Origin of the sequence: Streptomyces sp. BV286 (assembly GCF_019090165.1) — a bacterium.
GTDB lineage: Bacteria > Actinomycetota > Actinomycetes > Streptomycetales > Streptomycetaceae > Streptomyces.
The window spans coordinates 1-57,671 of record NZ_JAHRIB010000056.1 but is presented as its reverse complement, the minus strand read 5'-3'; the positions used below and the strand labels follow the sequence as shown (position 1 = coordinate 57,671).

45 protein-coding genes and 2 pseudogenes (1 of these 47 running past the window's edge) are annotated in these 57,671 nt (G+C 71.7%); 26 read left to right on the top strand and 21 right to left on the bottom strand.

Annotation, left to right across the window (positions count from 1 at the left end; all coding sequences use genetic code 11):
• Together KUF83_RS07870 and KUF83_RS07865 are read left to right on the top strand one after the other, a co-directional pair.
• Nucleotides 1-854, top strand: the end of a protein-coding gene (locus KUF83_RS07870; protein ID WP_217453852.1) for a sialidase family protein. 1,108 nt of this gene lie to the left of the window's left edge; the window shows 854 of its 1,962 coding nt (coding positions 1,109-1,962); the start codon falls outside the window, past its left edge; its stop codon occupies nucleotides 852-854.
• Between the two features lie 10 nt (nucleotides 855-864).
• Entirely contained in the window at nucleotides 865-2,100 is a 1,236-nt protein-coding gene (locus KUF83_RS07865; RefSeq protein ID WP_217453851.1) for a DUF4185 domain-containing protein, read from the top strand.
• On the opposite strand, the gene KUF83_RS07860 is transcribed toward KUF83_RS07865, so the two are convergent.
• The gene (locus KUF83_RS07860) at nucleotides 2,039-3,082 is read right to left on the bottom strand and encodes a bile acid:sodium symporter family protein (protein WP_217453850.1); all 1,044 of its coding nucleotides are present in this window, start codon (nucleotides 3,080-3,082) and stop codon (nucleotides 2,039-2,041) included. The two genes, KUF83_RS07865 and KUF83_RS07860, sit on opposite strands and share 62 nt — an antisense overlap.
• A 138-nt stretch (nucleotides 3,083-3,220) precedes the next feature.
• Here KUF83_RS07860 and KUF83_RS07855 point away from each other — a divergent pair, with 138 nt between their 5' ends.
• The 5 genes from KUF83_RS07855 to KUF83_RS07830 all read left to right on the top strand — a co-directional run bounded on the left by KUF83_RS07855 (nucleotide 3,221) and on the right by KUF83_RS07830 (nucleotide 11,603).
• Entirely contained in the window at nucleotides 3,221-4,087 is an 867-nt protein-coding gene (locus KUF83_RS07855; RefSeq protein ID WP_217453849.1) for a LysR substrate-binding domain-containing protein, read from the top strand.
• A 287-nt stretch (nucleotides 4,088-4,374) separates the two neighbouring features.
• A complete protein-coding gene (locus KUF83_RS07850) occupies nucleotides 4,375-6,201 on the top strand; it encodes a long-chain fatty acid--CoA ligase (RefSeq protein ID WP_217453848.1) in 1,827 nt (608 codons plus the stop codon).
• Nucleotides 6,202-6,377: 176 nt separating this feature from the next.
• Nucleotides 6,378-7,634, top strand: a complete 1,257-nt coding sequence (locus tag KUF83_RS07845; protein ID WP_217453847.1) for an ABC transporter substrate-binding protein — start codon at nucleotides 6,378-6,380, stop codon at nucleotides 7,632-7,634.
• Between the two features lie 76 nt (nucleotides 7,635-7,710).
• Nucleotides 7,711-10,821 carry an ATP-binding cassette domain-containing protein gene (locus KUF83_RS41825; RefSeq protein ID WP_254643517.1) on the top strand — a complete coding sequence of 1,037 codons (3,111 nt, stop codon included), beginning with the start codon at nucleotides 7,711-7,713 and terminating at the stop codon, nucleotides 10,819-10,821.
• The gene (locus tag KUF83_RS07830; RefSeq protein ID WP_217453846.1) at nucleotides 10,818-11,603 is read left to right on the top strand and encodes an ABC transporter ATP-binding protein; all 786 of its coding nucleotides are present in this window, start codon (nucleotides 10,818-10,820) and stop codon (nucleotides 11,601-11,603) included. The genes KUF83_RS41825 and KUF83_RS07830 overlap by 4 nt, the downstream gene beginning before the upstream one ends.
• A gap of 37 nt (nucleotides 11,604-11,640) precedes the next feature.
• Here the strand turns inward: KUF83_RS07830 and KUF83_RS07825 are convergent, their stop codons facing one another.
• Entirely contained in the window at nucleotides 11,641-12,429 is a 789-nt protein-coding gene (locus tag KUF83_RS07825) for a polysaccharide lyase (RefSeq protein WP_217453845.1), read from the bottom strand.
• Nucleotides 12,430-12,688: 259 nt separating this feature from the next.
• Between KUF83_RS07825 and KUF83_RS07820 the strand changes: the two genes are divergently transcribed.
• The 4 genes from KUF83_RS07820 to KUF83_RS07805 all read left to right on the top strand — a co-directional run bounded on the left by KUF83_RS07820 (nucleotide 12,689) and on the right by KUF83_RS07805 (nucleotide 15,717).
• On the top strand, nucleotides 12,689-13,480 hold the full coding sequence (locus tag KUF83_RS07820) for an aldo/keto reductase (protein ID WP_217453879.1): 792 nt from the start codon (nucleotides 12,689-12,691) through the stop codon (nucleotides 13,478-13,480).
• Nucleotides 13,481-13,732: 252 nt separating this feature from the next.
• The gene (locus KUF83_RS07815) at nucleotides 13,733-14,416 is read left to right on the top strand and encodes a glycoside hydrolase family 75 protein (protein WP_217453844.1); all 684 of its coding nucleotides are present in this window, start codon (nucleotides 13,733-13,735) and stop codon (nucleotides 14,414-14,416) included.
• 52 nt (nucleotides 14,417-14,468) lie between these two features.
• Nucleotides 14,469-15,140, top strand: a complete 672-nt coding sequence (locus tag KUF83_RS07810; protein ID WP_254643516.1) for a hypothetical protein — start codon at nucleotides 14,469-14,471, stop codon at nucleotides 15,138-15,140.
• Between the two features lie 226 nt (nucleotides 15,141-15,366).
• Nucleotides 15,367-15,717 carry a hypothetical protein gene (locus KUF83_RS07805; protein WP_217453843.1) on the top strand — a complete coding sequence of 117 codons (351 nt, stop codon included), beginning with the start codon at nucleotides 15,367-15,369 and terminating at the stop codon, nucleotides 15,715-15,717.
• 128 nt (nucleotides 15,718-15,845) lie between these two features.
• Here the strand turns inward: KUF83_RS07805 and KUF83_RS07800 are convergent, their stop codons facing one another.
• A complete protein-coding gene (locus tag KUF83_RS07800; RefSeq protein ID WP_217453842.1) occupies nucleotides 15,846-16,202 on the bottom strand; it encodes a hypothetical protein in 357 nt (118 codons plus the stop codon).
• A 177-nt stretch (nucleotides 16,203-16,379) separates the two neighbouring features.
• On the opposite strand from KUF83_RS07800, the gene KUF83_RS07795 reads away from it, so the two are divergent.
• The 5 genes and pseudogenes from KUF83_RS07795 to KUF83_RS41820 form a co-directional block, all read left to right on the top strand.
• Nucleotides 16,380-17,387, top strand: coding sequence for a helix-turn-helix transcriptional regulator (locus KUF83_RS07795; RefSeq protein WP_217453841.1), 1,008 nt, complete (start codon nucleotides 16,380-16,382; stop codon nucleotides 17,385-17,387).
• A 343-nt stretch (nucleotides 17,388-17,730) separates the two neighbouring features.
• Complete coding sequence (locus tag KUF83_RS42945) at nucleotides 17,731-17,970, top strand: hypothetical protein (protein WP_374106015.1); 240 nt, start codon at nucleotides 17,731-17,733, stop codon at nucleotides 17,968-17,970.
• A gap of 66 nt (nucleotides 17,971-18,036) precedes the next feature.
• Nucleotides 18,037-19,536, top strand: a complete 1,500-nt coding sequence (locus tag KUF83_RS07790; RefSeq protein WP_374106013.1) for a DUF6531 domain-containing protein — start codon at nucleotides 18,037-18,039, stop codon at nucleotides 19,534-19,536.
• A 240-nt stretch (nucleotides 19,537-19,776) separates the two neighbouring features.
• Complete coding sequence (locus KUF83_RS07785) at nucleotides 19,777-19,926, top strand: hypothetical protein (RefSeq protein WP_217453840.1); 150 nt, start codon at nucleotides 19,777-19,779, stop codon at nucleotides 19,924-19,926.
• A 91-nt stretch (nucleotides 19,927-20,017) separates the two neighbouring features.
• Nucleotides 20,018-20,191: pseudogene (locus KUF83_RS41820) on the top strand (IS5/IS1182 family transposase); the annotation flags it as partial.
• A 167-nt stretch (nucleotides 20,192-20,358) separates the two neighbouring features.
• Here the strand turns inward: KUF83_RS41820 and KUF83_RS07780 are convergent.
• Together KUF83_RS07780 and KUF83_RS07775 are read right to left on the bottom strand one after the other, a co-directional pair.
• Nucleotides 20,359-21,060 (bottom strand): SDR family oxidoreductase, encoded by a 702-nt coding sequence (locus KUF83_RS07780; protein ID WP_217453839.1) that lies wholly within the window; start codon nucleotides 21,058-21,060, stop codon nucleotides 20,359-20,361.
• A 115-nt stretch (nucleotides 21,061-21,175) separates the two neighbouring features.
• Complete coding sequence (locus tag KUF83_RS07775) at nucleotides 21,176-24,640, bottom strand: hypothetical protein (RefSeq protein WP_308402942.1); 3,465 nt, start codon at nucleotides 24,638-24,640, stop codon at nucleotides 21,176-21,178.
• A gap of 104 nt (nucleotides 24,641-24,744) precedes the next feature.
• Here KUF83_RS07775 and KUF83_RS07770 point away from each other — a divergent pair, with 104 nt between their 5' ends.
• Nucleotides 24,745-26,301 carry a glycosyltransferase family 39 protein gene (locus KUF83_RS07770; RefSeq protein WP_308402941.1) on the top strand — a complete coding sequence of 519 codons (1,557 nt, stop codon included), beginning with the start codon at nucleotides 24,745-24,747 and terminating at the stop codon, nucleotides 26,299-26,301.
• Between the two features lie 77 nt (nucleotides 26,302-26,378).
• On the opposite strand, the gene KUF83_RS07765 is transcribed toward KUF83_RS07770, so the two are convergent.
• Complete coding sequence (locus KUF83_RS07765; protein ID WP_217453838.1) at nucleotides 26,379-27,290, bottom strand: trans-aconitate 2-methyltransferase; 912 nt, start codon at nucleotides 27,288-27,290, stop codon at nucleotides 26,379-26,381.
• Nucleotides 27,291-27,500: 210 nt separating this feature from the next.
• Nucleotides 27,501-29,216: a glycoside hydrolase family 6 protein gene (locus tag KUF83_RS07760; protein WP_217453837.1), complete on the bottom strand. Its 1,716-nt coding sequence runs from the start codon at nucleotides 29,214-29,216 to the stop codon at nucleotides 27,501-27,503.
• 329 nt (nucleotides 29,217-29,545) lie between these two features.
• On the opposite strand from KUF83_RS07760, the gene KUF83_RS07755 reads away from it, so the two are divergent.
• The 3 genes from KUF83_RS07755 to KUF83_RS07745 all read left to right on the top strand — a co-directional run bounded on the left by KUF83_RS07755 (nucleotide 29,546) and on the right by KUF83_RS07745 (nucleotide 35,909).
• Nucleotides 29,546-29,839, top strand: coding sequence for a hypothetical protein (locus KUF83_RS07755; RefSeq protein ID WP_217453836.1), 294 nt, complete (start codon nucleotides 29,546-29,548; stop codon nucleotides 29,837-29,839).
• Between the two features lie 281 nt (nucleotides 29,840-30,120).
• Nucleotides 30,121-33,033: a glycoside hydrolase family 48 protein gene (locus KUF83_RS07750; RefSeq protein ID WP_217453835.1), complete on the top strand. Its 2,913-nt coding sequence runs from the start codon at nucleotides 30,121-30,123 to the stop codon at nucleotides 33,031-33,033.
• Nucleotides 33,034-33,242: 209 nt separating this feature from the next.
• Nucleotides 33,243-35,909: a cellulose binding domain-containing protein gene (locus KUF83_RS07745; RefSeq protein ID WP_217453834.1), complete on the top strand. Its 2,667-nt coding sequence runs from the start codon at nucleotides 33,243-33,245 to the stop codon at nucleotides 35,907-35,909.
• 390 nt (nucleotides 35,910-36,299) lie between these two features.
• Here the strand turns inward: KUF83_RS07745 and KUF83_RS07740 are convergent, their stop codons facing one another.
• Both KUF83_RS07740 and KUF83_RS07735 read right to left on the bottom strand, forming a co-directional pair.
• A complete protein-coding gene (locus tag KUF83_RS07740) occupies nucleotides 36,300-38,171 on the bottom strand; it encodes a rhamnogalacturonan lyase (RefSeq protein ID WP_217453833.1) in 1,872 nt (623 codons plus the stop codon).
• An 88-nt stretch (nucleotides 38,172-38,259) separates the two neighbouring features.
• The gene (locus tag KUF83_RS07735) at nucleotides 38,260-39,240 is read right to left on the bottom strand and encodes a YafY family protein (protein ID WP_217453832.1); all 981 of its coding nucleotides are present in this window, start codon (nucleotides 39,238-39,240) and stop codon (nucleotides 38,260-38,262) included.
• 62 nt (nucleotides 39,241-39,302) lie between these two features.
• Here KUF83_RS07735 and KUF83_RS07730 point away from each other — a divergent pair, with 62 nt between their 5' ends.
• Together KUF83_RS07730 and KUF83_RS07725 are read left to right on the top strand one after the other, a co-directional pair.
• Nucleotides 39,303-39,782 carry a hypothetical protein gene (locus KUF83_RS07730; RefSeq protein ID WP_217453831.1) on the top strand — a complete coding sequence of 160 codons (480 nt, stop codon included), beginning with the start codon at nucleotides 39,303-39,305 and terminating at the stop codon, nucleotides 39,780-39,782.
• Nucleotides 39,779-40,291, top strand: a complete 513-nt coding sequence (locus tag KUF83_RS07725; RefSeq protein ID WP_217453830.1) for a hypothetical protein — start codon at nucleotides 39,779-39,781, stop codon at nucleotides 40,289-40,291. The genes KUF83_RS07730 and KUF83_RS07725 overlap by 4 nt, the downstream gene beginning before the upstream one ends.
• On the opposite strand, the gene KUF83_RS07720 is transcribed toward KUF83_RS07725, so the two are convergent.
• Both KUF83_RS07720 and KUF83_RS07715 read right to left on the bottom strand, forming a co-directional pair.
• Entirely contained in the window at nucleotides 40,248-40,988 is a 741-nt protein-coding gene (locus KUF83_RS07720) for a class I SAM-dependent methyltransferase (protein ID WP_217453876.1), read from the bottom strand. The two genes, KUF83_RS07725 and KUF83_RS07720, sit on opposite strands and share 44 nt — an antisense overlap.
• Nucleotides 40,989-40,996: 8 nt before the next feature.
• A complete protein-coding gene (locus KUF83_RS07715) occupies nucleotides 40,997-41,302 on the bottom strand; it encodes a 4a-hydroxytetrahydrobiopterin dehydratase (RefSeq protein ID WP_217453829.1) in 306 nt (101 codons plus the stop codon).
• A gap of 227 nt (nucleotides 41,303-41,529) precedes the next feature.
• On the opposite strand from KUF83_RS07715, the gene KUF83_RS07710 reads away from it, so the two are divergent.
• Complete coding sequence (locus KUF83_RS07710; protein ID WP_217453828.1) at nucleotides 41,530-42,399, top strand: helix-turn-helix domain-containing protein; 870 nt, start codon at nucleotides 41,530-41,532, stop codon at nucleotides 42,397-42,399.
• A gap of 33 nt (nucleotides 42,400-42,432) precedes the next feature.
• On the opposite strand, the gene KUF83_RS07705 is transcribed toward KUF83_RS07710, so the two are convergent.
• On the bottom strand, nucleotides 42,433-42,852 hold the full coding sequence (locus tag KUF83_RS07705) for a hypothetical protein (protein WP_217453827.1): 420 nt from the start codon (nucleotides 42,850-42,852) through the stop codon (nucleotides 42,433-42,435).
• 213 nt (nucleotides 42,853-43,065) lie between these two features.
• Here KUF83_RS07705 and KUF83_RS07700 point away from each other — a divergent pair, with 213 nt between their 5' ends.
• Nucleotides 43,066-43,929 carry a helix-turn-helix transcriptional regulator gene (locus tag KUF83_RS07700; RefSeq protein ID WP_217453826.1) on the top strand — a complete coding sequence of 288 codons (864 nt, stop codon included), beginning with the start codon at nucleotides 43,066-43,068 and terminating at the stop codon, nucleotides 43,927-43,929.
• A 157-nt stretch (nucleotides 43,930-44,086) separates the two neighbouring features.
• On the opposite strand, the gene dnaK is transcribed toward KUF83_RS07700, so the two are convergent.
• The 6 genes from dnaK to KUF83_RS07670 form a co-directional block, all read right to left on the bottom strand.
• Nucleotides 44,087-45,973 carry a molecular chaperone DnaK gene (gene dnaK, locus KUF83_RS07695; protein WP_217453825.1) on the bottom strand — a complete coding sequence of 629 codons (1,887 nt, stop codon included), beginning with the start codon at nucleotides 45,971-45,973 and terminating at the stop codon, nucleotides 44,087-44,089.
• A 145-nt stretch (nucleotides 45,974-46,118) separates the two neighbouring features.
• A complete protein-coding gene (locus tag KUF83_RS07690; protein WP_217453824.1) occupies nucleotides 46,119-46,547 on the bottom strand; it encodes an OsmC family protein in 429 nt (142 codons plus the stop codon).
• Nucleotides 46,548-46,612: 65 nt separating this feature from the next.
• Complete coding sequence (locus KUF83_RS07685; RefSeq protein WP_217453823.1) at nucleotides 46,613-48,421, bottom strand: hypothetical protein; 1,809 nt, start codon at nucleotides 48,419-48,421, stop codon at nucleotides 46,613-46,615.
• A 181-nt stretch (nucleotides 48,422-48,602) separates the two neighbouring features.
• Entirely contained in the window at nucleotides 48,603-49,664 is a 1,062-nt protein-coding gene (locus KUF83_RS07680) for an ATP-binding protein (protein ID WP_217453822.1), read from the bottom strand.
• A 170-nt stretch (nucleotides 49,665-49,834) separates the two neighbouring features.
• Complete coding sequence (locus KUF83_RS07675; protein ID WP_217453821.1) at nucleotides 49,835-51,865, bottom strand: alkaline phosphatase family protein; 2,031 nt, start codon at nucleotides 51,863-51,865, stop codon at nucleotides 49,835-49,837.
• A gap of 190 nt (nucleotides 51,866-52,055) precedes the next feature.
• Nucleotides 52,056-52,481 (bottom strand): hypothetical protein, encoded by a 426-nt coding sequence (locus tag KUF83_RS07670; protein ID WP_217453820.1) that lies wholly within the window; start codon nucleotides 52,479-52,481, stop codon nucleotides 52,056-52,058.
• An 84-nt stretch (nucleotides 52,482-52,565) separates the two neighbouring features.
• On the opposite strand from KUF83_RS07670, the pseudogene KUF83_RS07665 reads away from it, so the two are divergent.
• Nucleotides 52,566-53,333: pseudogene (locus KUF83_RS07665) on the top strand (MBL fold metallo-hydrolase); the annotation flags it as partial.
• A gap of 68 nt (nucleotides 53,334-53,401) precedes the next feature.
• On the top strand, nucleotides 53,402-54,028 hold the full coding sequence (locus tag KUF83_RS07660; RefSeq protein WP_217453818.1) for a DedA family protein: 627 nt from the start codon (nucleotides 53,402-53,404) through the stop codon (nucleotides 54,026-54,028).
• A 199-nt stretch (nucleotides 54,029-54,227) separates the two neighbouring features.
• Here the strand turns inward: KUF83_RS07660 and KUF83_RS07655 are convergent, their stop codons facing one another.
• From KUF83_RS07655 to KUF83_RS07645, 3 genes are all read right to left on the bottom strand, one after another.
• Nucleotides 54,228-55,301, bottom strand: a complete 1,074-nt coding sequence (locus KUF83_RS07655) for an MBL fold metallo-hydrolase (RefSeq protein ID WP_217453817.1) — start codon at nucleotides 55,299-55,301, stop codon at nucleotides 54,228-54,230.
• Nucleotides 55,298-56,539, bottom strand: coding sequence for an aminotransferase class I/II-fold pyridoxal phosphate-dependent enzyme (locus tag KUF83_RS07650; protein ID WP_217453816.1), 1,242 nt, complete (start codon nucleotides 56,537-56,539; stop codon nucleotides 55,298-55,300). The genes KUF83_RS07655 and KUF83_RS07650 overlap by 4 nt, the downstream gene beginning before the upstream one ends.
• A gap of 159 nt (nucleotides 56,540-56,698) precedes the next feature.
• A complete protein-coding gene (locus KUF83_RS07645) occupies nucleotides 56,699-57,310 on the bottom strand; it encodes a hypothetical protein (RefSeq protein WP_217453875.1) in 612 nt (203 codons plus the stop codon).
• Between the last annotated feature and the right edge of the window lie 361 nt (nucleotides 57,311-57,671).

Here is a 57,671-nt window from a genome sequence, read left to right as displayed (position 1 = left end):
GCGGACGCACCTGGGACAGCGTCGACCGGGGCACGGTGGTCACGACGGACTGGGCCGGCTACTCCGACCTGGTGGGCATCGGCCGGAACACGGCGGGCCTGCTGTACGAGGGCGGCGCCGTGGACGCCCGCGACGAGATCCGCTTCGCGCGGTTCACCGGGGACTGGCTGCGCCCGCGCCGCGGCCCGGACCCGACCACCGCCGACCTCGCGCCCGGCGCACCGCGCGCCGCGGTCCTCGGCGGCGCGAAGAGAACGGACGGCGTGTCCGGCGGCGCCCTCTCCTTCGACGGCGCGGACGACGCCGTACGCCTGCCCTTCCGTACCGGACTGCCGCTCGGGGCAAAGGACTTCACGGCGTCGCTGTGGTTCCGCTACACGGCCACGACGGGCGAACAGCCGCTGCTGTGGATGGGCGGGATCGGCACCAACCAGCCGCAGGTGTGGCTGCGCGGAGAACCCGCGAGCGACCGGATCCAGGGCCTGATCACCGTCCGCGACGGCGGGAACGCCCCGCGGTCGGTGTCCGTACGCACGACCGGCGCGTACAACGACGGACAGTGGCACCGGCTGGTCCTGCGCCGCGGCGGCGGGCGGCTCACGCTGTCCGTCGACGGGACGGCGACCGGTACGGCGGACGTACCGGGATCGGTGAGCCGCAACGGGCCGTTCGGGGTGCACGTCGGTCAACGGCTTGACAGCCGGGCCCACTTCACGGGCGCCGTCGACGACGTCCGGGTCCACGACCGGGCGCTGAGCGACGCCGAACTGACCGGTCCGCCCGGCACCGACGGGGCTGTGAACCGGGACACCGTCCTGTGGCTCCCCATGGACCGGGTGAGCAAGAGCCACTAACGTCCCGGGCGTGCCCGACGACACACGAGCACGACAGCGCACGGGGACCGGTCTGGGTCTGCTCCTGGCCCTGGTCCTCGGCGCCGTGCTGCTCACCGCCCTCCCGGGGGACGAGAACCGGGAGGGCGACTGCCGGGCCCGTACGGTCACCTCGTGGGCCGCGGACCGGGGCGTCACGGACGAGTTCGCGCGGTACGGGGACGACGCGTCGCGGGCCGACGACTGGACCGGCGGAGACGGTACGCACTCGGTGCGGCTGCCGGACGGACGGGTGCTCTGGCTGTTCTCCGACACCTTCCTAGGCCAGGTGCACCGGCCGCCCAACCCGGTGGGCGAGTCCTACGCCTGGCGGGACACGACCGCGCCGATGGTGCGCAACTCGGCCGTGGTCATGGACGACGGCCGGCTCAAGCGCACGCTCCCGGCGCCGATGTTCGCGGACCCGGCGCCGGGTCAGTGGCGCTGGCCGGTGGCGGCCCGGGTCGAGCCCCGCTCCCCCGGCTCGTCCGAGCAGGTCGTCCGGGTCGTGCTGTGGACCCGTACGACCGGCGCGCACCCCTGGATCTACGGGGTCCCCACCGCCACCGAGGTCGCCACGCTGTCACTGCCCGGCCTGCGCCTCGAGGGCATCACGCGGATCCTCGACCAGCGGCGGGTGAAGGATCCGGCGCGGCGGGTGCTGTTCGGGACGACCGCCCTGACCCACGACGACGACTGGACGTACGTCTTCGGCGGCAACGACGCGCGGGCCGCCGCCCGGCCGGCGTCGGACGCGTACGTCGCGCGCGTGCCCCGGGGGCGGCTCGCGGACCCGGCGGCGTGGCGGTACTGGGACGGCGAGCGGTGGAGCATCCCCTCGCATATGAAGCCCGTGCTGGGGGACGGCGAACGCAAGGGGGTCGGCAGCGCGTTCGCGGTCGCCCGCGACGGGGGGACGTACGTCCTGTTCACGATGGCGGCGGGCACCGAAGGGCTGACGACGATCGCCTCGTACTGGGCGTGCTCCCCCACCGGGCCCTGGCACGGGCCCGGCAAGGGGTTCAGCCCGCCGCTGCCGGAGCAGCGGGCGGGAGTGGCGGCGTACAACCCGCAGGTCCATCCGGCGATCAGCCGGGGCAGGCTCGTGCTGAGCTACGACGTCAACTGGCTGGACGCGAGCGGCGGGGCGGCGGCCCAGGCGAACCTCAGCCGGAACGTGTCCCTGTACCGACCGCGATTCGTGACGCTGCGGCTGGGGCCCGGGTGACGGGCCGCCGTGCCTCGGGGTCCCGGGAACGGCGTTTGGCGATGACCGCGCAGACCATGAGCTGCATCTGGTGGAAGAGCATCAGCGGCAGCACGGCCAGCGAGGCGTGCGCGCCGAACAGCACGCTCGCCATGGGCAGTCCGGACGCCAGGGACTTCTTCGACCCGGCGAACTGGATCGCGACACGGTCCTCGCGGGTGAAGCCCAGAGCCTTCGAGCCGTACCAGGTGAGCGCCAGCATGACCGCGAGCAGCACCGCCTCGACGGCGAGCAGGCTGCCCAGGCGCAGCGGGCTGACCTGGTGCCAGATGCCCTGCACCATGCCCTCGCTGAACGCGGTGTAGACGACGAGCAGGATCGAGCCGCGGTCGACGAGTCCGAGGACCTTCTTGTGGCGGGTGACGAAGCCTCCGATCCAGCGGCGCAGCAGCTGCCCGGCCAGGAACGGCACGAGCAGCTGGAGCACGATCTTGAGGAGGGAGTCCGCGGAGAAGCCGCCACCGGTGCTGCCGAGGAGCGCCGCGGCGAGCAGCGGGGTGAGCACGATGCCCACCAGGGAGGAGAAGGAACCCGCGCAGATCGCGGCGGGCACGTTGCCGCGCGCCATCGAGGTGAAGGCGATCGAGGACTGGACGGTCGAGGGGACGAGGGTGAGGAAGAGCAGTCCGGTGTAGAGCGAGTGGTCCAGGAACACCGGTTCGAGCCCGCGGGCGGCCAGGCCGAGCAGCGGGAACACCAGGAACGTGCAGGCCAGGACGGTGACGTGCAGGCGCCAGTGCCGCACCCCGTCCATCGCCTCACGCGTGGACAGCCGGGCCCCGTAGAGGAAGAAGAGGAAGGCGATCGCGGCGGTGGAGGCTCCGGAGGCTACATCGGCGCCGGTGCCCCGGGCGGGCAGCAGGGCGGCGAGCCCCACCGTCCCGAGCAGCAGCAGGATGTACGGGTCTATCGGCAGCCAGGACGGCCACTTCAGGCGTTTCACGGTGCTCCGTTGCTCAGTCGGTTCAGTGCGGCGGTTCAGTGCCGGCTCGTGCCCTCTCCATCGTCCTCCTCGACACCGTGATCGGGAATCCGTCATACCGCTCTGACTGTCATCACGTACCGCGATAGCCTGGAGGGCGTGTACGAGCCCTCGCAGCTGCGCACCTTCCTGGCCGTGGCCCAGACGCTGAGCTTCACCCAGGCGGCCCGGCGGCTCGGGCTGCGGCAGTCCACGGTCAGCCAGCACGTGCGACGCCTGGAGGGCGCCACCGGCCGGCAGCTGTTCACCCGGGACACCCACTCGGTGGAACTGACGGAGGACGGCGAGGCGATGCTCGGGTTCGCGCGCCGGATCCTGGAGGCGCACGAGCAGGCGGCGGCGTTCTTCACGGGGACGCGGCTGCGCGGCCGGCTGCGGTTCGGCGCCTCGGAGGACTTCGTACTCACCCGGCTGACCGAGATCCTGGAGGGCTTCCGTCACGACCATCCGGAGGTCGATCTGGAGCTGACGGTCGAGCTCTCGGGCACCCTGCACGAGCGGCTCGCCGACGGGAAGCTCGACCTGGTGCTGGCCAAGCGCCGCCCCGGGGACCCGCGCGGCGAACTGGTCTGGCACGACCGGCTGGTCTGGATCGGCGCGGAACGCCTGCGGCTGGATCCCGACCGCCCCGTCCCGCTGATCGTCTACCCGCCGCCGGGCATCACCCGGGCCCTGGCCCTGGAGGCCCTGGAGCGCCAGGACCGGTCCTGGCGCATCGCGTGCACGAGCGGCAGCCTCAACGGCCTCGTCGCGGCGGCCCGCGCCGGGCTCGGAGTGATGGCCCACTCACGGGGCCTGATCCCGCCGGGCCTCTTCCGCGTTCCCGACCGCGCGGGCCTGCCGGAGCTCGGCGAGGTGGAGTTCGTCCTGGTCCACGGCAGACGCCACACGGCGGCCAAGGGTGCGGCGGACGCGCTGGCGGCCTCGATCCTGTCGGCCGGCGACAGACTGCACCGCGCTCGCTGAGCACGGGGTGCGTCACCTCGGCCGGGCCCGCCGCACCGGTTCCCGAGCACCTCCCCGGGCCTCGGCCACGCACCCGACGGCGCGTAAACGGGTCGTACAGATTCCGTGGAGATTACGGAACCGAAACTTACGTAAGAGTAAGGATTCCGTCCCGGCCTTCCCCCTTGTGGCCGGATTTGAAGGGTTGACCAGGGCGAACGTCCGGCCCCGGGTAATTCGTCACCCCTCCCGCCGCGGCTCCCGTTGGGGTAGCTTTCACGGCGCTGCGAAGCACCGAAGGAGCGGGATTGCGCGAGTTCACCAACCCTCCCCTGGCGTCGGCACCGCCAGTGGGCGGCCTGGCCGATGCCGTCTTCGATTATGCCCAGGAGGATCCGCTCTACATCGCACTGGGCCGCAAGGACGAACACGGCCAGTGGCGCGACGTGACGTCCGCCGAGTTCCGTGACGAGGTCCTCGCGCTCGCGAAGGGCCTGCTGGCGCAGGGCGTCCGGTTCGGCGACCGGGTCGCGATCATGTCCCGTACGCGCTACGAGTGGACCCTCTTCGACTACGCGCTGTGGTCGATCGGCGCGCAGGTCGTGCCGATCTACTCCACCTCGTCGGCCGAGCAGGTCTTCTGGATGCTGCACGACGCCCAGGTGTCGGCCGCGATGGTCGAGCACGAGGACCACGCGATGACCATCGCCACGGTCATCGACCGGCTGCCGACGCTGCACAAGCTGTGGCAGCTCGACGCGGGCGCCGTGCAGGAGCTGTACGAGGCGGGCGGGCACATCGACGACGAAGTGGTGCACCGGCACCGGCGCGCGGTCACCCCGGAGTCGACGGCGACGATCATCTACACGTCCGGCACCACGGGCCGCCCCAAGGGCTGCGTCCTGACGCACGCCAACTTCATGTTCGAGACGGACACGGCGATCGAGCGCTGGGAGCCGCTCTTCCGCTCCAAGCGCGGCGACGAGGCGGCCACCCTGCTGTTCCTGCCGCTCGCGCACGTCTTCGGGCGGATGGTGCAGGTCGCCGCGATCCGGGGGAGGGTGAAGTTCGGCCACCAGCCGCAGCTCAACGCGGCGGCCCTGCTGCCCGACCTGGCCGCGTTCCGGCCGACGTTCTTCCTGGCCGTGCCGTACATCTTCGAGAAGGTGTTCAACGCGGCCCGGCGGAAGGCCGAGCGGGAGGGCAAGGGGGGCCCGTTCGAGAAGGCCGTCGAGGTCGCGGTGCGTTACGCGGACGCGGTGGAGGCGAAGGCGTGGGGCATCGGTCCCGGGCCCTCCGCGGCACTGCGGATGCAGCACCAGCTCTTCGACAAACTCGTCTACGCCAAGATCCGTACCGCGATGGGCGGGCGCGTGAAGCACGCGATGTCCGGCGGTTCGGCGATGGACCGGCGGCTCGGGCTGTTCTTCGCGGGCGCCGGCGTGCAGATCTACGAGGGGTACGGCCTCACCGAGTCGACGGCCGCCGCGACCGCCAACCCGCCCGAGCGCACCCGGTACGGGACCGTCGGCCAGCCCCTCCCGGGCACGACCGTGCACATCGCGGACGACGGCGAGATCTGGTTGCGCGGCGACAACGTCTTCCAGGGCTACCTGGGCGACCCGAAGGCCACCGACGCGGCCCTGCACGACGGCTGGCTCGCCACCGGTGACATCGGCGCGCTCGACGAGGACGGCTATCTCACCATCACCGGGCGCAAGAAGGAGATCCTGGTGACCTCCGGCGGCAAGAGCGTCTCGCCGGGAGTCCTGGAGGAGCGGGTGCGCGACCACCCGCTGGTCGCGCAGTGCATCGTCGTCGGCAACGACCGGCCGTACATCGCGGCGCTCGTCACCCTCGACGGGGAGGCGGTCGAGCACTGGCTGCAGATGCGGGGCAAGTCCCGGCTCACCCCGTCGGAGCTGGTGCGGGACTCCGACCTGGAGACCGAGGTGCGACGGGCCGTGGTCGCCGCGAACACGCTCGTCTCCCAGGCCGAGTCGATCCGCACCTTCCGCATACTGGCCCATCAGTTCACCGAGGAACACGGCCTGCTGACCCCGTCCCTGAAGCTGAAGCGGAAGGCGATCGAGAACGCGTACGCGTCGGAGGTCGAGGCCCTGTACCGGGCGTAGCCGCGGTACAGGGGCGCCCCCGAGGGGGCGTGGGGAACTGAGCGACCAGCCCCCACCGGCCGGCACCCGACCTTCGATCTGACGCTTCGTCACATACTGCCGCGCCACATATTGACGGCCCGTCAGATTCGCCGGATCATTTCGGTCACCCGAGTCACCCGACGGAGGGGCCGACCGTGTCGCGACCGACCCGCACATTCGCCGCAGCGGTGGCCGCCACCGCCCTGCTGCTGGCAGCCGCCTGCAACTCGGCCTCCACCGGCGGCACTCCGAAGTCCGAGGACTCCGTACGCGGAGTCACCGACACCTCCGTCAAGGTCGGCGGCATCGTGTCGATGACGACCGCCAGCGGCTACTCGAAGAAGGACACCGACCTCGGCGCCAAGGCCCGCTTCGACCGCGCCAACGCCGAAGGCGGGGTGAACGGACGGGACATCGAGTACCTGGGCGCGGAGGACGACGGCCAGGATCCGGCCAGGAACCTGGCGGCGGCACGCAAACTCGTCCAGCAGGACAAGGTGTTCGCGATCGCACCGATGAGTTCGACGACGTTCTCCGGCGCCGACTTCCTGCAGAAGCAGCGGGTCCCCACCTTCGGCTGGGGCACACTGCCGTCCTTCTGCGGACCGTCGTACATCTACGGATTCGGCGGCTGCATGGTGCCGATGCCCGGCGGCACCATCTCGCAGACGTGGCCCGAGGGCCTCGAACAGGTGCTGGGCGGCGCCAGGGGCCGCAGCGTGGCGATCCTCGCCAACGACAGCGACGCGGGGAAGTTCGCCATCCGCACCTATCGTCAGAGCTTCGCGTCGGCCGGGTTCAAGGTGACGTTCGCCAAGCCGTCGGTGCCCGCGACCTCCGTTCCGAGCGACTGGTCTGCGTACACGAAGGAGATCCTGCGCAGCGACGGCGGCAAGGCTCCGGACGCGATCGTCTCCGTGATGCAGACCCCGTACAACATCGGTCTGTTCACGGCGGTCAAGCGGACGGGATACGCCGGTGTGCTCACCGATCCGACCGACTACGACCCGGGGCTGCTGTCCAAGAGCGCGACCCGCAAGGCGCTCGACGGGGTGCACGTCCTGCTGTCGTTCCAGCCGTTCGAGCAGGAGAGCGCGGCCATGACGCGGTTCAGGAAGGACATCAGGAAGGCCGCGGGCGAGGACGTGCCCCTGAACATGCACATGATGACCGGATACATGTCGGCCGACCTCTTCCTCGCCATCGCCGAGAAGGCCGGCAGGAAGCTGACCGTGGCGTCCTTCCAGAAGGCGGCGGACGGGTTCACGGACACCGGCACGCTGGTCGGCGACCGGGCCGAACCGAAGGGCCAGAAGGAGTCGTTCGGCTGCGGGGCGCTCGTCCAGCTCAAGGACGGCGAGTACACCGTGTCGGCGCCCTTCAGGTGCTATCCGCCGATCCCCTTCAAGTAGCCGCGGCACAAGGCGACTTCCCGAGCCCGGGGTCCGGGGCCGGGGACCTCCGGACTCGGGGATGTGGTGACACGGCATGGCCGACCTTCTCGGATTCGTCCTGAGCGGACTGGTGTCGGGCGCGCTGTACGCGCTCCTCGCCACCGGCCTCGTGCTCTCGTACTCGGCGTCGGGCCTGTTCAACTTCGCGCACGGCGCCACCGCCTATCTGTGCGCCCTCGCCTTCTACGAGCTGCACTCGGGCTTCGGCTGGCCGGCCGTCCCCACGGCGCTGCTGCTGGTGTGCGTGCTGGCACCGGCACTCGGCTGGGGCCTCGACCGGCTGATGTTCCGCAAGCTGGCACGGGTCGGTGAGACGGCCCAGATCGTCGCCACCATCGGCCTGCTGGTGGCACTGCCCGCGCTGGGGCTGTGGGTCGTCGAACTGCTGGAGGACGCGGGCACGTCGGTGAAGCCCGCCGAGAACCAGTTCGGGCTGCCGGGTGTCGGGCCCAGCCCCGCGAGATCCTGGCAGCTCACCGACGGTGTCGGCGTCGACTCCGACCAGCTGATCATCTGGGTCGTGACGGCCGTGGTGGCCGCCGGCCTGTGGGTCCTGATGCGGCACACCCCGCTCGGGCTGCAGCTCAGGGCGGCCGTCGACAACCGCTCGCTCGTGGAGCTGCGGGGGTTGAGCGCGGACCGGTTGTCGTCCATCGCGTGGATGCTGTCGTCGGGGCTCGCGGGCCTGGCGGGCGTGCTGGCCACACCTCTTCTCGGGCTGTCCGCCCACGACTTCACGCTGTTCCTCTTCGTCTCGGCGACGGCCGCGGTGCTCGGCCGCTTCGTCTCCGTACCGCTGGCGTTCGTGGGCGGGCTCGGACTCGGGGTGCTGCAGAACCTGGTGGCCGGGTACGCGGACTTCGCCGAGCGGATCACCGGGTTCCGTACCGCCGTGCCGTTCCTGATCCTCTTCGCCGGGCTGCTGCTCATGACGCGGCGCAGCCGGACGGCGGGCACCGCGGCGGTGGACGTGCCGCCGGTCGACTACCTGGCGGGGCGGTCCCGGCTGCGGCGCTGGGGCCCCTGGGCGGCGGCCGGCGTCCTGCTCGCGGCGTCCTTCTACACGGTCACCACCCCCTTCTGGAGCGGCATCCTCGCCCAGGGACTCGCCCTGTCCCTGGTGTTCGTCTCCTTCACCGTGGTGACAGGACTCGGCGCGATGGTGTCGCTGGCGCAGGCGACCTTCGTGACGGGGGCGGCGCTGGTGGCGGGGCTGCTGATGAGCCACGGCTGGCCGTTCGTCGCGGCGGCCGCGGCGGGTACCTGCGCGGCGGCCGTGCTGGGCGCGCTGGTGGCCCTGCCCGCGCTGCGGCTCGGCGGCCGCTCGCTCGCCCTCGCCACCCTCGCGCTCGCCTTCCTCGCCGACCAGGTCCTGTTCCAGATCGGCGGGCTGAGGAACGGCGACACGGGGTGGGCGATCCCCCGCCCGGTCTTCGGACCGGTGGATCTCAACGACGACCGGGCGCTCGGGGTCGCGCTGACCGTGCTGGTCGCCGCCGCCGTCGCCGCGCTCAGCGCGCTGCGCAACTCGCCGTCCGGCCGGGCGATGCTCGCGGTGCGCTCGGCGCCCGCGGCGGCGATGGCCTCCGGGGTGTCGGTCGTACGCACCAAGCTGGTGCTGTTCACGCTGTCCGCCGGCCTCGCGGGCTTCGGCGGCGTGATGTACGCCTCCTACAACACCCGTGTCACCGCCACCGACTTCACCGCCATGACCGGGCTGATCTGGCTCGCGGTGGTCGTCGCGGCGGGTCTGCGGCGTCCGCAGTTCGCGGTCGTCGCCGGGCTGGTCTACGCCCTCGTACCGCATCTCGTCTCGGACTACGTCACCGAGTCCGTGCACCTTCCGGTGATCCTCTTCGGTCTCGCGGGCCTGGCCCTGGCGAACGACCCGGACGGCTACTGCGCGGCGGTGCCGGTGCGGCTGCACCGGCGCCGGACGGCCGCCGACGGGTCGGCCGCAGCGGCCGGGTCGCCGTCGCGACCGGCCGGAACTCCCGCAGCGGCCGACGGGATGCCCACGGGACCGGCACCCGCGCCGGCCGCGAGCGGAGCGGCGCCGGTGGCCGGACCCCGGGCGACGACCGACGCCGAACAGAAGGGGACGGCAACCGCCGCGGCGCCCACCGCGGGCCCGGGTCCGTCCGCCGCCCCGGCGAGCACGGGCACGGGCATGAGCGCCGGCACTGACACGGACACCAGCACCGGCACCGGCACCGGCCAGTCTCCGGACCGGGTGTCGAGGAGGACGCGGGGCCGGGTGCCGGGGCAAGCGGGAGGCGCTGCTTCCGGCGAGGCCGAGACCGCAGCCGGGACCGCAGCCGGGACCACGCCCGGGACCGCGGAGGTCGGTCTCCCTACGGCGCCGGGCCCCGCCGGCCCGGCGCCCGCCCTGCGGCTGTGCGGCATACGTGCCGGATACGACGGCGCACCCGTCCTGCACGGCGTGGACCTCGCCGTGCACCCCGGCGAGATCCTCGCGCTCCTCGGCCCGAACGGGGCCGGGAAGTCCACGACCTGCCGCGTCGCCGCGGGTCTCATGGCGCCGCTCGGCGGCCGGGTGCACGTGGCAGGACGCGACGCCACGAAGGACGGAGCCGTACGCCGGTCACGGGCCGGGGTGGTCCTGGCGCCGGAGGGGCGGGGCATCTTCCCGGCCCTCACCATCGAGGAGAACCTCGCCCTCTGTCTGCGCGGGCGAGACCTGCGTGAGGCCGTGTACGAACGCTTCCCCGGTCTCGCCGGACGCCGTGGGGTCCTCGCCGGCGCCCTGTCCGGCGGGGAACAGCAGATGCTGGCCCTCGCCCCGCTCCTCCAACGCCCGCCGGCCGTGCTGATCGCCGACGAACCGTCGCTCGGCCTCGCGCCCCGCGTGGTCGAGGAGGTGTTCCGCCTCCTCACCGAACTCCGCGACGACGGAACGGCCCTGCTCCTCGTGGAGGAGAAGGCGACCGAGGTGCTGGGGGTCGCCGACACGGTCGCGTACCTGACCCGGGGACGGGTGACGTGGTGCGGCCCGCGGGCGGCGGTGGAGGCGGACCGGCTGACGGAGGCATACCTGGGACTGGCAGCCACCGCCGGGACGGGCCCCGGATCGCCGGTACGGCAGCCGGACCCGTCCACCACCGAGGGAGTGGTCCGGCCATGACGAACACGAGCGCCCCCGTCCTGCGCGCCGACCGCGTCGGCGTCCGCTTCGGCGGCGTCCGGGCTCTCGACGGTGTGAGCCTCTCCCTGCGTCCCGGCGAGATCTGCGGACTCATCGGCCCCAACGGCGCCGGGAAGACCACCCTCTTCGACGTCCTCTCCGGCATCCGCCGCCCCGACGAGGGCCGCGTCCACCTCGGCGGATCGGACGTCACCCGCCGCTCCCCCGTCTGGCGCGCCCGCCACGGGATGCGCCGCACGTTCCAGCGCCGGCAGCTCTTCGGCCAGCTCACGGTGGCCGACAACCTGGTGGTGGCCCAGGAGTGGCGCGGTGGCGGAGGCGGCCTCCCCGCTGATCTGCTGGCGGCGCCGACGCGGCGTACGTACGAGAAGGAGCGGCGCGCCAGGGCCGACGAGGTCCTGCGTGCCTGCGGGCTCGACGCCTTCGGTGACACCTACGCCGGTGCCCTCCCGGTGGGCCTGGCCCGCATGGCCGAGCTGGCCAGGGCCCTGGCGGATCCGCCGCGGGTGCTGCTGCTGGACGAGCCCGCCTCCGGGATGACCGCCGAGGAGAGCGGCCGTCTGTCGGCCGTCGTGCGCCGGCTTGCCACCCAGGAGGGCTGTGCCGTCCTCCTGGTCGAGCACAACGTCGCCTTCGTCATGGAGCTGTCGACCCGGGTCGTCGTACTCGACCTGGGGCGGGTGCTCGCCGAGGGCACCGCGGCCGAGGTCCACGCCGACCGCCGGGTGAGGGACGCCTACCTGGGCACGTCCACGGCGTAGAGCGGGCCGGACGCACCCCCGGCACCGGCCGCCGTGCTCACACGAGCTGATACCCCCGCATCCTCGTGAGCAGGAGATGACAGTCCCGCAGGGACCCGGACGTGTCGCCGAGGGAGCGGTAGATGCCCCACTTGGGGCGTACCCGGTCGGCGAGGAACGTGTCGACGCCCGTTCTCGACTTGTCGATGACCGTGGTGGAGCCGTTCTTGAGGATCCAGCGGACCGAGCCCGCCGTGCCGTTGCCCACCTTGATCTGGAAGTCGACGTCGATCCATTTCTCGTGCAGGGGTTCCAGGTCGGTGCGGCCGACGAGGATGTCGTCGTCGAAGAGCTTGAGTTCGATGGTCTGCACGCCGTTCACCCGACGGAGCGACTGCACGACGATGGGCGAGGTCCCGCTGCCGGGCTGCTTCATCTGCATGATGTGCGTGAAGCTGGTGGTGGCCCGCAGGGAGCTGGGGATGTACATCGCGTACGTGACGCGCCAGGTCTGGCCCGCGTTCCACTTGAGGAAGTCGCCGCCAGGGCCGTTGCGCAGCCCGGTCACCTCGTGGCGCTGACGGTCCGTCGAGGTGTCGCGGTCGACGGTGTGCATGTCGAAGCGCCAGTTGTCGCCCATGGTGCGGATGTGCGGGGAGGCCGCGGGGTGCGAGCCGGCCCGGTCGTCCTCCAGGGTCTCGAAGGCGCCCAGTCCGTCGTCGCGCGCCGACGGGGACCACTTCAACTGCCAGGAGGCGGCGTGCGCGCCGGAGGCGGGCAGGCCCACGGTGGCCGTGGCCGCGCCGCCGAGCGCGGCTCCGAGCAGGTTCCTTCTGGTGGGGGGCATGTCTCTCACTCCGTCACATTCACATACCTGCACCGAGTTCACCGACGTGCAACAGCGTCGCGGCATGACAGTGCACGGTCAATGGTTCGGACCTGCGAGAGCGGGTACTTTCCGGCCAATCTCCCGTTCGACCGACGAACGCACGGGGCAGGAATGCACAGCGGCCCGTGATCGTTGACGATGGAGTACCACCCGACGACTTAAGGATCGAGAGCTCGTGAGCAAGGTCCCCCCGATCATCCTGAACAACGGCGTCGAGATGCCCCAGCTGGGCTTCGGTGTCTGGCAGGTGCCGGACGACGACGCTGAGCGAGCCGTCGCCACCGCACTGGAGGCCGGGTACCGCAGCATCGACACCGCGGCGATCTACGGCAACGAAGCAGGCACCGGAAAGGGCCTCGCCTCCTCCGGCATCGCCCGCGAGGACCTCTTCGTCACCACCAAGCTGTGGAACTCCGAACAGGGATACGACTCGACGCTGCGCGCCTTCGACGAGTCCCTGGACAAGCTCGGTCTCGACTACGTGGACCTGTACCTCATCCACTGGCCGACACCGGCCAGGGACAAGTACGTCGACACGTACAAGGCCTTCGAGAAGCTCCACGCGGACGGCCGCGCCAAGTCCATCGGCGTCTCCAACTTCCTTCCGGAGCACCTGGAGAAGCTGATCGACGCGACGTCCGTCGTTCCAGCCGTCAACCAGATCGAGCTGCACCCGCACCTCCAGCAGCAGGCGGCCCGCGACTACCACGCGGAGCACGGCATCGCCACCGAGGCCTGGTCCCCGCTCGGCCAGGGCCGGGGCCTCCTCGAGGTTCCGGCGGTCGTGGCCATCGCCCAGAAGCACGGCCGTACGCCCGCCCAGGTCGTCCTGCGCTGGCACCTCCAGCTGGGGAACGTGGTCATTCCCAAGTCCGTGACCCCGTCCCGGATCAAGGAGAACATCGACGTGTTCGGCTTCACCCTCGACGCCGAGGACATCGCCGCGATCAGCGCTCTCGACGAGGGCCGCCGCCTGGGCCCCGACCCGGCGACGCTCAACGACGCCTGACCGTACGGTCCCCGCACACCCGGTCCTCCACAGGACCGCACGGCGCGAACGACCTGATGGAGCCGCCGCCCGACCCGTTCGGGCGGCGGCTTCGTCATGTCCGGCCGGCCGGGTCCGGGCCGCCCGCCTGCCCGGGTCCGCGGGCGGCCCGGACGGCGCCGCGCGGATCGGCGCACCTCGGCGCGGCCATGCGGACGGACACGCACTGTGGGTGAATTCGGTAGGAAACCGACCCGCAGAAGGGGCCCCATCATGCGTACTCGAACCCTGACCCTCGCCGCGGCCGGCGGCGCCGCGCTTCTCGCAGCCGCGACCCTCCCCGCGGACGCCGCCTCGGTGCGCTCGCAGGACGGCACGGTCACCGCCGCGGCGCTGCTCGCCGAGCTGACGTCCTGCGCGCAGATCTCGAAGGGCAGATACCGCACCGACGCGGGAGCGCCGGCCACCGTCCCCGTCTGCGGAAAGAACGGCGCGGTCTTCTGGAAGGCCGACATGGACATCGACTGCGACGGCCAGGCCACCGCCCGGTGCAACCGCCGCACGGATCCGTGGTTCCAGGACCAGACCGCCTTCCACCAGTCCGACGGCAGGCCGCTGAACTCCGAGAAGCTCCCCTATGTGGTGGTGCCCGGCCCCAGCCCCGTCTGGAACTACGCGAGCTCCGGAATCAGGGGCGGCAGCGTGGCGGCGGTGATCTACGGCGACAGGATCCAGTACGCGGTCGTCGGCGACACCGGCCCCTCGAAGATCATCGGGGAGGCCTCGTACGCCACCGCCCAGGGCCTCGGGATCGACCCAGACCCCGCGACCGGCGGCGCCGCCTCGGGGGTGACGTACCTCGTCTTCACCGGCTCCCGGGTCACCCCTCTCGAAAGCCGTACCGCGACGGCCTCCCTGGGCGAGGAGCTGGCGGAGCGGTTCATCCGGAGCAACTGAGCACGGATGCCGGACCGGCGCAGCGGGATCCGCCCGCTTCACGTTGCCCACCTTGCCGATCGAGGAATACCCGCAGCTTCCCGAGCCCGGACCTGCTTCCGGCACCCTGTCCGGCGGGACGCTCACCGAAGCCGTCAGCCAGGTTGCCTGCGCGGTCAGCAACGACAGCGCAGTTCCGTCCCTCGCCGGTATCTCCCTTCGCCACGACCAGGACGCCGACACCCTCACGCTCACCGCCACCGACCGCTACCGGTTCGCCGTACGCACCATCGCCTGGAAGCACTGCAACCTGGACGCTGACCACACCGCCCTCGCCTTCGGCAAAGGCCTCCTGGACACCGTCAAAGCCGCCGCCGACGCCGCCACCCTGAATCTGACACTGGCCGGCACACCCGGCGCCAGCGGCCTGTTCAGCCTGCGCGACGCCCACCACACCACCACCCTGCGCGCACTCGAAGGCGCACTGCCCGCCTACAACTCGCTGTTTCCCGACGAGTTCGCCCACACTGCCACCGTGGACATCGCCCCACTCAAGGAAGCCGTCCAGCCCGTCGCCGTGGTCGCCACCAGGAACACCCCGGTCCGGCTGACCTTCACCACCGACGGCACCCTCGTGCTGGAGGCCGGGACCAGCGACGAAGCCCAAGCCATCGACAACGTCACCACGGCTCTTGAGGGCGGCGACCTGAACATCGCCTTCAACCCCGGCTTCCTCATCGACTGACTCAATGCCCTCACCACCCAGTCCGCTGAAGCCGTCGACTTCCATTTCACCTCCCCCACCAAGCCGGCCATCCTGCGCGGCCACGACAGCGACGACCAGGGCCTGCGCTACGCGCTCATGCCTGTCCGGCTCACCGACTGACCGCCTCCACTACCTGCGGGGTGGCCGTCGACAACGGCTCCGGCCGCCCCGCAGCACCACCCCGCCCGCTCCCGAAAGGACCCTCGTGCCTCACCAGAGCGCCCACACCACCGTCTCCCGCCCGCCGATCGTCGTCCTGTGCGGATCGACCCGGTACTGGGAGCAGCTCAACGAAGCCAATGCATACGAGACAGCGGCCGGCCGCATCGTCCTCGCACCCGGCTGCAACCTCAAGCAGGACCACCCGCTGTGGGCGGACCCGGCCCGGGCCGACCGGCTCAAGCAAGTGCTGGACGACCTGCACCTACGGAAGATCGACCTCGCTGACGAAGTGCTTGTGGTCAACCCGGACGGGTATATCGGCGACAGCACCCGCCGCGAGATCGACTACGCCCACAGCGTCGGCAAGCCCATCCGCTATACCCATCCCGCCTGACACGAACACAGCGCCCCTCTCTCGCGGCCAGTCGCGGGAGGGGGCGCTTTTTGCGTTCAGGGCAGTTCACATCTTCAGGACCAGCATCAGCGCCGTGAACGCCGCCAGCCTGAAGCTCAGCCACACGTCTACGGGTACAGGGTGTGGAGGTTGCGCGTGCTGCAGTCGCAGTCCTTGTGCTGAGACGCCTCGATCACGTACACGGGGCTTCGCTTGGTCGCCGTCCCACTACTGCCATCGGACCAGGCAAGCCATTCCCCGCCCACCTTGATCCGCACATAGGCAAGACCCTGGCAATCGCCGTCGTTCTTCTTCTTGGTTGTGGCCTTGTGATCGTCGACGTCGGCCTCGTAGGTGGTGTCGTCAGAACAGTTCCGCTTCCAATCGTGACTGTCGGCTGCGGATGCGGGTGCGGCAACGAACACCGTCGCGCCCAAGGCGGCGGCAGCCAGGGTGACTGCGTACTTTGCCCGGGTAAGTGTCATGGATTCTCCCCGTTTCTTATAGCTACTGGGTCACGCACTGGCTCCTGCCAGCTCGACGGTGGTGCGGTAGGCGCGCGGCCCTCGCGCCGCGTTGAACCTGAGCATCGCTGACGCGAGCATGGTCATCCCAGGGCTTTTGGCCGTGCCTGAAAAGCCCAGGCAGCAAGGGGGAAGCGCATGCTCCGGATCCATTTCACCGACGCCGACCTGGCCCGCACGCGTGTTGCGGCCGCTCCCAACGCGCTGTGGGAGATTTGCATGAGCCTGCACCGCTTCCAGACCCGCCACGGTCGCTGGGCCTACGCGGACTGGTATTACGAGGCCCGTGCCCAGCTGCACGCCACACACCTCGCCCACACTGTGAGAAAGCTGTTGCTGCCGCTGGTCCCGCGTGCCGCCTACTTCCCTGACTTCCTCACCCCATCCGAGGCTGCCGAAGGGCTCGACACCGGCTTGGAGGCCATCCTGGCCACCCCGCGGCGCCGTGTGCTCGAGGAGGTCGGCTTCCTCGCCCACGGCAACAGGGCACCCGCCTGGGCACCTCGTCTGGCCGAGCCCGGCTTACGCGAAGAACTGGTACAGGCGATGCGCGCCTACCACGCCACGGTCATCGCCCCGCACTACGAGCGCGTTCTGGCCCGCATCGAAGCCGAACGGTCCGCCCGTGCCCGCGCCGTGCTCGACAAGGGCATCGAGGGGCTCCTCAGGAACCTGGGCCCCGGACTGCGGTGGCAGCCCCCCGTCCTGCACACCGTCTATCCCAAGGACCGCGACCTGTACTTGAACGGCCGCGGACTCCTCCTGATCCCGTCCTACTTCTGTTGGGGCACCCCGGTGACCTTCGGCGACACCACGCTGGATCCCGTCCTGACCTACCCCCTCAGCCACGAGCCCCACCACTCGTCCCTTCCCGGGGACCTCGGCTCCGGCGTCCCTCTGGCCACCCTGCTCGGCCGCACCCGCGCCGCCGTCCTGCGCGCAGTCGCCACCGGCGCCACCACTGGGGAAGTCGCCCAAGCAACCGGGGTCTCGGCGTCATCCGCCAGCCAACATGCCACCGCTTTGCGGGACGCCGCCTTGATCGTCAGCCACCGGCACGCCACGTCCGTGCTGCACACCCTCACCCCGTTGGGAGCCGCGCTCCTGCGCGCCAACGGGTCTGGTGCGCGGTCGGGTGGCATCTGAGCCGGCTTGCCCTCCAGACTGCGTGACCGAAACTGTCACGCAAACCTGTGCCGGACCCAACCCCGCTGAATAGCTCGTGGCTGGCTGGATATCGCGGTCGTTCCGCAGCTCCGACGGCTCTCTGCGGTCCGTCCGGTTCCCGCTTCGATTCATCCAGATGTTCGGCTGTTCTGCAGCGGCTGTGCCCAGCGGGTCGGTTGCGGTATTCCGGATGACCCACGACCGCCCACAGGCCGGTCGTTTTGTGCGGTTGAGCAAGGGCTGGTACTGGTTGTCACTTCCTCAACATGGGAACAAATTTTCGGGGTGCAGCCCAGCACTCGGTCGCTGTGTGGTGGATGCTGTGCGCGGCCAGTTACGCGGGCTGGTGGCCGCGCTGGCCGTGTTGTCGCTGGCCGCGACCGCGGTCCCGGCCTTCGCCGAGCCGATGGCCGACCCCGCCGATCCACAGCCGGTCTCCGCGTGGGGCCGCGGCGGTCCGGCGGAGAAGGTGCCGGAGGTGAAGGTCGGCGAGACGAAGCCGGCCGCTCCGGTCGCCGAGGCCGAGCTCTCCCCGGAGCGCTCCGAGTGGCGCGAGGCGTAGGAGGAGCGCGCCACCACCCCGCCCGGTGCCCGGCGTTCGGGTGGCGCTGCTGTCCGGGCGGATGAGGTGGCGCTGGCCGCGTACGTCCCCGAGGGTCAGGGCAAGGTGCCCTGGCATCAGAGCTCCGACTTCCGGATCACCGACTCCCTGGTCGCGAGCGTCAACTACTCCACCGGCAACCTCCTGCTGGCCGGTACCGACTTCGACGTCGCCGGCGTGGGCCAGAGCATCACCCTGGCGCGCACGTACAACTCGCTCGACGCCCCGTGGGGCAAGGTTTCCCAGCGCTGGTGGCAGACCTACGAGCGCTACGCGCAGATCAGCGCAGCCGATTTCGTGCTCTACGACTCGACCGGCGCCTCCTGGATGTTCACGAAGAACGCCGACGGCACCTACAAGACACCGGCCGGGTACCGCAAGGACCTGAAGGCGAACGCGGACGGCACGTTCACCCTCGCCGACCGCAAGTCCGGCTCGAAGGACACCTACAACGCCTCCGGCACCCTGACGAAGATCACGGACAAGAACAAGGGCGTCATCACCGTCGACCAGCACGACGAGGGCGCCGAGCACAAGGGTTTCAAGGTCACCGAGACCCGCTCCGGCCGCTGGGTCGACCTGCTGAAGACGAACGCCTCGCAGTGGCAGGCCAAGGACCACACCGGCCGTACCGCCGTCTTCGACCTCAACCCCGCCGGCGACCTGGCCAAAACCACCGACACCGAGGGCAAGCCGACCTCCCTCGACTACGACTCCTCCCGCCGCCTGACGAAGATCACCACCCCTGAGGGCCGCGTCACCGTCTTCACCTACGACGGAGCCAACCGCGTCACCAGCATGCTCCGCGCCACCGAGTTCAACGGCACGGGCCACACCGGTCCCACCTACCGCTACGCCTACACCGCCGACGAGCCGCTTGCGGCGGGCACCACCACTGTCACCGATCCCGAATCCCACGCCACCAAGTACGTGCACGACGCCAAGGGCAAGGTCTCCAAGGTCACCGACCCCCTCAACCACTCCCGCTCGCGCACCTACGACGCGAACAACAACGTTGCCACCGCCACCGACGCCGCAGGCGTGGGCGGACCCGGCGGCGTCGGCGAAGTCACCGAGTACGGATGGGACGCCAAGAGCAACCCCACCTCCGCCACACTGCCCACCGGGGCGCAGTCGACGGCCGGCTACCAGAGCATCGCGGGCATCGAACTGCCCAACACGGCGACGGACGCCAACGACCAGAAGACCACCATGAAGTACGACACCGCCGGCAACACCACCTCGGTGGCCACCGAGGGCACCGGGGGCGGCAACCAGACCTTCGAGTACAACAAGAGCGCCCCGACCTGCGGCGGCTTCGAGGGCCAGCGCTGCAAGGCCACCACGAAGATGACGGCGACGAAGTCGGTGAGCACCGCCTTCGAGTACCACACACAGGGCAACCTGAAGAAGGCCACCCCGCCCGCCCCGCTCGCCGCCACCACCTACACCTACGACGCACTGGGCCGGACCGAGACCACCACCGACGGCCGCGGCATCAAGAGCGTGTCGGTGCAGCCGCCTTAAGTACCGGCCTTGGCGTCGCAGGAGGCACTCTGGAGGGCGATTCGGCCGGTCAGATTGCCGCCACGGGAATTCTCAGCGCAGCCGGCGGCGGGGTAGGCGTAGCAATGAAGGCCGTAGGAGCCGTCGGCAAGACAGCTACAGCCGTCGACTTGGGCTACGCGGCAGGAGGCTACGCCGGAGGCGCCGCGATCGGCGGATGGGACTGGAGCTGATCATCTGCGAACAAGAAGGGGCGCAACCGTGGAGAACCTCACTCTAGCCGCCGGAGGCGGCAGCAGCTTCTGGCCCACCGGCGTCGTGATGATCGTCGTCATCACCGTCATTGTGGTGCTGATCGGTATCTGGCGAAGCCACAACGCAAAAAGGGGAACCGGAGGCCCGGGGAAGTAGGAAGAGCGAAGGTTTCGAGCCGCAACAGGGTTCTGCCGAACAGGTAACGACAGTGGTACTCGTACGGCGGCAACGGGTACGAGGACCACTTCGTGGCATCCACCATCGCATTGCCCGCAGGGGCGTCTGGACCGTGGAGCGAGCGGTGGCCTGGCTTGCAGGATGCTGCCGTCTGCCCCAGCGCTACGAGCGCAAGGCCGAACACTTCCTCGCCTTCGCAGGCGTCGCCTCCACCCTCATCTGCTACCGGCGGATTGTCAGATGAGGGACCTCACTGAGCGTCAGGCTGGCGGCACGCGAGGAGGATTCCCCCAAGGGTGCTCTCGGCCGAGGTGAGCGTCCTGCGTTCTTCGACGGTGAAGCCAGCCTCGTTGAGCCGGCCAACGAGCAGCTCGTTCAGTTCCCCCTTGGCCTCTCCCAGCACGGTTCGACTCAGACGGGCTGTCCGATCGGCCGTACGACCACCGTGTTCACATCCACCCCGCTCGGCTGCCGGATCGCCCAGACGACCGACTCCGCGAGCTGGTCCGAGGTGAGGAGGTGGCCGGGCGGCAGGCTGCCGTAGTTGTCCCAGAACGGTGTCTCCACCCGGCCGGGCGAGATCAGGGTCACGCCCACTCCGTACTCGGTGACCTGCCGCCGGGTGTTCTCGGCGAGGCCGGTCACGGCCCACTTCGTCGCCCCGTAGATGTTGCCGGGCGTGTGGATGTGCCCGGCGACGCTGCCGACGAGCACGATCCTCCCCCGCGTCTCCTTCAGGCGGTCGATCGACGCCCGGATGAGCAGCGCCGGCCCGAGCACGTTGGTGAGCACCATGTCCCGCCAGCCGGCCGGGTCACCCTCGGCGACGGTGTCGTGCGTGGCGTACCCGGCGTTGGCGACGACGGTGTCGAGCCGTCCGAACTCCTTCACCGTCGCCTCGACGGCCGCCTGGACGTGGTCGTAGTCGGCCGCGTCCCCGGGGATGGTCAACAGCCCCGCGGGCTCCCCGAGTTGTTCCGCGAACGCGCGCAGCCGCGGTTCCCCGCGCCCCGTCACCGTCACCCGGTGCCCGGCGTCGAGCAGTTGCCGGGCGACCGCCGCGCCGATACCGCTGCCGCCGCCGGTGATCAGTGCCACTGGTGAGTCGGTCATGTCTTCCCCCATGTCGTGTTCCGCCAAGGGCCCGGAGTCCATCACTTGGAGTGCGCTCGATGTCAACACCCCCTGGCGGACGTCGACTTCGGCGCGCGGGGCGGCCGGGGCACGGTCAGCACGTCCGCCGGTACGACACGGTCGGCAGGTACGTGCGCCACTGTTCCGCGGTCGCGCCGCCGTCCGCCCGGGCGCACACGGCCTCGGCGGCGCTCGCGGGGGCCAGCGCGTACCCCCGCTGGGGCAGATGCCGTGTGGCCACCCTCAACTCCCGGTTCCCGGGGGTGAATCCGACCGCGAGCACCCGTCCGTCGCCCACGCGCACCGACGCGGGCGGCAGGCGGGGTGACGCGGTCTCCCAGACGCGCACGGAGCCGTCCTCGTCGCCGGCCGCGAGCAGTGAGCCGTCGGCGGAGAAGGCGAACACCGGCGGCGCCATCGCGTCGTCGGTGTCGACGAGGACGGCGATCCGGCGTTGCCCACGGACGTCCCACAGGGAGGTCCGCCCGTTGGTGGTGGCGACGGCCAGGTACCGTCCGTCGGGGCTGAAGGCCGCCCCTTCCACCGAGTCCTCGCCCCGGACCGCCCTGGTTCTGCGGCCCGTCGGCACGTCGATCAGTTCGCCGTCCGCGTCGAGGACGAAGCGTCCGGTGGGAGCGACGGCCACCGCGTCCGTCTGCGGCGTCCCCACCGTCCAGGTTCCGGGCCGGTCGCCCCTGCGCCGGACCTCGAGGCCGCCGGCGGTGTTGACGGCGGTGAAGAGCGTGCCGTCACGGTCCACGGCCCGGGCCATGTACGGCGGCCCGGGGGACGGGATCGCCCGTCCGCCCTGGTCGAACACCGCGTGGGTGAGCGGCTTCCGCCGCCATGTCACCTCGCCGACGAGGCCTGTGAGCGAGAACGTACGGATGCTGTTCGTCTGCCCGCCTTCGCGGTACCGCAGCACCGCGTCCTGGGTGTCGAGCCGGTATTCACTGACGGTGCGGTTGGGGACGGGGAAGGTGATGATCGGCTGGTCGGGGCTGTCCGTGCGCCAGACCGCGAAGCGGCCGCCGGACCAGGTCAGGGCGTGGTCCCCCGCGGTGTCGAAGCGCACGGCCGTCTGCCCGAGGCCGTTCAGCGGCAGGGGAGCGCGCTCACGTCCCGCGCGGAAGTCCCAGGTGTGGACACCGTCCGTGTTCACGACGGCCACGGCCCTGCCGTCGGGCGTGAACCCGAACTCGTCCCCTGCGGGTCCGCAGAGACGCCGCTCCGTGCCGCGCGGCCAGTTGGGCGTCACACGGCGGCCGTCGGCGATGTCGTACATCTCCAGTCTCGCCCTGGGCCGGATGCACCAGGCGACCAGCCGGTCGTCCGGGCTCACCACCGGCATGTGGCCGCCGTCCTCCGCACGCCCGTACGTGAGGAGGCGCTTGCTGCTCCGCACGTCCCACACCTGGATGCGGGCGCGGTCCCGGCCCATGTGCCGCTTGTCGACGAGGAGGCGGCCGCTCGGTGAGAACGCCGCGTCGTCGTCACGCCGGTCGCCGGTCGGCAGGTGCCGCACCGTCCGGCCCGCCAAGTCCCGCACGGAGATGCCTTTTCCGGTGTGGTAGGCGATCCACCGTCCGTCCCCGGACACGTCGGTGACACCCTCGGAGATGCCGGGGACCCGCACCGACCGGGCCTCGCGCTCCGCGCGCACGTCCCACTGCCTCACCCGGTCGTGCGACACCGTGGTCAGCAGGCGGCCGTCCCCGCTAAGCCACGAGGGCGCGTTCCGGGCCAGGTCGTCGGGTGGGGTGTACGTCGTCTCCTCACGCTGACCGGCGGCCGCCCGCACGGCCGCCCGGGTCTCCGGCACATCGGCGATCCGCCAGGCCACGACGGACAGCCGCATCGCGGTACGCGGATCGGACGTGCGCAACTCCCCCGCCACGGCGGCGATCCGGCGGGCCTCGGCCTCGTCGCGCTGCCGGGCGTTCGTGTCGCTCTGCCGCCAGGCGGCCACCCCGGCGACGAGGGCGGCACACAGCAGCGCCGCCAGCGCGGCCGTGAGGGCCCGCAGCCGCCGTGCGGTACGCGTGGCCGCACGCACCCCTCGCTCGTACGAGTCGACGCTCGCGGTCAGGAAGTCGCGCTCCGACGGGCTCAGCGCCGAGAGGTCGGTGAATGTCTCGCGGGCCGCGGTGAGCCGGGTGCCGCGGTACAACGCCCCAGGATCTCGGGCGAGTTCGGTCCAGGCCTGGGCCGACTCGGTCAGCCGCCGGTGCAGCCGCAGCCGTTCCCGGTCCTCGTCGATCCAGCCCTTCAGCCTGGGCCAGCCGTCGATGAGCGCCTCGTGGGCGAGGTCGACGACCGTGCCGTCGACCGTCAGCAGGCGGGCGCGGACCAGGCGTTCGAGCACCCGCTCGGTGGCGGGATCGGCGGCGAGTTCGGCACGCTCGACCGGGCGGCGGGTGTCGCAGGTGCCGTCTCCGGGCGACACCATGCGCAGCAACAGAGCCCGGGCGGCGCCGGCTTCGGCGGGCGTGAAGGTCCCGTGGACCTCTTCCGCCGTGTGGGCGACAGCGCCGCGTACGCCCCCGATCGCGTCGTACGCGGCCTCGGTGAGCGTCTTGCCCGAGCGCCGTCGCCACACCTCACGCAGCGCGTGCGCCATCAGCGGCAGGCCACCCGGCTCACCCGCCACATCGGCCGTGATCCGCGCGGTCAGGGCGCGTTCGACGACGAGCCGGGCGTCGGAGGCGGGCCGGACGATCGCCTCGCGCAGGCGGTCGGCCGGCATGGGGCCGACGAGGAAGTTCGCGTCGGAGAACGCTTCCGCCAGCGGGCCGTGCTCGGCGCAGCGTCCGTAGAAGTCGGCTCGGACGGCCACGATCACGCGCAGTCGGCTGTCCGGGTCCCGTGCGGTGAGCAGGCGGCCGAGGAACGCGGCCCGTTCGGCGGGGTCGCGGCAGAGCGAGAACACCTCCTCGAACTGGTCGACCACGAGGAGCGTGTCCCCGGGTACCTCACCAGCCGCGGGCGCGTCGGTGGCGTGCGGGGTGAAGAGGGCCCGGTGGGTGCGGTCCGGGCGGTCGCCGGGGGTGAGGATCCGGATGGCGGCGATCCCCTCGCCGGACGCCCGCAGAGCGGGGACGAGTCCGGCGCGCAGCAACGACGACTTGCCGCTGCCGGAGGCACCGATGACGGCCAGGATGCGTCGCCTGCCCGTCAGTTCGAGGAGTTCCGCGACCAGCTCGTCACGCCCGTGGAACGCGTACCGGTCGTCCGCCTCGAAGCGGGCCAGTCCCGGATAGGGCGAGTCGCCGCCCTCCGGGGGCCGGGCATCGGCCTCCTCGGCGAGCGTTTCGCCCCATCGTCGTTCCCACGCGTGCCAGTCGCCGCCGCACGCGGTCACGTAGGCCAGGAGCACGGGCAGGGAGGGCAGCTTCTCGCCGGACGCCGCCGCGGAGAGGGTCGGCGCGGAGTAGGGGGCGTTCCGTGCCATGTCCCGGTAGGTGGGTGCGCCCGCCTCGTCCCGGAGCTTGCGCAGTTCGTACGCGAAGCGCTGCACGGGCCCGGCGGCCGGGTCCAGCGGTTTCTCCCGGCGTCCCACAGGCGTTTCCCCCGTCCCCGGACACAACCGTCCCCCACCGCACGGTAGCAAGCGCCGCCGCTGCGACGGTCCGCGTCCGACCACGGCCGGCCCCGGATTGATAGGTGCCCAGAACGGGCCTGCGCATCAATCCTCCGGCGGCTGGACTCGGCATTTCTGAGTCCTTCCGTCGTCACCCCGCCGGCGACGCCCACACCCGGGAGACCGTCATCGCCACCGTCCAGTCCGTCCGCGCCTCCCCCACAACGGCCGTGCGTGCGGCGGGCGTCACCCCTCGGCGCCCCGGCCCGCTCCTGTCCCTGCTGCCCGTCCTCCTCACCCTCGCCCTGGGTCTGTGGGGTGTCCGCCGGGGCGGCTCGCTGTGGCGGGACGAGGCGGTCACGTACGACATGGCACACCGGAGCCTGCCCGACCTGTGGGGCACACTCGCCGACGCCGACGCGGTGCACGGGGCGTACTACCTCCTCCTGCACGCCCTCTACGCCCTGTTCGGCGACGCCGATCCGCTCCTCGTCATGCGGCTGCCGTCGGTCCTGGCCACCGCGGTGGCCACGGCGGGCGTGGTCCGGCTCGGGCACCGGCTCGCGTGCCCGCAGGCGGGGCTCCTGGCGGGGTTCGTCTTCGCCCTCCTGCCGCCCGTGCAGGAGTACGCCCAGGAGGGCCGTTCGTACGCACTCGTGTGCGCGCTGGTCGTGTGGGCCACGTACGCGCTGGTGGGGGCGGTGGCCGTGCGGCGCTCCAGGTCCTGGGCCGGCTACGGCGCGCTGATGCTCGCGGCCTGTCTGCTGCACGAGTTCGCGGTCCTCGCGCTGGCCGCGCACGCGATCGCCGTCCCGCGCGCGGTCCGGCGCCGCTGGGCGGTGACCGCGGCCTGCGTGGTCGTCGGGCTCGCGCCCGTCGCGGTGCTGAGCACGGGCCAGTCGCAGCAGGTCGGGTGGATCGGCTTCGACGTCGTCTCGTACGTCACGTTCGCGGGCTTGGCGGCCCTCGGCATGGTCTGCGCACGCGTCCTGCCGCAGGGCACCGGCAGGGCCGTGGATCTCAGGACGGCCGCGCTCTCCCTCCTGGTCGCGCCCACGGCCGTGCTCATGCTGATGTCGTTGCTCCAGCCGCTGTACGTGGCCCGTTACGTCCTCTTCGGCAACGCCGGGGCGGCCCTGCTGGTCGGTGCCGCGCTGCACCGGGCCGGCCGGGCGGGGTGGACACGGGTCGCGGTGGTGGCGACCGTCCTCGCCCTGATCCCCGGCGCCCTGCACCTGCGTGACTCCGCGAGCCGCGTCGACGACGTCACCGCCGTCGCCCGCACGGTCCAGGAGATGAGCGGGCCCGGGGACGGCATCCTCTACATGCCGCTGCGCCGCCGCGTGTGGTCCCTGCCGTATCCGCGGGCCGTCGCGGACCTACGGGACCTGGCGCTCGACCGCGGACCGCACGCCTCCCGCACCCTGTACGGCACAGAGGTGTCCCCTTCCGCCGTCCGGACCCGCATGATCGCCGCCACCCGGATCGTCACGGTCCGCGATCCGGCCGGCCAACCGCTGGACGCCTTCGCGGGGGAAACGATGAAACGGGACGTGCTCAGGACCCACTTCGAGGAGTGCGCCACCCGCGCGGTGCACGGAGCCCGGGTCACGGCATACGCACGCCCGGGCCACTGCTAAGGGTCACAGGCACGACCACGACCACGACCACGGGCCGGCGCCCTCGCCCCGGCCCGGCCCGGCCCGGCCCGGCGAGGCTAGGGCTTCACGCCGACGTACACCGTCAGCGCCGTGAGCACGAACACGTCCGGGCGGTGGAACACGCTTGCCCGGTCGTCCGGGTCGAGGAGCCGGTCGAGGGTGGCGAGGTCGTCGGCTTCGAGTCCTTCGGCGAGGCCCTCCCGGCGGTGGGTGAGACTCGTGGCGACGAACGCACGGGCCTCGTCGGAGACGGGGGCCGGGAGGTCGAGCAGGAAGGTACGCGTCCCGGTGTGGCGCAGCCCGACCGCGGTCAGCAGGGCCGGCCAGTCCTCGACGTCCTCGACGACGGCACCGGGCAGGTCGGCCCGCATCCGCGCGAACCACTCCTGCTCGACCGCGTCCACGCGGGCCTGCAGACCGGGGCGGCCGATGCCGATGTCGCGTGGGAGGTAGCGCGAGGGCAGGCCGCCCTCCAGCAGGGCGAGGGTCCCACCGGGCGCGAGCCGGTCGACGAAACCGGCGAGGGCGCCCCGCTGGTCGCCGACGTGGTGCAGGGACCTGCTCGCCCACAGGAGGTCGGCGGGGTACTCCAGGTCGCCGAGCCCGTCGCCGAGTTCGGCCTCCAGCGTGCTGAAACGGTCGTCGATCCCGAGGCGGGCGGCCCGGGCCCGGGCCGCCTCCAGAAGGGGCGCGGCACCGTCCACGGCGACGACCCTGGCCTTCGGGAACGTGTCGGCGAGCAGACAGGAGATGACCCCGGGGCCACTGCCCGCGTCCACGATCATCTCCGGATCGGGACGCAACTCCCGCAGCCAGGCAGTCGCCTGCGTGTAGAGCGGGGTGAAGAGTTCGGCCTCCTGCTCCAGCATCGGCAGCATCTCGGCGAAGTCGATGTGGGTGTGGCCGTGGCCGTGGCTGTGGCTGTGCTCGTGGCTGTGGTTCTGGTCGTTTCCGTGGTCGTGCGTCATGGCTGCGAGCCTCTCGTTCGGGATACGGCCAGCGTGCTCCGCCTTCCCCGAAACAGCTACTCGCCTTGCGGAAACAGCAAAGAGTTCCCCGCGCCCCTCTTGGAGGGGCGCGGGGCTCTCGCATCGTGCGGCCGCGCCGCGTGGCCACGACCGGCCGCACTCAGCCGGCGGACGGACCCGCAGCCGAGGTGACCCGGCGCGGGCGGAGCGTCACAGTGCCGGGTACGCGTTCTTCATGAGCTCCTGGAACTGCGCCGAGAACCAGTGCCCGGCCAGGGGCGCGTTCCCCAGCGCACCCGACATGTTGTTGTTGTTCCGCGGGTTGCCGGTGTACGTGGGGTCGCACATCCGGTCGAAGCCCTTGCCCTCGTCGTTCGGGATGGCGGTGCTGGAGCCGTCCGACTCACCCGGGGGCTTCATCCACACGTACGCGTCGATGCCGGCGGCCGGCGACGCCTGCGGCCGTTCGCCGAGGCCGGCGCCCGACTGGTTGCACCAGTTGCCGGTGTTGAGGCGCCGGTCGAAGCGGCCTCCGTCGACGTAGGTGTCCACGGTGGTCGTCGCCCCGGGACCGGTGGGCCGGGCCGTGCCGCCCCATCCGTTGCGGGAGGTGTCGATCAGCATGCCGAGCCCGGAGGGGAAGCCGATCGAGACCAGCTGGTTGCGCATGGCCTGCGCGTAGGACTGCTCGTCGACGTACCGGTTCCAGTCGATCCACTTCGACGTACGGACCGAGGCACCGCCCACGGAGTCGTTGACCGTGAAGTGGTTCTCCTTCGTGGCGCTGTAGTTGGCGGTGTTCACGATGAACCCGTGCACGTCCGCGACGGTCGCGCCCTCGGCGGTGGCCGCCTGCTTGAACAGGTCGGCGGACGGGGCGAAGTTGTCGTCCCAGCCGAGCCAGCCGTGGTGTCCGGCGTCCACGTAGTTGTAGACGTTGGGCGCGTCGCCGAGCTTGTTCAGCGCGTAGCCGACGCCCTTGATGTAGTTGCCGTTCGCCTTCATCGTGTCGCAGTTCGCGGTGGCGGTGGCACGGGGTGAGACGTTCGTGACGAGGTTCGGCAGTGAGTCGATCTCGACGGTCGTGACGATCCGCAGGCCCGCGTACTTGGTGTCCTTGAGGATCGCCGCGATCGGGTCGATGTACTGGGTCTTGTACTTGTCGATCTCCGTCGGGCCGAGCTCGCCGTTCGACGCCAGGGCCGCACAGTCACGGCCGGGCAGGTTGTAGATCACCAGCTGGACGACCAGTTCGCCGGAGCCCTTCTGCGCCAGTGCCGCGTCCAGGTGGGCACGCAGGCCCATGCCGCCGTTCACGCCGTTGATCGCGGCGGTCCGGTCGAGCCACACCCCGGTCGGCTGGCTGGCGATCCGGCTGCCGCCGGCTTCGGCGGTGGCCTTCGCCTTCCACTCCGGGTTCACGTACACCTTGGCGCCGGAGTACGGGTTGTCCACCTTGTTGCCCGGTCCGGGCGGCGGGTCCGTGGGCCCGGGGCCGGAGCCTCCGTCGTCGACGTTGCAGGTCACACCGTCGAGGGTGAAGGCCGTGGGCAGCGCGTTGGTGCCGCTGTAGGTGCCGTTGAACCCGAAGCTGACGGAACTCCCGGTCGCGAGGGTGCCGTTGTAGCTCTCGTTGGCCGCGGTGACGGCCGTGCCGCTCTGGCTGAGCTTCGCGTTCCAGCCGCTGGTGATCTTCTGGTTTCCGGCGTACGACCACTTCACGGCCCAACTCGACTTGGCCGCGCTGTTGTTGGTCACGGTCACCGAGGTGGTGAAGCCGGTGTCCCACTGGTTCTGCACCTTGTAGTCCACGGTGCAGGGGACGGCGGCCGCGCCGACGTCCGCCGGTATCGCCGCGACGGCGGCGCCCGCGGTCCCGGCGACCAGCGCCATCGCCGCGAGAAGTGCTGTTCTGGTACGGCTCATGTGCGGGGTGTCCTATCCGTCGAGGGCGCGCTGAGGGTCACGCGGCCCGATGCCGAACGACGTGGGAGTGCCGTCGTGGGGGTGGTTCGGGGCCGGCCCGGAGCAGCGGTCCCGGGTGCTCCGGGTCCGGCCGGGGCAGTCGGTGCGCGCGTGTCGGACCACGTCGTGCCGCGGTCGACGAAGGAATGCGCGCAGGTGTTCTCACCGGTGCCGCCCGCGACATGCGGTACTCGGGCGGCCACCGGGGCGGGCATGGAGTTCCAGCAGCTCTCCGTGGCGCAGCTGTCGCGGTGGTGGAGGGCTCGCCGAACAGGCCGAGGACGACGGTCGTGCCCTCGGAGGTGCTCACGGCCGAGGCCCGGCAGGACGGTGCGTACCGCATGCCGGACATCGGCTTCTGGCAGCCGGCGCGCACGTCGGAGCAGCCCGACGAGGTGCCGGTGCACCGGCCGTGGGACCAGTGCGCTTGGAGCGTCGGTGCGTTTCGCGGCGCCCTGGAGGCCCCTGTGCCGCCGACCGGTGACGGAGTACTCCACCGTGCGGGCGGCAGCGGCTCCCGAAGCCGTGACGACCGGCGCGACCGCGGTGCCCATGGGGACGCGTGCGGCTGCACCGACCACTAAAAGAGGTAAACGCGGGGGGTGTCGCATGAGCGAGTCCTTGCAGTTCGGGCGCGCCGTTACGGACGCGTCGACTGATGGAACCGCTCCCACTGGTGCGGAAGAAGGTAGCGCCAAGTGTTGGCAAAGGACAGAGGCGCCGCACTGTTGATCTATCGAATCATTTCGACTCTTCAAGCACCTTGACCCCTTGCACCCCCATCTCCAATATGGGAGCGCTCCCACTGGTTCAAGGCTTGTTGCTCCTCCCCCCATCTCCGAGCCGCAAGGAGAGGAACCAGAACATGGCACCCAGACGCAGACGCCGTGCGCGGCGGATGTGGACCGCCGCGCTGGCGGCCCTCGCCCTCCCGTTGACCACACTGGCGACCGGCGCAACCACCGCGCAGGCAGCCGCAGTTCAGTGCAGCGTCGACTACAAGACGAACGACTGGGGCTCCGGCTTCACCGCCGAGCTCACCCTCACCAACCGCGGCACGGAGGCGATCAGCGGCTGGGACCTGACCTACGACTACGCGGGCAACCAGAAGCTCAGCAACGGCTGGAACGGCACCTGGTCGCAGTCGGGGAAGACGGTCACCGCGAAGAACACGTCCTGGAACGGGACGATCGCGGTCGGGTCCGCCGTCACCACCGGTGCCCAGTTCACGTACAGCGGCGCCAACGCGGCGCCCACCTCCTTCGCGATCAACGGCACGTCCTGCACCGGCGCCCACCAGCCGCCGATCACCGTGCTGACCAGCCCCGCGGCCGGCGCCGTCTACTCCCAGGGCGACGCGGTCCCGCTCGCGGCGACCGCGGCCGCCGCGGACAACGCGACGATCAGCAAGGTCGAGTTCTACGACGACACGACCCTGCTGGGCACCGACACCAGCTCGCCCTACACGCTTTCGGCCACTGGGTTGACCGTGGGCAGTCATTCGCTGCTCGCGAAGGCGTACGACAGCCTCGGCGCGTCGGCGGAGTCCACACCGGTCGGCATCACGGTCGCCTCCGGTCCCGCCGTGGTCGTCTCGCCGACCCAACTCGGCGTCCAGCAGGGCAAGACGGGCACGTACGACGTGAAGCTCTCGACCCGGCCCTCGGCAAACGTGACCGTGACGACCGCTCGCGCGAGCGGCAACACGGGGCTGTCCGTCACCGGCGGGGCGTCACTCACCTTCACCCCGTCGAACTGGAGCACGGCACAGAAGGTGACCGTCACCGCCAACGCCTCGGGCACCGGTTCGGCCGTCTTCGAGTCGACGGCCACCGGGCATGCCAAGTCCGCGGTCACCGTCACCCAGCTCGCCGCCTCGAAGGAGTACGACGCCCGCTTCCTGGAGCTCTACGGGAAGATCACCAACCCGGCGAACGGCTACTTCTCCCCCGAGGGCATCCCGTACCACTCGGTGGAGACACTGATCGTCGAGGCACCCGACCACGGCCATGAGACGACCTCGGAGGCGTACAGCTACCTGCTGTGGCTGCAGGCCATGTACGGCAAGGTGACGGGCGACTGGACCAGGTTCAACGGCGCCTGGGAGATCATGGAGAAGTACATGATCCCCACGAAGGCCGACCAGCCGACGAACTCGTTCTACAACGCCTCGAAGCCGGCCACGTACGCGCCCGAGCTGGACACCCCGAACGAGTATCCGGCACAGCTCGACAGCGGGGTCTCGGTCGGTCCGGACCCGATCGCCGCCGAGCTGAAGAGCGCGTACGGCACGGACGACATCTACGGCATGCACTGGCTGCAGGACGTGGACAACGTCTACGGCTACGGCAACTCGCCGGGCAAGTGCGAGGCGGGCCCCACCGACACCGGACCGTCGTACATCAACACCTTCCAGCGCGGTGCGCAGGAGTCGGTGTGGGAGACCGTGCCGCAGCCGACCTGTGACGCCTTCAAGTACGGCGGCACGAACGGGTACCTGGACCTGTTCACCAAGGACGCCTCGTACGCGAAGCAGTGGAAGTTCACCAACGCCCCCGACGCCGACGCGCGCGCCGTACAGGCCGCGTACTGGGCGGACATCTGGGCCGAGCAGCAGGGCAAGGGCTCCGCGGTCTCGGCGACCGTCGGCAAGGCCGCGAAGATGGGCGACTACCTCCGCTACTCCATGTACGACAAGTACTTCAAGAAGATCGGCAACTGCGTCGGCCCGTCGGCCTGCCCGGCCGGCACCGGCAAGGACGCCTCTCACTACCTGTTGAACTGGTACTACGCGTGGGGCGGCGCGACCGACACCGCGGCGGGCTGGGCCTGGCGCATCGGCTCCAGCCACACCCACGGCGGCTACCAGAACCCGCTGGCCGCCTACGCGCTCAGCTCGTACGCCGACCTGAAGCCCAAGTCGGCGACGGGGCAGGCGGACTGGGCCAAGTCCCTGGACCGGCAGCTGGAGTTCTACCGCTGGCTGCAGTCCAGTGAGGGTGCCATCGCGGGCGGCGCGACCAACAGCTGGGCGGGCCGCTACGCGACTCCGCCCGCCGGGACGCCGACCTTCTACGGCATGTTCTACGACGAGAAGCCCGTCTACCACGACCCGCCGTCCAACCAGTGGTTCGGCTTCCAGGCGTGGTCGATGGAACGGGTCGCCGAGTACTACCAGCAGACCGGTGACGCGGACGCCAAGGTGGTCCTCGACAAGTGGGTCGACTGGGCCCTGTCCAAGACCACGGTCAACCCCGACGGCTCCTTCCGCATCCCCAACACGCTCCAGTGGTCGGGCAAGCCCGACACCTGGAACGCGTCAAGTCCCGGTGGGAACACCGGACTTCACGTCACCGTCGCCGACTACACGAACGACGTCGGCGTGGCGGCGGCGTACGCCAAGACCCTGACGTACTACGCCGACCGCTCGGGTGACACCGAGGCGAAGACGACGGCGAAGGCGCTGCTGGACGGCATGTGGGCGAACAACCAGGACGCGCTGGGCATCGCGGTCCCGGAGACCCGCGCCGACTACAACCGCTTCGACGACCGTGTGTACGTGCCGAGCGGCTGGACCGGCAAGATGCCGAACGGCGACACGATCAACTCCTCGTCCACCTTCGACTCGATCCGTTCCTTCTACGAGGACGACCCGGCCTGGTCGAAGATCGAGGCCTATCTGGCGGGCGGCGCCGTGCCCTCCTTCACGTACCACCGGTTCTGGGCCCAGGCGGACATAGCCCTCGCCATGGGCTCATACGCGGAGCTCCTCGAATAAGTCCCCGCTGAAAGCTCCGCGGGAAGGCCGGTACGTCGGCTGCGGCTGTTCGCAGCCGGCCGCGCACCTCCCCGCGCCCCCGCACCGGGGCGCGGGGAGCGGCAGACCGTGCCGTCGGGCGGCCCTCACCCTCACCGGGGGCCGCCCTGCCTTTCGCATCCCCACCCCCACCTGCTCCTTCACCCCCACATGCGAAAGAGGGGAGCACCGTGCGAAGAACCCCTGTCCTCACGGCCGTGCTCGGTCTCGCGGCCGGGCTGCTCGCGGGAACACCCCCCGCGCTGGCCGCGCAGCCCGTCGAGAAGGCCGCACCGCCGGTGTCCGTCGCCGCCGACACGTACACCTGGAAGAACGCGCGCATCGACGGCGGCGGCTTCGTCCCCGGCATCGTCTTCAACCGGTCCGAGAAGAACCTCGCGTACGCCCGGACCGACATCGGCGGCGCCTACCGGTGGCAGGAGTCGTCGAAGACCTGGACCCCCCTGCTCGACTCGGTGGGCTGGGACCGGTGGGGGCACACCGGCGTCGTGAGCCTCGCCTCCGACCCCGTCGCACCCAGCAGGGTGTACGCGGCCGTCGGCACGTACACCAACAGCTGGGACCCCGGCAACGGCGCCGTGCTCAGGTCCGCCGACCGGGGTGCGACCTGGCAGAAGGCGGACCTGCCGTTCAAGCTGGGCGGCAACATGCCCGGGCGCGGGATGGGCGAGAGGCTCGCCGTCGATCCCCACCGCAACAGCGTGCTGTACCTGGGCGCGCCGAGCGGCAAGGGTCTGTGGCGGTCCACCGACTCGGGTGCCTCCTGGTCCCAGGTGACGAGCTTCCCGAACGTCGGCAACTACGTGCAGGATCCGACCGACACCAGCGGGTACGCCTCCGACAACCAGGGCATCGCCTGGGTCACCTTCGACGAGTCGACCGGCTCGGGCACGAACGCCACGCGGACCGTGTACGTCGGCGTCGCCGACAAGGACAACGCCGTGTACCGCTCCACCGACGCGGGCGCGACCTGGTCGCGGCTGGCCGGACAGCCCACCGGGTACCTGGCCCACAAGGGCGTCCTCGACGCGGAGAACGGCTACCTGTATCTCGCGTACAGCGACAAGGGCGGCCCCTACGACGGCGGCAAGGGCAGGCTGTGGCGGTACGCGACGGCGACCGGCACCTGGACGGACATCAGCCCGGTCGCGGAGGCAGACACCTACTACGGCTTCAGCGGACTGACCGTGGACCGGCAGAAGCCGGGCACCGTGATGGCGACCGCCTACAGCTCCTGGTGGCCCGACACGCAGATCTTCCGCTCCACGGACAGCGGCGGGACCTGGACGAAGGCCTGGGACTACACCTCGTACCCGACCCGTTCCAACCGCTACACGATGGACGTCTCGTCCTCGCCCTGGCTGACGTGGGGCGCGAACCCCTCGCCGCCCGAGCAGTCACCCAAACTCGGCTGGATGACCGAGGCGTTGGAGATCGACCCGTTCGACTCCTCCCGCATGATGTACGGGACGGGCGCGACGATCTACGGCACCGAGAACCTCGGCCAGTGGGACAGCGGGGGCCAGTTCACCATCAAGCCGATGGTGCGGGGTCTGGAGGAGACGGCGGTCAACGACCTGGCCGCTCCCCCGTCCGGCGGTGCCCAACTCCTCAGTGCACTGGGCGACATCGGCGGCTTCCGGCACACGGACCTCACCAAGGTCCCCTCGATGATGTTCACCTCGCCGAACTTCACCACCACGACGAGTCTCGACTTCGCGGAGTCCGCCCCGGGCACGGTGGTGCGGGTCGGCAACCTGGACTCGGGTCCGCACGTGGCGTTCTCGACGGACAACGGCGCCAACTGGTTCGCGGGCACCGGCCCTTCGGGCGTGAGCGGCGGCGGCACGGTCGCCTCGGCCTCCGACGGCAGCCGGTTCGTGTGGAGTCCGGAGGGCGCGGGCGTCCACCACACGACCGGGTTCGGCACGTCGTGGTCGGCGTCCACCGGCATCCCGGCCGGAGCGGTCGTCGAGTCGGACCGGGTCGACCCGAAGACCTTCTACGGTTTCAAGTCCGGCAAGTTCTACGTCAGTTCGGACGGCGGCGCCTCCTTCACGGCCTCGTCCGCGGCCGGGCTGCCGAGCGGCGACAGCGTGCGCTTCAAGGCGCTGCCCGGCACGAAGGGTGACGTGTGGCTGGCGGGCGGCGCGAGCGACGGCGCGTACGGGCTGTGGCACTCCACGGACTCCGGCGCGACCTTCACCAAGCTGCCGGGCGTCGAGCAGGCCGACACGATCGGCTTCGGCAAGGCGGCGGCCGGCGCCTCCTACCAGACGCTCTACACGAGCGCGAAGATCGGCGGCGTACGCGGCATCTTCCGCTCCACGGACAAGGGCGCGACCTGGACCCGCATCAACGACGACGCCCACCAGTGGGGCTGGACGGGCGCGGCCATCACCGGCGACCCGCGGGTCTACGGGCGCGTGTACGTCTCGACGAACGGGCGCGGTGTCATCTACGGCGACTCGTCCGACGCGGGCGGCGGCGGAGGCGGTACGGATCCGACACCGACCGGCGCCTGCGCGGTCACCTACAAGATCACGAACCAGTGGTCGGGCGGGTTCCAGGCGGACGTCCAGCTCGCCAACACCGGCTCGGCCGCCTGGAACGGCTGGGCGCTCGACTGGACCTTCCCCGACGGGCAGACCGTGACGCAGGCGTGGAACGCCGTACCCACGCAGTCCGGTACGGCGGTCACGGCGAAGAACGTGGGCTGGAACGGGAACGTGGCTGCCGGTTCCTCCGTGGGCTTCGGATTCACGGGAAGCTGGTCGGGATCGAACGGGAAACCGGCGGCGTTCAAGCTCGGCGACCAGTCCTGCACGGTGAACTGACACACCGGGTGGGACAACTGGAAGGCGGCGGCCGGGTCCTCCTGGCATCACCGGGCCCTGCCGGCGGCCGCCTTCCAGATGGCCGTGTGTCGCCGCAGCCGGAGCTTGTCACTGGTGGGTAGTGACTGGGCGTGGGACCGGAGCCCGGTACTTCCCCGACTTCCTGACACCCGGCCGGCCGAGCGGTGCCGGTGAGGGGCTGGACGTCGGGCGCACCCGGGCGACCGTGCTCCGGGCCGACGCCCGGGCCTCGACGGCCGCCCCGAGGCCCGCTGCCGCTGCTACTGCACGCTGAGCGAGGGCGAGAGCGGCTGCGCAGGACACGCGCAGCCGCTCTCGCCCTCCCTTCAGACGCGGGTGTTCTCCCGGTTCACGGGGCGCAGGCCCTGTTCAGGGGGTGTAGACCGTCGGCCTGGGGGCCGTCGGCATGCCGTTGCCGATGAAGAAACTCGGGTGCGGCGGCTGGTTGTAAGCCGTGTTCTGCCAGGCGATGGCCGTGCGGTACATCGTGTCGTGCAGCAGGGTCGTGATCTTCGCGCTGGTCTCGGTGGGTGTGGAGTAGATCCGCAGGGCCCTGTTGTCGCCGGTCGCCCAGACGACCTCCTCGCGCCAGTCGCCGAAGAGGTCACCCGAGAGCGCCGGGGTCGCCTTGGTGCCGTTGTTGGAGTGCACGGAGGCGCCGGTCAGCAGGCGGGTGTCGGACGAGGTGCCGTACTTGTCGATGCGGGTGCCGTCGAGGAGTTCACGGGTGGTGTCGCCGTCCCACCAGCTCACGAAGTTGATGCTGGACGGCTCCCGGCCGAGCGAGGCGCCGCCGGCCGAGCGGAGGGTGGTGTCGGAGGCGGACCAGGCCTCGGCGCCCGCGCTGCCGGCGTAGATGTCGGCGGCGACCCCTCGGCCGTTGTCCCCGCCGGAGGCCGTCTGCCACAGGCGGGAACCGGTGCGCGCGTCGGCCATCCAGGAGCTCGGCTGGGACGAGGACTCCGAGACCTTGAAGTACTCCAGGCCCGCGCGGGACGGGTTGAGGTCCCCGACGTGGCCCGCGTCGCCGTGGCCCAGTTTCGTGGTCCACAGCCCGTTGCCGTTGTCGTCCACGGTCATGGCGCCGTACACGATCTCGTCCTTGCCGTCGGCGTCCACGTCCGCGACGGACAGGCTGTGGTTGCCCTGGCCGTCGAAGCCCTTGCCCGCGTTGGTCGACGAGCTGGAGTCGAAGGTCCAGCGCCGGGTGAACGCGCCGCCCCGCCAGTCCCAGGCCGCGATCACCGAGCGGGTGTAGTAGCCGCGCGCCATGACGAGCGAGGGCCGGGCGCCGTCCAGGTAGGCGGTGCCCGCGAGGAAGCGGTCCACGCGGTTGCCGTACGAGTCGCCCCACGACGAGACCGTGCCGCGTGCCGGGACGTAGTCGACGCTCTGCATCGCCCTGCCCGTCTGGCCGTTGAACATGGTCAGGTACTCGGGCCCGGACAGGACGTAGCCGCCGGAGTTGCGGTGGTCGGCCGACGCGCTGCCGATGACGGCGCCCGTCCCGTCGACCGTGGCGTCGGCCGTCTTCATGGCGACCTCGGCCTTGCCGTCGCCGTCGTAGTCGTAGACCTGGAACTGCGTGTAGTGGGCGCCCGAGCGGATGTTGCGGCCGAGGTCGATGCGCCACAGGCGGGTGCCGTCGAGCCTGACGCCGTCGACGACCGTGTTGCCGGTGTAGCCCGATTGGGAGTTGTCCTTGGCGTTCGTGGGCTGCCATTTGAGGACGAAGTCGAGTGCGCCGTCGCCGTCGAGGTCGCCGACCGAGGCGTCGTTGGCCTCGTAGGTGTACGCGACGCCGTCCGGCGTGGTGCCGCCGGCGGGCGGGGTGATGGGCACGTCCTTGTATCCGGTGCGGAACTGGACCGCGTGGACGGAGTCGCCCTGCTCGACGCCGCCCACGACCGCGCGGACCGTGTAGTCGGCCTGCGAGGGCGCGCCGGAGTGGAAGTAGTTCGTCGAGCCGGTGACGGGGGCCGGGTTGACCTTCGTACCCGCCCGGTAGACGTTGAACGACACGTCGTTCGGGTCGGTGCCGAGCCAGCGCCAGCTGACGAGGTTGCCTGCGTCGGTGTGGACGCTGACGACACCCCGGTCCAGCTTCTCGACCTGCCGCGCGGTCGCGGCCTGCGCCGGTGCCGCGGTGAGCGCGGTGAGTCCGGCGGCGGCGAGGGCGCCGGTGAGCACGGTGGAGAGGACGAGCCGGGTCCTGCCGCGTCTGCGATGCGGGTGCTGCACGGTGAGTACCTCCCTGGGGGAGCAGACGGGTTCTGCTACGTCAGTCGCCGCCGGAGGTACGGAGGTTGCCCGATTCGACAAGCGCTTTCTACGTGGCCTCACCACGCCCCGTGGACACCGCCCCGTAGGTACGGGCCAGCCCGGCGACCGTGTCCGCGATCCGCGCGCGCAACGCTGCCGGTTCCAGCACCTCGATGCCCATGCCGAGGCGCAGGAACTCCGCGTGGGCGTGCTCGACGGACTCGATGGGGACGGTGGCCCGGATCCAACCGCCTTGTTCCGTGCGGCCGTTGGCGCGTACCGCGTCCCCCGCCGGCCCGGCGAGGCGGACGCCGGGAGCGAGCCGGACCACCGCCTCGGCCCGGTGCAGGCGGTCGTGGAAGTCCCGCTGGTATCCGGTCCAGTACGCGCCGAGGTCGAATCCGTCGGGGCGGGTGAACTCCTCGTCAGAAGTGGCCAGTTCGAGGATCTGGTCCACGCGGAACGTACGCGGTCCGGGGCCCGCGACGACGTACCAGCGGCCGGCTTTGAGGACGAGGCCGTACGGTTCGAGGCGGCGCCGCACGTCGGTCGGCTCGCGCCAGCGGCGGTACAGGACATGGAGGACGCGGCTGTTCCAGACGGCGTCCGCGACCGCGGGGAGGAAGGGGGCGGCACCGTCGGCGGCGTCCGCGTACCAGCCGGGCGCGTCCAGGTGGAAGCGGCCGCTGATGCGGTCGGCGTGCGCGCGCAACTCGCGCGGCAGGGCGGCGCGCACCTTGAGCTGGGCGGCGGCCAGCAGAGAGCCGAGCCCGAGCTCGGCGGCGGGCCCCGGCACGCCGGCCAGGAACAGCGCCTCCGCCTCACCCGCGGTGAGGCCGGTCAGCCGCGTGCGGTAGCCGTCGAGGAGCCGGTAGCCGCCGGCGTGACCGGCGTCGCCGTACAGCGGGACGCCGGCGGAGCTCAGCGCCTCGACGTCCCGGTAGACCGTGCGCACCGAGACCTCCAGCTCCTGGGCCAGATCGGCGGCGGTCATACGGCCCCGGGTCTGGAGCAGCAGGAGGATCGAGACGAGGCGCGCCGACTTCATGTCCGCAGCATGCCAGGCTTCACTGACAGAAGGGGTCAGTGAAGCGGGCCTAGCGTCCCCTCATGGCCTTCAAGGAGAAACTTCTGACCGTGCCGCCGCCCGTCGAGGTGGCGGGCCGGCGGATCAAGCGCTACCACGTCACCGCCGACGCGGCGGGCATCGCGCCCGACGTCGAGGAGGCGGCCTACGCGATGCTGCCGAAACTGCTTCCCGAGGCGGACGGCACCCCGCCTGCGACGTTCGTCGTACTCCACCGGGGCGGCGACGACGGCGCCTACCTCAACGCGTACAGCTGGACATGGGACAACGTCCTGCACTTCAGGGGTGCTTGTGCGGGTCAGCCGGTGCTCGGCTGCCCGGACCGGGACCCCACGCACTTCATCACCCTGGACCGGCCGTGGATCGGGTGTGTCTGGGAGCTGCCGCCGATCCTGCACGAACGCGACGCCTGGGTACGGCACATGCTCGCGCCCGACGCTCCCGACCTCGACGCCTACCTGGCCGACCGCCTCCCCGAGGGCACGACGGGAGACCGTTCATGAACGCGCCCCTCGACGCCGGGCCCACCGACCCGCAGGACTTCGGCTTCCTCGTCGGCGACTGGGACGTCGCGCATCGGCGCCGCACCGACTTCCTGGATGCCGGAAGCGCCTGGGCCGAGTTCGCCGCCACGAGCCGCTGCTGGAGCCTGTTCGACGGGGCCGGCAACATCGACGAGATGGACGTGCCCGGTCAGGGGTGGATGGGGCTGACCCTGCGGCTGCGCGACCGTGAGAGCGGACTGTGGTCGCTCCACTGGTCCAGCAGCCGCAGCGGCCGGCTGTTCCCGCCCGTCATCGGTGGGTTCACCGACGGGCGCGGTGACTTCTACGGCGACGACACCTACGACGGCAAGGACGTGCGGGTGCGGTACGTGTGGTCGGCGATCTCGCGGGACACGGCCCGCTGGGAGCAGGCGTTCTCGGTGGACGGCGAGAAGTCGTGGGTGACCAACTGGGTCATGGAGTTCACGCGTCGGCGGGTCCCGGCTTCCGGAACGCCCGCAGGCTGAACTCCGGTTCCGCGCGCGGGACATGCTGGTCCGGCAGCTGCTCCAGGCGGCACGCGAGCCTCTCGGCGAGAGGCGTGCCCGGGGGCAGCAGGGTGTACCAGCCGCGGCGCACGTCGGCCGCGGCCCGTGCCGGTGTCCGCCCCTGGCCGCAGCCACGGAAGGAGGCCCGCCCCGCCGGAAGCAGGGCGTGCCGGCCGGCGTACGAGGCGACGAGGTCGCACCGGTCGCGGGCGGTGCGACGGGGGCGCGGGGCCATCACCGCGTCGATGTCGCTGCGCACGTCGTGCGAGGCGGCCTTGTCGACAGTCGTGACGAACACGCCACCGGGGCGCAGCACCCGGGCCGCCTCGGCGACGACCCGCTCCGCGTCGTCCAGGAGGTGCAGCAGCCAGATCGCCGAGACGACGTCGAACATGGCTGTGGGGAAGGGGAGTTGGCGGGTGTCGGCCAGCACGACGCGGCCCGGTACCCGGTCGGCGGCCCGTCGCAGCATGCCGGACGCCGCGTCGGCGCCCGTCACGTCGAGACCGGCCGCCGCGAGCCGGCGGGTGACGCTGCCGGTGCCACAGGCGGCGTCCAGGAGGGTGCCGGCGCTGTCGGGGATCAGTCCGAGCACGGCGTTCGCGGCCGCGGCGGCACGGGGTTCGCCGCCGCGTGACGCGTCGTACCGCTCGGCCTCCTTGTCGTAGTCGAACACCAGCGCGTTCAACTCGCGCCGTGCCCGGCGGTGAGTTCCTCGACCCGGTGGGCCAGTTCGAAGTCCTTTTCCGTGACGGCGCCGCCCACGCTGTGCGTGTTCACCGTGAGGGAGACGGTGTCGTAGCCGAGCGTGAGGTCGGAGTGGTGGTCCAGCTCGTCCTGCACCCGGGCGATGTGCACGACCAGGGCGGCCGCGGCGAAGTGCGAGCCCAGCCGGTAGGAACGGGCGATCCTGTCGCCGTCCAGGGACCAGCCGGGCAGCTCCGCGAGGCGGTCCTCGATCTCCTTCTGCGACAGCGGTTCGAGGGGCACGGTCTCGCTCCTTCCGTGAGGTCGGTGCCCTTGGGGGCGGTGTCCTGGGAGCGGTGCGCGAAGCGAGCCGCGGCACCACGCCCTGGATCTCCTCAGCGTCCCACAGTCGGGCTCTCCCGTCCCTGGTCAGACGGGTCACCGCAGCGCGGCGAGGTCCGTATTCGGCCGCCCGGCGGCACGTCGGCCCGTGGGTGACCCGTGGGTGACGCATCGACTACGGTCGGGGTATGACCGCCTCCGCGTCCGCCTCCGGATCCGTCAGCACGTCCGCCGGCGCCCCGGGCGGTGCCCCGGCGCCCGACAAGGGGATCGGACCGCTGCTGCGCGGCTGGCGGGAGCAGCGCCGGGTGAGTCAGCTGGAGCTGGCGCTGCGGGCCGGATCGTCGGCGCGGCACATCAGCTTCGTCGAGACGGGCCGCTCCCGGCCGAGCGAGGAGATGGTGCTGCGCCTCGCCGAGCACCTGGACGTACCGGTGCGGGACCGCAACGCCCTGCTGCTCGCGGCCGGTTACGCGCCCCGCTATCCGGAGACCCCGCTGGACGATCCGGCACTGGACGCGCTGCGCGAGGGGGTGGAGCGGCTGATCCAGGGTTACGAGCCCTATCCGGCGCTGGTCGTGGACGCCACGTACCACGTGGTCGCCGCCAACCGGGGGATCGCGATGCTCCTCGACGGCCTCCCCGAGCGGCTGCTCGCGCCTCCGCTGAACGCGATGCGGCTGACGCTGCACCCCGAGGGTCTGGCGCCCAGGATCCGCAACCTGCGCGAGTGGCGCGGCCATCTGCTGGCCCAGATGGAGCGGGACATCGCCCTGCGCCGCTCGGACGCGCTGCGGGCCCTGTACGAGGAGGTGGCGGCCTATCCGCCCCCCTCCTCGGAGCACTCCTCCCTCCTTCCCGACGAGGAACCCGCGGAGTCCGTCCCCTACTTCGCGCTGCCGATGCAGATCGAGCACGACGGACGGCTGCTGTCCTTCATCTCGTCCATCTCCACGTTCAACACACCCATGGACGTGACGGTCGCCGAGCTGGCCATCGAGACGCTGCTCCCGGCCGACCCGGCGACGGTCAAGTACCTCCACTCGCTGATGTCCTGACGCTCGATCAACTCCGTATGCGCCTGCGAGCCGTCAGCTTTTCCGCATCGCCCGCAGTGCCGCGTACTGAAGCAGCGCGAACCCCGCCACGGTCAGCGCCTGCACCGGCGTCCACACCGCTCCGGCGGTGCTGGGCGACAGCCAGACGGCGAGCGCCACGCAACTCAGGGCCGCCCAGGTGAGGTTGATCTCGATCACGGCCCGCACGGGCAGCACGGGAGGCCGCCGGCGTGAGGCGAGCAGGGCGACCGCGGCCCCGTACACGGTGAGAAGGACGCCGAGGACGAGCAGCAGGTCCGGGTCGACTCCGAGCAGCCGCCCCAGCGGGCCGGACGCGGCGAGGTAGGCGACGCCGTTCGCGCCGGTCACCACGGCGTCCAGCGCCAGGAAGCGGCGCAGTACGGTCTGCGGGTCGGTGGTACGGGCCAGGGCGGTGAGCTGGGCTGCGGACATGGCGGATAACCCTCCGTCGAGGTCGGTTTCGGCTGGTCGGACCCGGTTCCCGGACCGGAGTGCGCCGGCCCGGGAACCAGTACGCACACCATGCCGCGCGCCGCCGGTGGTGGTCGATTACCAGCGAGGTAATGAAGGCCTCCCGGATCGGGTGAGGCTTTCGCCGGAACGTGGCACACTTCTCGCCATGCTCGGCGCTTGGGGAGGCGTGGCGTGAGTGAAAGGCGTCCTGCGCCGACCGTGGGTCAGGTGGTGCTGGGGAGACGGCTGCAGGAACTGCGCGAGGCGTCCGGTCTGAAGCGGGACGAGGCGGGGCAGATCCTGCGGGTCGCCGGTGCGACCGTGCGCCGGATGGAGATGGCCGAGGTCACTCTCAAGATCCCGTACGTCCAGGTGCTCCTGTCGACGTACGGCGTGCCCGACGACGAGATCGCGGCGTTCGTCCGGCTGGTCGAGGAGGCGAACCAGCCCGGCTGGTGGCAGCGCTACCACGACGTCCTGCCGGAGTGGTTCAGCCTCCATGTGAGCCTGGAGGGCGCGGCCTCGATCATCCGGTCGTACGAGCCGCACTTCGTCCCCGGGCTGCTGCAGACCGAGGACTACGCCCGGGCCGTCCTGGAGGCCGGCACGGTCGGCCAGACGGGGCCCGAGGAGATCGACCGTCATGTGTCACTGCGGATGGCCCGGCAGAAGCTGCTCACCGGGGACCGCGCGCCCCATCTGTGGGTGATCATGGAGGAAACGGTCCTGCGGCGCCCGGTCAGCATCCGCTCCGAAGTGATGGCGGACCAGCTGGACCATCTCCTGGCGGCCGTCGAGAACGACCACATCACCCTGCAGATAGCCGAGTTCGCGTCCGGCCCGCACCCGGGGACGTACGCGCCCTTCGTGCTGTTCCGGTTCGCGGAGCCCGAACTGCCGGACATGGTCTACACCGAGTACCTGACCGGGGCGCTCTACCTCGACTCCCGCAAGGAGGTGGCCGCGCACCTGGAGGTGCTGGACCACATGACGACCGGCGCGGCCGACGCCCGGCGCACCAGGGAGATGATCCTGGAGCGCCGGGCGGACTTCTGACCGGCGCGCTTCACGGGGAGCGGAGGCTCGTGTGCGCGCTGTCGTGAGTCGGCCGTCGGCCTTCGGCCTTCGGGGGCCCATCGCGCAGATCCCCGCGCCCCTCGGGGACCTGAGCTCGCCGGGGTGACGGCCGTCGCGGGTGACCGGCGCCGGCCCCTCAGGCCGGGCCGCCGGTCGGGCCGCCGGGTTCGTCCTGGCGCTCCTCGTCGACGATCTCCGCGTCGACCACGCCCTCCTCGTCCCCGGGCGGGGCCTGTTCGGTACCCGGCCGGTCCTGCGGTGGCGACTGCTGGGCCTGCGCGTACATGGCCTGGCCCATCTTCTGGCTGACGGTGGCGAGTTTCTCGACGCCGGTCCGCAGGGTGTTCGTGTCGGTGCCGTCCCGGTCGTTCAGCAGTGCCTGCAGCTCGGTGATCGCGGCCTGCACCTCCGTCCTGACGTCGGCGGGGACCCGCTCGTCGTTGTCCCGGATGAACTTCTCGGTCTGGTAGACGAGTTGCTCGCCCTGGTTGCGGGTCTCGGCGGCCTCCCGGCGGCCCCGGTCCTCGTCGGCGTACTGCTCCGCCTCGCGCATCATGCGGTCGATGTCGTCCTTGGGGAGCGCGGAGCCGCCCGTGACGGTCATCTTCTGCTCGCGACCGGTGGCGAGGTCCTTCGCCGAGACGTGCATGATGCCGTCGGCGTCGATGTCGAAGGCCACCTCGATCTGCGGGAGTCCGCGTGGCGCGGGCGGCAGTCCGGTGAGGTCGAAGACACCCAGCTTCTTGTTGTAGGCGGCGATCTCCCGTTCGCCCTGGAAGACCTGGATCCCGACGGACGGCTGGTTGTCCGTGGCGGTGGTGAAGATCTCCGAACGCCTCGTGGGGATCGTCGTGTTGCGCTCGATCATCTTGGTCATGATGCCGCCCTTGGTCTCGATGCCGAGGGACAGCGGGGTGACGTCGAGGAGCAGCACGTCCTTCACGTCACCTCGGATGACACCCGCCTGGAGTGCCGCGCCGAGGGCCACGACCTCGTCCGGGTTGACCCCCTTGTGCGGGTCCTTGCCGGTGAGTTCCCTGACCAGCTCGGCCACCGCGGGCATCCGGGTGGAGCCGCCGACGAGGATGACGTGGTCGACCGCCGAGAGCTTCACGGCGGCGTCCTTGACCGCCTGGTTGAAGGGGTTCTTGCAGCGGTCGAGCAAGTCGGCGGTGAGCTCCTGGAACTGAGCTCGCGTCAGTTTCTCGTCCAGGTGCAGCGGGCCGTCGCCGGTGGCGGTGATGTAGGGCAGGTTGACGGTCGTCTCGGTGGCCGAGGACAGCTCGATCTTGGCCTTCTCGGCTCCTTCGCGCAGCCGCTGCAGCGCCATCTTGTCCTGGCCGAGGTCGATGCCGTACGCGCCCTTGAAGCGTTTGACGAGGTACTCGACGATCCGGTGGTCCCAGTCGTCGCCGCCCAGTTGAGTGTCGCCGTTGGTGGCCTTCACCTCGATGACGCCGTCGCCGATCTCCAGCAGCGAGACGTCGAAGGTGCCGCCGCCCAGGTCGAAGACGAGGACGGTCTGCTCCTCGCCCCGGTCGAGACCGTACGCGAGGGCCGCCGCCGTCGGTTCGTTGATGATCCGCAGAACCTTCAGGCCCGCGATCTCACCGGCCTCCTTGGTGGCCTGGCGCTGGGTGTCGTCGAAGTGGGCGGGCACGGTGATCACCGCGTCCGTGACGTCTTCACCGAGATACGCCTCGGCGTCCCGCTTGAGCTTCTGCAGTACGCGCGCGGACAGTTCCTGCGCGCGGTAGCGGGTGCCGTCGACCGTGCCGCTGTCGGGGAACCGCCAACCCGGGTCACCCATATGGCGTTTGACGGAGCGCGCGGTGCGCTCGACGTTCGTCACGGCCTGCCGTTTGGCGACCTCACCCACGAGGACCTCGTTCTTGGCGAAGGCCACCACCGAGGGAGTGGTGCGCGCACCCTCGGCGTTGGCCACGACCGTGGGCTCACCCCCTTCGAGTACGGCCACCACCGAGTTCGTGGTACCGAGGTCGATCCCGACCGCACGTGCCATGTCCGTCCCCTTCCGCCCGGGCCTTCTCGCGTTCCATCACAAAACTTGAGTGCCGCCCTGTCAATGGGGCGGGTACCCCGGACGACCCCGGACATGACGGTGCCGCGCCCCCTTGCGGGGCGCGGCACCGGGAAGAAGGCGGGTGTCAGGCGAGCTTCGCCGTCAACGTGATGGTGGTACCCGTCAGTGCCTGGCTGACCGGGCAGTTCTTCTTGGCGTCCTCGGCGGCCGCGACGAAGGCGTCCTCGTCGATGCCCGGCACCGTGCCCTCCACCGTGAGGTGGATGCCCGTGATTCCCTCACCGGGCTGGAAGCTGACGTCGGCGGAGGTGGTGAGCTTGGTGGGCGGGGTACCGGCCCCGGCCAGGGCGTGCGAGAACGCCATGGAGAAGCAGCTGGAGTGGGCGGCGGCGATCAGCTCCTCGGGGCTGGTCTTGCCGTTCGCGTCCTGGGCGCGCGACGCCCAGGTCACAGGCTGCTGCTCGATGCTGCCGGAGGAGTCGAAGCTGACGACTCCGTTGCCCTCGAGCAGGTTGCCTTCCCAGACGGTGTGTGCGGAGCGCGTTGTTGCCACGGTGATTCCCTTTCGATGTGGTCCCGGTTCCGGGGGTCCGTGGCACCATCCGATCACACTCGGGCTCAGCGCACGCGAAAGACCGGTCCCCGTGCGGTGAACGGCAGGGAGGAGCCCTGCGGGATCAGGTAGGCGTGCTCGCGGCGGACGCGCAGGACATCGCAGTAGCCGTCCGTGATGACCAGGACCGGGGCACCCGGCGGGAAGTCCTTCGCACGGTGGAGGAGGTCGATGCCGGGCTGGAGGACCGTGCCGCCGCGGCCCCGGACCCGCACCCGGCCGGCGATCTCGGTGACCGGCAGGAAGCCCGCGTCGTGCGGGGCCGCGTCACAGAACACGACGCGCGCGGCCGGTACGTCACGGGCCTCGGCGTACGAGGCGATGGCGCCCAGCGCCTTGCCCAGCAGGGTCCGGTCCATGGAGCCGGAGGTGTCGAGGACGACGCCGAAGGTGCAGCGGGCGATCTCCTCGGGCGGGAAGTACCGTCCGGCGCGCGGGATGTCGGGAGTGGCGGCCTGCCGGCGTGACGGGCGCGCGTACGTGCGCAGGGGCTCGGGGCGCGGTACGAACTCGTCGAACCAGCGGGCCAGTTGGGCGTCCCAGGGCAGCGGCGGATGGCTGAGGGCGCGGATCTCCTCGACGAGGCCGCCGGGCAGGAAGCCGCGTTCCCGGCGCTCGTGCAGGTCGAGGCCCTGGGCGAGGCCGCGGCGGTAGAACTCGTCGAGGTCGACGTAGTCGCGGGGCGCGCCGAGCGGGCCGCCGAGGATGTCTCCCACGCCCTTGCCCCGCAGGGTGGCGAGCCGGCGGTGGCGGCGCAGGTCGGTGGCGATCCGGTCGTAGACCTCCTCGGCGGAGAGGTCCTTCAACTCCTTCTCGTACAGCAGCCCTTCGGGCATGGTGCCGACGCGCATCTCGACCAGCCAGGCGTTGATGACGTAGTCGCAGGCGACGTTGAAGAGGTACGGGTCGCGGGTGCCGCAGCGGTCGCCGTGGCGCAGCGCGGCGTGCAGCATCTCGTGGGCGAGGACGAACCGCCATTCCTCGTCGTCGAACTGCCGCAGCGGGTTGATGTAGATCTCGGCCGCCTCGGGGTCGACCGCGGCGACGGAGATGCCGTGTGCGCGGGCGAGTTCGGCGTCCGCGACGACGGTGATGCCGGCCGCGATGCCGCCGAGGAGGGGGTAGGAGGACACGAACCAGCTCAGCGCCCGCTCCCACGGCTGCAGCGGGGTGAGGCCCCCACGCATGGAGTCGCGGCGGCCGCCCGCCAGGTCCATCGCGGTGGCCACGGTGCGCGTCAGCGCATGGGCGAAGGCGAGCTGCCAGTCCGGCGCGGTGCCTCCCCGCCAGCTGTCCCACGGAACCAGCAGCTGGTCGGGTTCGCTCCCCGCGGTGCCGCAGCGCTCGTACACGGTCGGGACGCCGGCGCCCTCGCGGCGCCAGCGCGCGGCGAGCTGCTCCTCGTCGCCGTCGGGGTACGACATCGGCAGGTCCGCGGGCGTCAGGCCGATGGGGAAGCCGAGGAGGAAGCGGTTGACGACGACACAGCGGGCGGCGAGGTCGAAGCGGTCGGGCTGCTGCCGCCGGGTCGTGTACGCCGGGACGTGCCCGAAGCCGAGGTGGAGGGCGCCGTGCGCGACCGCCCAGGCCCACTCGGCGGGGTCGGCCCGGCGCCCCGGGTGCACATGCAGCACGCCGTCGGAGTCGACGCGGACGAGCCCCTCGCGGGGCGACTCCTCGCAGTCCTCCTGACGGCAGACGCTGAAGCCGATGGAGGCCAGTGCGCGGTTGGCCCGCACCAGCCGCATCCCTTCGGCGAACGCCTCGGCGGCCAGGTCCTTCTTCGGCTGCGCCTGCTTGTTCGTACGGCTCATCGCGCGGCCTCCACCCGGTGGGTGGAGGCCGCGGACGCCGGCACGCGGGGGTCCCCCGGGCCGCTCGGGGCAGGCCTTCGTCGCGCACCGGGGACGCGCCGGGGCCCTTCCGGCCGCAGCGGCCCTGCCGAACACGCCACCGGCGTCCGGAGCCCGGTGGCCGCCTGCTCGCGCACTGGGCTCACCGGCGCGCCTCCACCAGCCGCGGCATGTCGCGGGCGGCCTCCACCAGGAACCACGCGGGCAGCACCGGGTTGCCGTCCTCGTCCGAGGCGATCACGCTCTGCGCGACCTCCACCGAGATCTCGGCGAGCTGCACGAGCAGCGACTTGGCGCGGTACGCGGTCTGCCGGAGGTTCGCCGAGGCGTGCTCCTTGCTGGCGGGCAGCTCCTTGACGAGGCGGCCGCGGAAGGACTCGGCGAGGTAGTACAGCAGGTCACGGTCCTCGACCCGGTTCGGCCAGCGGGCCTCGCCCTTGATGATCGCCTCGATGCCGAACCGGCTGCGGACGATCTTCACATAGCCGCAGAAGGCGACCGCGTGCGCGGGTGTCAGCGTGCCGTGCGCGATCACCTTGAGCGTCGCCTCGTCGAGCGTCGGGCCGAAGGAACGCAGCGCGTCGGAGAGCATGTGCCAGGAGCGGGGGGTGGAGAACGGCTCCTCGGTCTTCGGCGGCCTGGACCACAGGTGGTCGGGCCGGTCGGTGAGGTGGTCGAGCACCCACGGGTGGATGTCGTTCACCGCCGCCCACACCAGCCAGTCCTTCGCCGAGGCCTCCAGATGCACATGCGTGAGGCGGTTGACCAGCGCCGACGCGATCGGGCGGGCCAGTGCGTTGTCCGTCGAGCGGTTGCCGGCGCCGATCACGATCGAACCGGCCGGCAGTTCGTAGGTGCCGATGCGGCGGTCGAGGATCAGCGAGTAGAAGGCCTTCTGGACGTCCGGCGTCGCCGCGTTCAGCTCGTCCAGGAACAGGCAGTACGGCTCGTCGCGGGCGATGGCCTCCGGCGGGCAGAAGACCGAGCGGCCGTCGCGGATCTGGGGTACGCCGATCAGGTCCTCCGGCGCCAGCTGCGTACCCAGAAGGCTCACGCACTCCAGGCCCAGGGACTCGGCGAACTCCCGCACCAGGGAGGACTTTCCGATGCCCGGGGCGCCCCAGATGAAGACCGGCCGCACGGTCGCGAGACCGAGCAGCAGCTCCGGTATACGGGCGGGAGTGACGGTGACGGCAGCCTGCACGCAACGGCTCCTGGAGTGTGTTCGAGGGGAGGGCGCACAGCTGCGCGATGTCCGATACGAACAGTGTGGGCGGTTCCGGTGCCGGGCCGCAGCCCATTTTTCCGGAGCCCGGCGCCTGCCCGTACCACCGGAGCCGCCCGGCGCACCGGGACCGCCCGCCGCCCGCCCGGTCAGGCGGCCTTCCGCCCGGGACGGACCTCGATGGGCACCTGCGGGCCGTCGCACTCACGCAGCCACCGGCGCAGAACCTGGTGCACCTGCTCGGCGCCGACCAGTTCCTCCCCGGCCTGGACGGGCGGGGAGAACGTGAGCGGCGACATCAGGAAAGGGCGGCCCTGTGCACCCCCGAGACCGCCGTGCGAGCCGATCTGCTCCTCGAACGCGAGCACCTCGCCCTCCTCGGGGTCGTACCAGGAGTTGACCATGATGTCCGCGGTGTGCGGGAACGTGTGCGTGCGGCGCACGGCGTCGGCGGCTCCCGGCCCGAAGTCGGCCAGCGGACCCGGGTCGTCGTCGAGTTCGTCCAGGGGGATCGCGGCGCCGTGCGCGCCGAGCACGAGGCCGCCGTGCTCCTCGCTGCGCACGAGCACGAAGCCGACGCCCGGATGGTTGGCCAGGGTGGTGAGCAGGGCCGGATGCCGGGCGTCGATCTCCTCGCGGCTCATCCGGTGCGGCACGTCCGGGAAGGACACCAGGCCGAGGTTGCCGGAGGCCAGCACGAGGGGCTCCGAGGCGGGGCCGGTCGGGCGGTACTGTTCGCCGCCCTCCTCCACGGGCCTGCGCAGCGCGGCCCGTACGGCCGACCTGGCCTCGGCGCCGCTGTGGGTGCGCCGGGCCTTGCGGGGCACGGGCAGCCCGCAGCCGGCCCGGACCAGCTCGCCGAGCCCCAGTCCGTAGCGGGCCCGGAACGTCTCGCCGGGGCTCTGGCCGTGGTCGGACAGCAGGACCACGCGGTACGCGCGCGGGGCGTGCTCGGCGACCTGCGCGATCAGGGCCAGCGATCGGTCCAGCCGCTGGAGGACCTTCTCCGCGTCACGGCTGCGCGGGCCGGAGTGGTGCGCCACCTCGTCGTACGCGACGAGGTCCGCGTACACCGAGGAACGTCCGGCGAGCATGTCCCCGATCACCGCCGTGACGACGACGTCCCGTTCGACGACGGTCGCGAAGGCGCGGATGAACGGGTACAGGCCGCCGCGGCCGACCCTGGGGCGCCTCTTGCCGAGCCGGGCCCGGGTGGACTCGCCGATCTCACGGCCGACGTCGGCGACGAAGGACAGGGCGGTACGGACGGCGTTGGCGGGGTCGGAGAAATACACGAAGTAACCCGCCCGGGAGCGGTTCTCCCGGCCCCTCCTGGCGGCCACGGAGAGCACCAGGGCGAGCTGCTCGGCGCCGCCGCTGAAGAGGTTGCCGCGGCTCGCGCCGTCCACGGTGAGCAGACCGCCGTCGCCGGTGTGCTCGATGGCCCGGCGCTGGAGTTCCGCGGCGCTGGTGGGCCGGTTGCAGACCACGATCTCCTGGCTGTCCTTCTCGTACCAGCGGAAGGCGGGCACGTCGTGGTTGGAACCGTGCAGGATGCCGAGCTGGCTGGCACCGGTCTGGCTCGACCAGTCGGTGCGCCAGGGGATGATCCGGTGGGTGCCGCGGGATTCCTGGTTCTCGCCGAGCCAGGCGGCCACGGTGGGCATGAGACCGCGTCCGACCGCGTCCAGGAGCACGTCGTGCCCCACCCCGTCCAGTTGCAGGAAGACGGTGCCGGGCGTCGGCGGGCCCTCGGCGGGCGGCGTCCTCCCCCGGCGCCGGCGGTCGAACAGCCGGTACAGCCTGCGTCTGTACGCGTCGTCGTCCCGCACGGCCAGGGCGCCGCCGGTGGCCGAGGCGACCGCCGACATCACCGCGGCGACCACCACGGCGGTCTCCGGGGCGGCCTCGCTCTGTCCCGACGGGTCGAGACGCAGGGCGAGGAGCAGGAGCGAGCCGTTCAGGAAGAAGACGAGCAGCCCGAGGACCAGGGCGGGGACGAGGAGCAGGGCCCGCACGAGGAGGGGCCACACGACGGAGGAGAGGAGACCGAAGGCGCCGGCGCCGAGCGCGGCGGTGGCGGCGATACGGGTGGCGCTGTCACCGTCCGTGGACTGGAGCCTGAAGTCCGGCAGGATCCCGGCGAGCGCCAGCATGGTGACCGTGGACACGGCCCACACGGCGACGCTCCGCCAGACCGCGCTGCCAAGGCTCCGCCATCGTTCCCTGCCCACGTCACGCCCGCCTCACGTCCACGTCCGCCCTCCCGCCGGCGGACCCGGGCCCAACCCTGTCACACGCGGCGAGGTGCTTCGGCGGCGCACGAGAGCGTGCCCGTCGCCCGGGGCCACCGTCGGTACGGGGTGACGGTCAGCGGCCGTCGTACCCGGCCGTCGGCATCGACAGCCGGCGGTGGACCCGGGCCTTCATCTGGGCGTCGTACGCGGGTTCCGCGTGCCCGACCGTCTCGACCCGCACACCGCGCCGGGCGCACTCCGCGGTGAACTCGTCGACCGAGGCGAGGGCCCGCTCCAGAACCCGGCGGCTGGGGGCGACGAACAGGTCCACGAGGCCCGCCTCGGCGTCCTCCCAGAGCGCGCAGTGGTCGGGCCGCAGCCCCCGCAGGAGCAGCTCGCGGGTGACCACGTAACCCCGCTCGGCGGCCCAGCGCGCGCACATGGCGTGCTGGCTGCGCGAGTCCACCAGGAAGGGGTCCGCGTCCAGCTCCTCCAACGGCGTCAGACTGGCGATCGTCGTCACGCGAAGCGTGCCGGAGGCACGGCGCGTGTCTCCCATGGCGTCCCCCTCACCTCCGGGTTTCGTCGCCGACCCTACTCCTGCCCGTAGGCTCGGGGGGAGTCGCGCGAAGGAGGCAAAGGAGTGCCGGTGGAGATCACTTGGTGGGGTCACGCCACCTGCACGGTCGAGGACTCGGGCACACGTGTGCTCACCGACCCGCTCTTCGCGCGCCGGCTCGCACATCTGCGCAGGCGCCGGGGGGCGCCGCCCCCGGCCGAGGCGACCGTCGCTGACGTGGCGCTCGTCTCGCATCTGCACGCCGACCATCTGCACGTCCCCTCGCTGGCCCGGCTCGCTCCGGGCACCCGGCTGCTGGTACCGCGCGGCGCCCCGCGGGCGGTGACCGGGCTGCGCAGGCTCGGCCATCTGCGGCTCACCGAGGTGGCGCCCGGCGACCGTGTCCAGGTCGGTGACCTGGACGTACGGGTCGTCTCCGCACAGCACGACGGGCGGCGGCTGCCGGTCGGGCCGCATCGCGCACCCGCCCTCGGCTACGTCGTCGAGGGCGAGGCCCGGACGTACTTCGCCGGGGACACGGGTCTGTTCGAGGACATGGCGAAGGAGGTCGGGCCGGTCGACGTGGCGCTGCTGCCCGTCGGCGGCTGGGGGCCGTATCTGGGCGAGGGACACCTGGACGCCGGCCGGGCCGCCGAGGCGCTGGGGCGGTTGCGGCCCGGGAGTGCGGTGCCGGTGCACTACGGCACGTACTGGCCGATCGGGATGGACGCCGTGCGCCCCCATGAATTCCATGCGCCCGGTGCCGAGTTCGTGCGCCTGGCCGCCGAGCGTGCGCCCGACGTGACGGTGCACCGGCTCGACCACGGCGAGCGTGTGCGACCGCGGGTCGCGGGGTACCGCTCTTCCCCGGGGGACGCGCCGGGCGGCCGGGGCGACGACGATCGGGAGGGCGAAGCACGGTGAGACAGGTGCTCGCCACCGCGGTCACGAGCGTGCCGACGGAGTTCACCCAGCAGGCGCTCGGCTATCCGTCGCTGTTCCTGCTGGTGCTGATCGGCGCGCTGGTGCCGGTGGTCCCGACGGGGGCGCTGGTGAGTTCGGCGGCGGTGGTGGCCTTCCACCGGACGGCGCCCTTCTCGATGCTGATGGTCTTCGCGGTGGCGTCCCTGGCGGCGTTCCTCGGGGACATCTCCCTGTACTGGCTCGGACGCCGCGGCATGAAGTCGAAGAACGGCTCGCGCTGGCTCGCGGCGATCCGCGACCGGGCTCCGGAGGACCGGCTCGCCCAGGCCCAGGAGAAGCTCGCCGACCACGGCGTCGCGGTGCTGGTGCTGTCCCGGCTGGTGCCCGCGGGGCGCATCCCGGTGATGCTCGCCTGTCTGATGGCGAAGTGGCCGATGCGGCGCTTCGTCCACGGGAACGCACCGGCCTGTCTCGCGTGGGCCGCGACGTACCAGCTCATCGGAGTGCTCGGCGGCTCCCTGTTCAAGGAGCCGTGGGAGGGCGTGGCCGCGGCCGTGGTCCTGACCGTGGTGATCAGCGTGGCGCCCGGCCTCTGGCGCCGGGTGCGGAGCGCTCCGCGATAGCGGTCCGCGACAGCGGTCCGCGACACCCGCCCCGGGCCGGTCGTGGGGGCCCGTGACGTCTTCGGGCCGCGGGTCCGTCGTGGCTGGGCGCGCCGTTCCCCGCGCCCCTGACGGGGCGCGTTCGTGACGGGCGCGGAGCTGGTGGGCGCGTTCGTGACCGGAGCGGGCTGCTGACGAGGGCGCGGGGCCGGCGGGGCGGTCAGGGGAGGGTGCGGGAGGCTCCCACCGGGAGGTCCCACAGGTCTTCGCGGGGCAGGCCCGCCTTCTCCCAGGCCGCGCGTACGCGGGTGAGCGGCTCCATGACGGGCTCGGCCGACAGGATGAAGGTGCCCCAGTGCATGGGGGCCATCCGCCGGGCGCCGAGGTCCTGGGCCGCGCGTACCGCGTCCTCCGGATCGCAGTGCACGTCGCTCAGCCACCAGCGGGGGTCGTACGCGCCGATCGGCAGGAGCGCCAGGTCGATGCCCGGGTAGCGGGCGCCGATCCGGGAGAACCAGTGGCCGTATCCCGTGTCACCCGCGAAGTACACCCGCCGGCCGTCGGGCGCGGTCAGCATCCAGCCGCCCCACAGTGTGCGGCAGGTGTCATGGAGGCTGCGCTTGGACCAGTGGTGGGCCGGCACGAAGTCCAGGCGGACACCGCCGAGTTCGGCCGCCTCCCACCAGTCGAGCTCGGTGACGTGCGTGAAGCGGCGGCGCCTGAACCAGCGGCCGAGCCCGGCCGGGACGAACACCGGGGTGTCGCGCGGGAGCCGGCGCAGGGTGGGGGCGTCCAGGTGGTCGTAGTGGTTGTGGCTGATGACGACCGCGTCGACGCGCGGCAGCGCGCTCCAGGGCACCCCGACGGGGGTGATCCGGGCGGGGGTTCCGAGGATCTTGCGGGACCACACCGGGTCGGTGAGCACGGTGAGGCCGCCGATCCGGACCACCCAACTGGCGTGTCCCGCCCAGGAGACGGCGATCGTGTCCGCGCCCACGCGGGGCAGCGGGCCCGGCTCGTACGGCAGTCGGGACACGTCGGCGAGCCCCTCGGACCCCGGCCGGAGCGCCCCCTCGCGGGCGAACCGCGCGAAGCCGCTGATCCCCGGCAGCGGGGCGGTGAGCCGGTCGGCGAACGACCGGGGCCAGACACGCCGTTCGCGGAGCGGACGTGGCTCGGAGAGCGGTGTTCCGGTGTCGGGTGCGGAGGCGGGCCGGGACGAGGGCGCCGTGGTCGTCAGGGTTGTCGTGAGGGTGGTCGTGGTGGTCGTGGTCGACTCGGACTGCTGCGTCATCGAGGGGACTCCCGTCGCCGAGCGTCGTCATCGTCGCGGAGATCGTCGAAGGTCGATCCCAGGAGACTCAACGCGCTGTCCACATGCGGCAATTCCAGTGGTTCGGGTGACATGAGAGACGCCATGCGCTCCTCGTCGGTTGAGCCGAGGAACGGTCCGGTGGCCAGGCGTACGCGCAGGGCGCCGAGGTCGTCGCCGAAGCGGTGGCCGCCGGGCGCCGGCATGCCGAGACGGGCGGTGAGGAAGTCCTCAAGCTCCTGCGCGTCGCCGACGTCGTGCGCGGTGAGCGCGGACCGCAGCGGGCCGAGGTCGGCGTACAGGTGGCGGCCCGCCCGCGGGGGCCGGACGTGGGCGCCCGCCGCGACGAGCGACCGGTGGGCGGCGGCGGCCACCCTCGCGTGCAGCCGTACGGACGCGGCGAGGCGGTGCGTGATCTCGTCGGGTTCGTCGAGGGCGTACGCGGCGGCCGCGGCGACCGGTGCGGCAATGCGGGCCCCGAGCGCGGTGAGGACGTCGAGCACACGGTCGCGCAGCAGGGTGCCGGTGTCGTTGCCGGGGAAACGGGCGATCGCGGCGGGCCAGCCCGACGGGAGGAACGGGCCGCAGAGGTCGGTGAGGACCGTGACCCGCTCGGGCAGCATCTCGGCGGGGCTGAGCAGCACGGTGTCGTGCGGGTCGTGCAGTGTGTCGCGCCAGGTCTCGTCGCTGACCACGTGCAGGCCCTCGCCCGCGGCGGCCTCGATGGTCTCGTGGACGAATTCGGGCGGCGCGACGGTGGCGGCGGGGTCGTCGGCCACGGACAGGACGAGCAGTCGCGGGTCGCCGCCCTCGGCACGCACCCGGCGGACGGTCTCCAGCAGGGCGTACGGGTCGGGGACCCCGCCGCACTCGACGGGCGTCCCCACCGGGAACACGGAGCTGCCCAGGAGGCGGGCCTGGGGCGCCCACCAGGCCGCGCAGGGGCGGGGCACCAGCACGTCACCGCCGAGCGCGGCGGTCAGGGCGAGGAGCAGGGCGGGGGCGCCGGGAGCCGCGACGGTGCGGGCCCGGTCGGCGGGCAGTCCACGCCGGGCCCAGTAACCGCGGGCCGCGTCCAGCAGGGCGGGGCTGCCGCCGGTCGGTTCGGTGTGCGCGCCCGTCGCGGCGGCGGCGAGTCCGGGCGGCAACGGCAGTCCGTGGCCCGGCGGGGACGGGCCGTAACGGACAGGTCCGTGCCCTTCCGGATCGGTCCGCCGCATCTGTGTACCTCCGCGCAGTCGCCCCTGGCCCGCCGGTTCCCGGACGGGCCGGGCCCCGGACATACCGGCCTCCGGACCGTCCGTCCGTGGACCGTCGTGATTCCCACGGTGCTGGTTGTGCCCCTGAGTTCTCAGTACCCAGTGATCCGCGCCGCCAACTCAGCCGTCGGCGGACGACTCCCGGTGGCGCAGTTTGTGCACCGCGGCGCCGAACGCGCCGGCGATCAGGACACCGCCGGTGACCAGCGCGATCGTGGAGTCGGTGAAGGCTCCGCCCTCACCGGCGTGTACGCCGTGCTGCATCCCGGTGCCGCGGGAGCTCTCGCGGGACACCGTGAAGGACGCGCTCCACTGCTTGCCCTCGCCGCCGGGCGCGGCCGGGCAGACGCCTTCCGCGCTCCACTCGGAGGTCTTCCCGGCACTCTCGGGTCCGCCGTCCTCGAAGTTCGCGGCGGGCGCGATCCGGGCGGTGCCGCTGTAGGCGGGGCCGCCCGCGGGACCGCCCTTGCCCTCGGGGCCGCCGTCGGCGCCGCCCTCCGCCTTGTGCAGCTGGACGGTGCCGTGCTCGAAGGCCTGCGAGGTGGCGTCGATGGTCGCGGGCGGCGGCCCGCCGGTCGGTTCGCAGGTCACGGAGACGGTGACGGTGCCGCCGGGAGCCACGGTGCGCGGGCTGACCTCGGCGGCCGGGTTCGCCGCCGCGGCCGCCGCGGCGGTGCCGAGTGAGAGGGCGGTGAGGGCGGTGGCGGACAGGACGCGGGCGGTACGGCGCAGGCGCATGGACTCGGTCTCCTCCGGCCGGCTGGGGACCTCACGCCCGTGTGCGGCGGCGGAGGCGGGGCACGACCGGCATGCCCCTCAGCCCATCAGAGCCCGCACTCGGCCGGGGCGCGCGCCGCCGGACACCATTCGTGCCATGCGGGCGCCCGAGCGGGTGACGCGCAGGCCCGGAAACGCCGCACCGGGACGGCGTCCGGCCCTGTCGTGTCCTGTCCTGTCCCGAAGGGTGCGCGCAGGTGTGGCGCGCACGGCGCCGTCGGTGGGCCCGGGCCGCGCTACGGTCCGGTGGTCGGCGACGGGCCGCGGCTGTCCCCTGGAGGCGACGGGCCGCCCCGCCCCCGGGAGAGCCCGGGGG

What these genes read in the sequence shown, in the direction of transcription:
- KUF83_RS07735 (WP_217453832.1), bottom strand. Translation starts at nt 39,240, where the DNA reads ATGAAGTCGGCGCGCCTCGTCTCGATCCTCCTGCTGCTCCAGACCCGG.
- KUF83_RS07750 (WP_217453835.1), top strand. Translation starts at nt 30,121, where the DNA reads ATGGCACCCAGACGCAGACGCCGTGCGCGGCGGATGTGGACCGCCGCG.
- KUF83_RS07815 (WP_217453844.1), top strand. Translation starts at nt 13,733, where the DNA reads ATGCGTACTCGAACCCTGACCCTCGCCGCGGCCGGCGGCGCCGCGCTT.
- KUF83_RS07705 (WP_217453827.1), bottom strand. Translation starts at nt 42,852, where the DNA reads ATGTCCGCAGCCCAGCTCACCGCCCTGGCCCGTACCACCGACCCGCAG.
- KUF83_RS07685 (WP_217453823.1), bottom strand. Translation starts at nt 48,421, where the DNA reads ATGAGCCGTACGAACAAGCAGGCGCAGCCGAAGAAGGACCTGGCCGCC.
- KUF83_RS07655 (WP_217453817.1), bottom strand. Translation starts at nt 55,301, where the DNA reads ATGACGCAGCAGTCCGAGTCGACCACGACCACCACGACCACCCTCACG.
- KUF83_RS07710 (WP_217453828.1), top strand. Translation starts at nt 41,530, where the DNA reads ATGACCGCCTCCGCGTCCGCCTCCGGATCCGTCAGCACGTCCGCCGGC.
- KUF83_RS07820 (WP_217453879.1), top strand. Translation starts at nt 12,689, where the DNA reads ATGCCCCAGCTGGGCTTCGGTGTCTGGCAGGTGCCGGACGACGACGCT.
- dnaK (WP_217453825.1), bottom strand. Translation starts at nt 45,973, where the DNA reads ATGGCACGTGCGGTCGGGATCGACCTCGGTACCACGAACTCGGTGGTG.
- KUF83_RS07725 (WP_217453830.1), top strand. Translation starts at nt 39,779, where the DNA reads ATGAACGCGCCCCTCGACGCCGGGCCCACCGACCCGCAGGACTTCGGC.
- KUF83_RS07650 (WP_217453816.1), bottom strand. Translation starts at nt 56,539, where the DNA reads ATGCGGCGGACCGATCCGGAAGGGCACGGACCTGTCCGTTACGGCCCG.
- KUF83_RS07830 (WP_217453846.1), top strand. Translation starts at nt 10,818, where the DNA reads ATGACGAACACGAGCGCCCCCGTCCTGCGCGCCGACCGCGTCGGCGTC.
- KUF83_RS07825 (WP_217453845.1), bottom strand. Translation starts at nt 12,429, where the DNA reads ATGCCCCCCACCAGAAGGAACCTGCTCGGAGCCGCGCTCGGCGGCGCG.
- KUF83_RS07795 (WP_217453841.1), top strand. Translation starts at nt 16,380, where the DNA reads ATGCTCCGGATCCATTTCACCGACGCCGACCTGGCCCGCACGCGTGTT.
- KUF83_RS07730 (WP_217453831.1), top strand. Translation starts at nt 39,303, where the DNA reads ATGGCCTTCAAGGAGAAACTTCTGACCGTGCCGCCGCCCGTCGAGGTG.
- KUF83_RS41825 (WP_254643517.1), top strand. Translation starts at nt 7,711, where the DNA reads ATGGCCGACCTTCTCGGATTCGTCCTGAGCGGACTGGTGTCGGGCGCG.
- KUF83_RS07800 (WP_217453842.1), bottom strand. Translation starts at nt 16,202, where the DNA reads ATGACACTTACCCGGGCAAAGTACGCAGTCACCCTGGCTGCCGCCGCC.
- KUF83_RS07780 (WP_217453839.1), bottom strand. Translation starts at nt 21,060, where the DNA reads ATGACCGACTCACCAGTGGCACTGATCACCGGCGGCGGCAGCGGTATC.
- KUF83_RS07765 (WP_217453838.1), bottom strand. Translation starts at nt 27,290, where the DNA reads ATGACGCACGACCACGGAAACGACCAGAACCACAGCCACGAGCACAGC.
- KUF83_RS07670 (WP_217453820.1), bottom strand. Translation starts at nt 52,481, where the DNA reads ATGGGAGACACGCGCCGTGCCTCCGGCACGCTTCGCGTGACGACGATC.
- KUF83_RS07760 (WP_217453837.1), bottom strand. Translation starts at nt 29,216, where the DNA reads ATGAGCCGTACCAGAACAGCACTTCTCGCGGCGATGGCGCTGGTCGCC.